Consider the following 56,115-nt stretch of genomic DNA (forward strand, 5'->3'; position numbering starts at 1 on the left):
GTGCCAGCGGAGCGAGCATCACGACCCAACGAAGCGGCGACGCGAAAAGCAGCTGCTGGACAGCCGGATTGGAAGCGGCGAGCGTATAAGTGCCGAACGCGGCAACGCCGGTGATGACCAGAGCCAGCGCCATAAGGTTGTAAACCTTGAGCATATAGGCGCGAAGACCTTCGTCGATCAGCGCACCAGACTGTGCACGCGTCTGCGCCATGCGGTTCTGGTAGTTATTAAAGTCAGCCATTGTTTCCTCTTTTGAGCTCCGTAATTGCTACGGTGTCGGGATACCTCCCGGGCGCCGCTGCGGAGCTTCAGCAAGCCTGCTCAAGAATATGATGGCAGAACGTGTTCGATACAAGGCCTTTTCCCGCCGAAAAGACACCGTATGCGCGAAAAGCGCTCACGTTTTGGCGATCATTACAAAGAATTAATCGTTAAAGTTAAGCGGCGCACAACCGATGATCATTCACCGGCCTGTCTGAGAATAGGCGCTGCCTTCTGCCCGAGAATCCGCCAGGTGCCGATGAGGCCGATGCCCACAGTCATCACAAGGGCGACGACGAGGGTTCCGATTGCCACATCCGGCAGGAAGCTGGAGGGTAGCTTCATGATGCGGGCGATCACGAACCATGCGGAGACACCGCCGGCGAAAAGCGCGAAGACGGCGGTGGCGAGACCGAGGATCATGTATTCATAGGAGAAGGCGCGTATGAGCAGGCTTCGCGTGCCGCCCAGCGTTTTCAGGATGACGGCGTCATGCGTACGGGCGCGATTGCCGGCCGCAAGCGCGCCGGCGAGAACCAGGACGGACGCAATGAGCGCAACGGCTGCGGCGGCGCGGATCGCGGTCGCGAGCTGGCCGACAAGCCGGTTGACGACGTCGAGCGCATCCTTCACGCGGACGCTGGTGATCGTGGGATAAGTATTGGTGACGGCGCGCAATATGCGGCCTTCGTCGGCCGCAGTTGCGGAAGGATCGGCAAGTGTTGCCAGCCAGGCATGGGGCGCGCCGCGGAAAGTATTGGGCGAAAACACCATGACGAAGTTGATCGACAGGGATTCCCATTCGACATTGCGCAGATTGGCGATCTTCGCCGTAATGCTGCGGCCAAGCACGTTGACGGTAACGCTGTCGCCGATCTTCAGGCCCAGATCACCCGCCTCTTTCGCTGCGAAAGAGACCAGCGGTTCGCCGCTATAATCCGTTGCCCACCAGGCGCCTTCCGTCAGCTTGGCATTTTCAGGAATGTTTTCGGAATAGGTGATGCCGCGGTCACCACGCAGCACCCATCGCCCGGACGAGGGTACGTCCATTTTCGTCACGTCTTCTCCGTTGAGAGCGAGGATGCGGCCGCGCAGCATGGGCACTTCCGTCAGGGTGCCATGCGGCGCTTCCTGTTTGAGCAGATCGCGGAAGCCTTGCACTTCGCTGCCCTGAATATCGACGAAGAAGAAATTCGGCGCCTTCTCCGGCAGGCTGTCCGTTAGTTCGCGGCGCAGGTTGCCGTCGATCAGCGTCAGCGTCACGAGGAGGGTCAGGCCGAGGCCCAGAGAAAGAACCACCGAGGGGGTGAGTGCGCCCGGTCGGTGAATATTGCCGATCGCCAGTCTCAGCGCAGCCGAATGAACGCGCGGACTGCGCTTGGCTATGGCCTTTACGCCGGAGGCGACCAGCCGCAGCACTACGAAGGCAAAGGCAATGGCCGCGAGGAAGACCGAGGCTATGAAACGGTCTTCCGCCGATAAGACAGCAAGGGCCGCAAGCGCCGCCAGAAGCACACCGGTCGCGGTCAGATAAGGCCAGGACGGCAAGCTTCCCTCCTCGAAACCCTGTTCGCGGAAGAGCGCCGTAGCCGGCACCTCGCGTGCCTGACCGAGTGGTACGATGGCGAAGGCGAGTGTTGTCAGGAGGCCGAACAGGGCGGCGAGACCGAGCGCGCCGGGATAGAAGGCAAGTTCTTCCGGCACTGGCAGCACGCCCTCCAGAAACCGCATGGCGATGAGTGGCGCAACGGCACCGACCATAAGCCCGATCACAATGCCGACGGCCGCAATGAACGCGATCTGGAAGAGATAGGTCATGGTGACCACGGAGGCCGGCGCACCCAGGCATTTCAGCGAGGCGATGGTGGTGCGCTTGGAATCCAGAAATGCGCGAACGGCATTGGCGACGCCGACACCGCCGACGATCAGGGCAGTGAGGCCAACCAGCGTCAGAAACTGCGAGAACCTGTTGACGTTTTCGGTGAGCGACGGGGCAGCCCGGTCGCTGGTGCGGATCGACCAGCCGGCATCGGGAAACGCCTTGTTGGCTGCATCGGTCATTGCCGCCCGTGCTGCAGGATCGTTCAGCTTGATCTTGTAAGCGTGTTCGACGAGACTGCCCGTCTGAACGAGACCAGAGGCGAAAAGGGCGTCGCGGCTGACCATCAGTCGAGGAGCAAAACCGAAACCATCAGATAGGGCATCCGGCTCATCGATCACGGTGCCGTTTAGTCTCAACGTCACATTACCGAGCAGAATCTCATCGCCGACCTTGATTCCGAGCCGTTCCAGCAGAAGCGGCGCGGCAATCGCGCCATAGGTGTCGCCATTTCCGGCCAGAAGCTCGCTCAGCGGCCGGTTCGGCTCGGCCACGAACGTTCCATAGAGCGGGTAGGAGCCGTCAATGGCCTTTACTTCCGTAAGGGTCTGTTCTGAGCCATTGGCGAGGCGCGCCATCGAGCGTAGACCGGTGGAAACCGCGACGGTGCCGAGACTATCGAGGTAAGCGCGCTCTTCTGTCGTCACTTCCCTGTTGCGCAGCTCAAAACGCACATCGCCTGCCAGTATGGACTGCCCCTCCGTGGCGATGGCGCTGGTGACCGCGCGCGAGACGGAATTGACGGCGGCGATGGCGCCGGTTCCAAGCGCGATGCAGGCGAGGAAGATGTAAAAGCCCCGCAGGCCGCCGCGAATTTCGCGCCGCGCGAGCCTTGCGGCGTTTCTGACATTTGCAAAAGACGGAAGAAAGATTCCGGTCATGCGGATACCGCCCGAGCCATCTGTGAGCGGGCGCTGTCGCCCTCGATTTCGCCGGAGCGAACCTTGATCTGCCGTGAGCATCGGGCCGCCAGCGAGGGATCATGGGTAACGAGGATCATCGTCATGCCGCGCTCGGCCTGTTTGGCAAACAGAAGATCGGCGATCTGTTTGCCCGTGTCGGTATCGAGGTTGCCGGTCGGTTCATCGGCTATCAATACGGCTGGCGACGGGGCGAGTGCGCGGGCGATGGCCACACGCTGCTGCTCGCCGCCGGAGAGCTGGCCGGGATAATGATTGAGGCGCTCGCCGAGACCGACAGCGACCAGTTCACGCTCGGCGATTTCGAACGGGTTCGGAACGTTTGCCAATTCCAGCGGCACTGCGACATTTTCCAGTGCGGTCATGTTGGCGATGAGGTGGAAGGACTGAAAAACGATGCCAATGTTGCGGCCGCGGAAATCCGCGAGCGCGTCCTCACCGAGCTCGTGCAGCGGCGTATCCGCAATGATGATTTCGCCGCTGTCGAGCCTCTCGAGCCCGGCAAGCACCATCAGAAGTGTCGACTTTCCCGATCCGGAGGGGCCGACGATGCCAACCGCCTCGCTCTCTCTGATTGAGAGATCGATGTTCTTGAGAACGTGGACGGAGGCGGCGGCATTGCCGAGCGTGAGGTCGGCTTTCTTCAGCTCTATGATGCTTTTCGTCACAATTCTCGTTCCTATATAGGGTGATGAAAACGGTCTGGCGGTAGATGCGGTCAGTATTTCAGGCAATGGGAACCAAGTTAGGAAAGCCGTGATGAGATTTAAAGCTGCCCTGTTTCACTTCATCGTCATTTTCGCCACCTCCCTTTCCGCCACTGCTGGCTTCGCCCAGGAGCGGACATTGCAGCTGGTTGGCCTCGGCGACAGCCTGATGGCCGGTTATCAGCTTCCCCCGACTGACAGCTATACCGCACAGCTTGAAGCTGCATTAAAGGCCAAGGGGATCAATGTCGCCATCGCCAACGCAGGTGTGTCCGGTGACACTTCCTCAGGCGGTCTGGCGCGGGCGGAATGGTCTGTTCCCGATGGCGCTGACGGCGTCATTCTGGAACTGGGCGCCAACGACGCCCTGCGGGGAATTCCGCCGGAACAGACCGAAAAGAACCTCGACACCATCATTTCCGGTTTTCAGAAGCGCAACATAGCCGTGTTGCTGGTCGGTATTATGGCGCCGCCAAATATGGGCGATGATTATGCAAAGCGCTTCAATCCGATATTCCCGAAGCTTGCGGAAAAATACAACCTGCCGCTTTATCCCTTCTTTCTGGATGGCGTGGTGACGGATGATGCGCTGAAGCTGGACGACAAGATGCACCCCAATACCAAGGGGGTGGCAGTGATGGTCGAAAAATCTTTGCCGGCTGTTGAAAGCTTCATCAAGACAATCGGTGCGCAAAAAAAATAAGCACTTGCGCCCGTCTGCATTGCGTGATTCGCTATGCTTGTTCTGCCAAGAGATTCGGGGAGCTCGCCATGCCGAGACTGTTTACCGCCCTCGAAATTCCGCGCAATGCGGCGATGAGCCTCTCATTGTTGCGCGGTGGTCTGCCGGGAGCCCGGTGGATCGATGTGGAGAATTATCACATAACCCTGCGTTTTATCGGTGACATCGACGGTCGTACCGCCGATGAGGTCGTTGACAGGCTGGACCGGATAGACCGGCCGGAATTCCAGCTCAACCTCACCGGAATGGGCTCCTTCGGCTCCAAGAAGCCGCATTCCATCTGGGCTGGCGTTTCTCCCTCGCCCGAAATGCATGCGCTGCAGGCGGAAATCGAGAGAATCTGCCAAAGGATCGGCCTCCCGCCCGATCCGCGCAAGTTCATGCCCCACGTCACGCTGGCACGGTTGCGCTCCTCCCGCGTGGACGATGTGGTGCAGTATCTTTCCGGACGCGGCAACTTCCGCACCTCACCCTTTACGGTCGGGCGCTTTGTGCTGATGTCGTCGAAGGAATCGGTGGGTGGCGGACCCTATATCGTCGAAGAGGTGTTTCCGCTTCACGAGGCGCGGTCCAGCTCGATCTTTTCGAGCAGCGATCTGCATCCCGCCAAAAGCATGTTGTAAACTGTGAGGAATCCGTCCTCGGCCCCGTAATAGGGATCGGGGACGTTCTCGCGACGCCCGGCGGCATATTCCATGAAAAGATGGATTTTGTGGCGATGCCTTTCGGAGCTCAATCGCAGCAGGTTCGCCAGATTGTTTTCGTCCATGGCGAATACCAGATCGAAGGTCTCGAAATCCGCCGCAGTGACCTGTCTCGCCCGTTGAAGTGAAATATCGATACCGTGCCGGCGCGCCATGGCGATGGATCGCGGATCGGGCGCGTCACCCCTGTGCCATCCGCCGGTGCCGGCGGAATCGACGGTAAGCTGATGAAGCGCTGCGCTGTCGGCAAGGTTCCTCAAAATCCCTTCGGCCAACGGTGAGCGGCAGATATTGCCCATGCAGACGAAGAGAATAGCTGTATGTTTCATGGAATATGCGTCGATCCGGTCGTTGAAGCGTTAATGGGTTTAAAGCGGAGGCAAATTCATGAAATATCCCAGACTCGAGCCCGATGCCATCCGGCAGGCCCTGCAGAAACTGGAGGGTTGGTCCCTGCGCGAAGACGGGGCGGCGATCGTCCGTTCCTTCAAGTTCTCCAGCTTTGCGGAAGCCTTCGGTTTCATGGCTGAATCCGCACTCGTCGCAGAGCGGCTCAATCATCATCCCGAATGGTCCAACGTCTACTCGCGGGTCAAGGTATGCCTCACGACCCATGATTCGCAGGGTGTGACGGAGCGCGATTTTCTTCTGGCCGAGGCCATGCAGAAGGCCGCTGCCGGCCGAGGCAATTGAACGCTCCGCCTTAAATCCCATATAATAGCCGTGACCGGAGGACCGTCGATCATGGATGATGTGAAAATCGGTGAAATTCTTCTGCCGGGTGAAACCGACAGGCAGCGTGAGCGCGAAGAGGTTGTTCGGACCAGGTTCTGGCCGAAGCTGAAACGTGTCATGTCGAAAGTGCCGTTTGCCCGCGATGCGGCCGCTGCCTATTACTGCGCGATCGATCGCGACACGCCGCTGCGCGCCAAGGGTATCATCCTCGCTGCGCTGGCTTATTTCATCATGCCTTTCGATGCCGTGCCGGACATGCTAGCCGTCGTCGGTTTTACTGATGACATAGCCGTCATTACCGCAGCGCTCGCGATGATCCGCGCCAATATCAAGATGGAACATTACGATGCGGCGGACGCCATGTTGAAGCGGCAGCAGGAAGCGGGGTAACGTCTCTGTGATCTGCCCGTTCGGGCGCGCCCGACGGGCGACAAATTCTTGCCTGAATTTATGTGTCATACACACGGAGGAAGGGTGTCGCACGCCCTTCTCCTCAGGGCGTCGGGAGTCGCCAATCTGTAACACTGCAAGACGTTTCCGGCATTTTATGCATGTTGTTGACGGTTTGGTAACCGCTTCCCGACCACAATGAGAAAAGACGATCCGCACCTGAACGTGGCCGATCCAGACTCTGGGCTCGCCGATGCTTCGGGCCAATGGAAGACAATAACCCGGCAGGAAATTCTATGTTTGTAAGAAGTGTAGCAACCGCAGCGGCCATTTTGCTGACCAGCGTCGGCGTAGCATCTGCACAGTCGCCCACGCGCATCCAGCAGTTCAATGCTTGGGGTGCCTATTCGTACAAATCGGGCAACAGCACCGTCTGCTACGTTCTTTCCATTCCCACCGCCAAGGAACCGGCGAGCGTCGACCACGGCGATATATTCTTCATCGTCTCCCAGCGCCCGGGCCAGAACATCTCCTACGAGCCGCAGGCCATGGTAGGTTATCCGCTGAAGCAGGGTTCGAAGGTCAATGTGACGATCGACAACAAGAATTTCGTCATGTTCACGAAGGACAAGGCCGCCTGGGTTGAAAACGCTGCGGAAGAACCGGCTCTCGTGGCTGCCATGAAGGGCGGCAAGTCCATGACCGTCAAGGCAGTTTCCGGCCGTGGCACCGCGACCTCCTATTCCTATTCGCTGTCGGGTATTTCGGCTGCTCTCAAGCAGATCGAGAGCTGCAAGTAACGCTGACCCTTCATCGCGTTTGACAATGGCCGGTCCTAGACCGGCCATTTGCGTTTTTGCCAGTTTGATGCTAAAGGCGCGGCAATATTGACAGGCGGATGCGCGAAAAGTGCTCCGCCTTTGATTTTCTCGACATGCAGACGATTTTCCGCCTTCCCGACAGGCCGGTCGTGCGACGCATGGAACGATGGGATAACGTGATGTCCGTAATGCAAGCTCCTGCCGGTCTGGCAGTCAAAACCCCGCTGATCGCCAATAGCGATCTCATGTCCGGCAAGCCGTCGCTGATCGGCATGACCCGTGAGGAGATGGGTGAGGCGCTCGCGGAAATCGGTGTGCCGCAAAAGCAGGTGAAGATGCGCGTCAGCCAGTTGTGGAACTGGCTTTATGTGCGCGGCGTCTCCGATTTCGACAATATGACCAATGTCGCCAAGGAGCTGCGCGAGAAGCTGAAGGCGGCCTTCACCATCGCTCGACCTGAAATCGTCGAGGAGCAGATCTCCAATGACGGCACCCGCAAATGGCTGATGCGTTTTCCGCCGCGGGGCGCTGGTCGTCCCGTCGAGATCGAAACGGTTTATATTCCGGAAGAAGGGCGCGGCACGCTGTGCATTTCGAGCCAGGTGGGCTGTTCGCTCACCTGTTCTTTCTGTCACACCGGCACGCAGCGTCTGGTGCGCAACCTGACGGCCGAGGAAATCCTCTCGCAGCTGTTGCTGGCGCGTGATCGGCTCGGTGATTTCCCCGATGGTTCGACGCCGGTTGGCGCTTATGTGCCGAGCGAAGGCCGCAAGGTCTCCAACATCGTGATGATGGGCATGGGCGAGCCGCTCTACAATTTCGAGCATGTAAAGACCGCGCTTCTGATCGCCACCGACGGCGATGGCCTGTCGCTTTCCAAGCGCCGCGTCACACTCTCCACCTCGGGTGTGGTGCCGGAAATCTTCCGCACCGGCGATGAGATCGGCGTCATGCTGGCGATTTCGCTGCATGCGGTGCGCGATGAGTTGCGCGACATGCTGGTGCCCATCAACAAGAAATATCCTCTGAAGGAACTGATCGAAGCCTGCCGCAGATATCCGGGCCTCTCCAACGCCCGGCGCATCACCTTCGAATATGTGATGCTCAAGGACGTCAATGACAGCTTGGAAGACGCCAAGATGCTGGTGCAGCTTCTGAAGGGGGTTCCAGCCAAGATCAACCTCATTCCGTTCAACCCGTGGCCGGGCACGAATTACCAGTGCTCGGACTGGGCGCAGATCGAGAAGTTCGCCGATTTCATCAATCAGGCAGGTTATGCCTCGCCGATCCGCACGCCGCGCGGCCGCGATATCCTAGCGGCCTGTGGCCAGCTGAAGTCGGAATCCGAGCGCATGCGCAAGACCGAAAGGCTGGCTTTCGAGGCGATGATGATCGCCAACCACGGCGCAGACGACTGAATAAGCCGGTTTTGCCTCATAAAGCTGGGTTTCCAGCGGTTCTCCGATTGATTTCGGCCTGTCTTGTTCCTAAGAAGACGAAAACAGGGAACCAACAGGAGGATATCCATGCGCGCATTCATTCTGGCTCTCGCCGCTGCGAGCGCCATCGTTCTGCCGGCGAAGGCTGAAACCGTCACCGTTGCCGTGACCGCCATCGTCGAACATCCGGCACTCGATGCCGCCCGCGATGGCGTGAAGGCTGCCCTTGCCGAAGCGGGCTACAAGGAAGGTGAGAACCTCAAGTTCCTTTACGAATCCGCGCAGGGCAATCCCGGCACCGCAGCACAGATCGCGCGCCAGTTCGTTGGCGAGGCACCTGCTGTCATCGTGCCGATTTCCACGCCGTCCGCCCAGGCCGTTGTTGCCGCCACGCGCGACATTCCGGTTGTCTTCACGGCGGTTTCCGATCCGGTCGGCGCACAGCTCGTCAAGGATATGCAGAAGCCGGGCCGTAACGTCACCGGCCTTTCCGACATGTTGCCGGTGGGCGAACATCTGGCGCTCATCAAGGAAATCTCGCCGAACGCCAAGTCCATCGGCTTCATCTACAATTCGGCCGAGGCAAACTCCGTTTCGACACTCGCCCTCTTGAAGACCGAGGCCGAGAAGGCGGGTCTCAAGGTTGTTGAATCCGTCGCCACCAAGTCGGCTGAGGTGCAGGGTGCGACCCGTGCGCTGGTCGGCAAGGCCGACGTGATCTACGTTCCGACTGACAACACCATCGTTTCGGCTTTCGAGGCTGCTGCCGGTGTTGCGTCTGAAGCCAAGATCCCGCTTTATGCCGCCGATACGGATTCCGTTGCTCGCGGTGCGGTTGCTGCCCTCGGCTTCAACTATTTCGACGTTGGCAAGCAGACCGGTGCCGTCGTTGTCCGCATCCTCAAGGGTGAAAAGCCGGGCGATATTCCGGCAACCGTTGCTGTTGGCACCGATCTCGTGATCAACAAGAAGGCCGCTGAAAAAGCAGGCGTCACCTTCCCCGAAAGCATTACGAAGCGCGCTACCAAGGTCATCGACTGAACCGAAACCTGACTGAATAACGGGCGGCGGCAAACTCGCCGCCCGTTTTACGTGGCACGAGACGGTGCCCGTATCCGCCCGATGGCGGCAATAACAAGGACATTACCGTGAGCCAAATCGCCTTCTGGGGTGCCGTGGAGCTGGGACTGGTCTTCGCTTTCGTGGCGATCGGCGTTTACCTCGCTTTCCGGGTGCTTGATTTTCCTGACCTGACCGTGGACGGTTCGTTTCCGCTTGGCGCTGCCGTGGCAGCCGTGCTGATCATCGCCGGTCTGAATGCCTGGGTCGCGACGGCGATTGCGATGGTGGCCGGTGCGGCTGCCGGCATCGTGACCGCCACACTCAATGTGCGTTTCAAGATTCTGAACCTGCTTGCCTCGATCCTGACGATGATCGCACTGTTTTCGGTCAACCTGCGCGTGATGGGAAAGCCGAATGTCGCGCTGCTCAATCAGGACACGATGATATCGCCGTTTTACGGCCTCGGCCTTTCTGAATATCTGGTGCGGCCGCTCTTCGTCGGCGCTTTGGTGCTGATTGCGGTCATTCTCGTCTGGCGTTTCCTTGAAAGCGATGCGGGTCTTGCCATGCGCGCGACGGGTGCCAATGCCCGGATGGCGCGGGCGCAGGGCGTGAAGACCGGTAGCCAGATCTATCTTGGCATGGCGCTTTCAAATGCGCTTGTGGCTCTTGGTGGTGCGCTGTTTGCCCAGACCAATGGTTTTGCGGATGTGACTTCCGGTGTCGGCACCATTGTTGTCGGGCTTGCGGCCGTCATCATCGGTGAAACCCTGTTTGGCGCGCACGGCATCCTGATCGCGCTGATCGGCTGTGTCTTCGGCTCCATCGCCTATCGTCTCGCCATCCAGCTTGCTCTGTCGAGTGATGTGTTGGGTCTCAAGGCGTCCGATCTCAATTTTGTAACGGCGGTACTGGTGGCCATCGCATTGATCCTGCCCCAACTGCGCCGCGGGGGAGCAACATCGTGATTTCGCTTTCCGACATCCAGGTCGTCTTCGGGCGCGGCACGCCGCTGCAGAAGCAGGCGCTATCCAAGATAGACCTCACCATTGAGGATGGTTCGTTCGTCACGGTCATCGGTTCCAATGGTGCGGGCAAATCCACACTTCTCGGTGTTCTGGCCGGCGATGTGCTGCCCACGGCAGGCAGGGTGATGATCGGTGGCGCCGATGTTACCCGCAAGCCGACCGCCAGCCGGGCGGGGCGGGTGGCACGCGTGTTTCAGGACCCGCTGGCGGGCAGCTGCGGCGCGCTTACCATCGAGGAAAACCTCGCGCTGGCGGCATCACGTGGTGAACGTCGCGGTCTTCTGCCTGCGCTCGGACGTGGCCGGCGGGATTTTTTCAAGGAGCGTATCGCTTCGCTCAATCTCGGTCTGGAAAATCGTCTGAAGGACCGCATGGACCTTCTGTCGGGCGGCCAGAGGCAGGCGGTCTCTCTCGTCATGGCGACACTGTCAGGCTCGGACGTGCTTCTATTGGACGAACATACGGCAGCGCTCGATCCCGGCATGGCGGAATTCGTGATGGAATTGACCCGCAAGGTGGTATCGGAGCGCAAGCTGACGACGCTGATGGTCACCCATTCCATGCGTCAGGCGCTGGACTATGGCACGCGCACGATCATGCTGCATGCCGGTGAGATCGTGCTCGACGTTTCCGGCGACAGCCGCAAGGATCTTGAGGTGGAGGATCTGATCGACATGTTCCGCAAGATACGCGGCCAGAAGCTCGATGACGATGAGTTGCTGATCGGTTGATTGTAAAAAGGCGCCGTAAGGCGCCTTTTTGTTTGCCGTCAGCGCGCCTGTGTGAAGAAAATCTTGACGGCGAAAAGCGAAAAGACGCCGGCGATCGTATAATCCAGTCCGCGCAGAATTTTCCGGTTGCGTTGCAGCCAGGCGGAGAGAACATCTGCGGCGATCACGATGCCGATGCCGATCGGCAGTGCGACGATGATTGACCAGATGCCGAGGAAAATCAGCTTGCCGGTCACATGCGGATCGGATGCGCTGACGAATTGCGGCAGGAAGGTCATGAAGAAGATGATGATCTTCGGATTCAGCAGGTTGACCCAGATGCCGTTCAGCAGGGCGGATTTGAGGGAGGCCTGCGCTTTTTCGCCGGTGCCTCTGACCATCACGAAATCCGAGCCCTTGCGGATCGCCTGAATGGCGAGCCAGACAAGATAAGCGGCTCCGCCGGTCTTCAGGATCATGAAAGCCGTCGGCGAGGCGACGATGAGGGCGGCGACACCGAAGGCGACCAGCATCGTGTGCACGGTGATGCCGATATTGGTTCCTACCAGGGTCATGAAGCCCGCCGCCCGGCCTTCGCGCAGGGAGCGGCTGATCCAGAGCGTCATGTCCGGACCCGGCGTTACCGCCAGGAGAAGGATGGCGATGGTGAAGGCGATCAGTGTTGGCAGGCTTGGAACGAAATCCATCGCGGCACCCGTAAAGCTGGAGACGGCCGTTGTTTAACGTGATTGCGGATTTCTGCCAATGTTTTTGAGTGGCGGCCCTAGCGCAGCGGTGGATTAAGCAGGGCGGGGCACCGCAATTTTCAGATCGCGGCGGCCCCTAGGCGTCAGTTCTTGAGGAAGCTGGTGAAGGCGGCGGAATATTCCGTGTGCCAGCGCGAGAGCGGCGGGCGGTTCTGGACGATATCATAGGCCGCCCAGAGAATGCGTTTCTCGTCCGTCGGGCGGTCAACCTCGCCATCCGGGCAGAGAATGTAGAAATCGCCCCGGCCGATGCTTTCGAGCATGAACTCGATGGTCTGTTCGCCGGTCCAGGCGCCTTCCGGTTTTTCCGTTCTGCCTTGGGCTGTAAGGCCTGTGAAGACGAAGCCGGGGATGAGGAGATGAGCGGAAACTCTACCATTTGGAACATTGCGCAACTCGTGTTGAAGCGCTTCCGTGAAGGTTTTGACGCCTGATTTCGAGACATTGTAGGCGGGATCGCCGGGAGGCGTGGTGATGCCCTGTTTCGAGCCGGTGTTGATGATGAGTGCCGGCTCACCATGGGCGATCATGCCCTGACCGAAGACACGGCTGCCATTCACAACGCCCATCAGATTGACGCTGATAATCTTTTCCCAGTTGGCCTGGGGACCGAAAATGGCGCTGCCAGGCTGGATGCCGGCATTGTTCATGAGGACGTGAACGCGCCCGAAACGCTGAATTACGGCGCGTTCCAGCGCCTCCAGCTCATCGAGTTTCGAGACGTCGGTCGGGATCGCAACGATTTGCGCCTCGCCGTCCCGGGCAAGTGCCAGAACGTCCGCATGCGCGGCGGCAAGTTTCTCGCCATCGAGATCGACGAGCACGACACTCATGCCGAAACCGGCGAATTTGCGGGCGGCGGCGAGTCCGATGCCAGAGGCCGCACCTGTTATGACGGCGACATTATCTTCCTTGAATGCGGGGTGGATGGTCGTCATAGGTTTCTCCTTCGCGTCGTTTCTGCTGTTTCCAGCGGTTTGCAACGTTGCCTGAACCTGAGTGGCTTCATTCACGGTTTTCAAGTCGATCGCGCCGCTTCATCATAAAGCGCGAATTTTCTAAATGCATGTGACAAAGGCTTCGTTCCCCTCGGTGTAGCTGTCGTCACGTGCGTCACGCGTGTCCATCAATTGTTTTGTCGCTTATCTCACGGAAAAGCGCTTCACACATTTCGGGTTGCACTGTAAAAGTGCCGAAATCCCAAGGAAATGGCGGTGTCCCGATGCCGTCATCATGCAGATGGACATCACTATGGCACTCCCGAAAGACGTTAAGAAAGTCGTTCTCGCCTATTCCGGCGGCCTCGACACCTCGATCATTCTGAAATGGCTTCAGACGGAACTCGGCGCTGAGGTCGTTACCTTCACCGCCGATCTCGGCCAGGGCGAAGAGCTTGAGCCGGCACGCAAGAAGGCCGAGATGCTGGGCATCAAGGAAATTTTCATCGAGGACGTCCGTGAAGAGTTCGTGCGCGATTTCGTGTTTCCGATGTTCCGCGCCAACGCCGTCTACGAAGGCGTCTATCTGCTCGGCACCTCCATTGCCCGGCCGCTGATTTCCAAGCACCTGATCGAAATCGCCAGGAAGACCGGCGCCGACGCCATCGCCCATGGTGCGACCGGCAAAGGCAACGACCAGGTCCGTTTCGAGCTTTCGGCCTATGCACTGAACCCTGACATCAAGATCATCGCCCCGTGGCGCGACTGGACGTTCAAGAGCCGTACTGACCTCCTGAACTTTGCCGAACAGCACCAGATTCCGGTTGCCAAGGACAAGAAGGGCGAAGCGCCATTCTCCGTGGACGCCAACCTGCTGCACTCCTCTTCCGAGGGCAAGGTTCTGGAAGACCCGGCGGTGGAAGCTCCTGAATATGTGCATATGCGCACGATCTCCCCGGAAGCCGCTCCCGACAAGGCAACCGTCATCAAGGTTGGTTTCCGAAAGGGTGATGCCTGCTCGATCAATGGTGTCGAGATGTCGCCTGCGACGCTTCTTGCCACGCTCAACAATTATGGCCGTGAAAACGGCATCGGACGTCTCGATCTGGTCGAGAATCGCTTCGTCGGCATGAAGTCGCGCGGCGTTTACGAAACGCCCGGCGGTACCATCCTTCTTGCCGCGCATCGCGCCATCGAGTCCATCACGCTCGACCGGGGTGCTGCGCATCTGAAGGACGAGCTGATGCCGCGCTACGCCGAGTTGATCTATTACGGCTTCTGGTTCTCGCCGGAGCGCGAAATGCTGCAGGCCCTGATCGACAAGAGCCAGGAGCATGTGGAAGGCGAAGTCACGCTGAAGCTCTATAAGGGCAACGTCATGGTAACCGGCCGCGAGAGTGCCAAGTCGCTCTACTCCGACGCGCTGGTGACCTTTGAGGACGACCACGGCGCTTATGACCAGAAGGATGCGGCAGGCTTCATCAAGCTCAATGCGCTGCGTCTTCGCACTTTGGCAAAGCGCAATCTCAGCAAGTAATTCTGTTCTTGAAAAAATAACGAAACCCGCTGGTGGTGACACCGGCGGGTTTTTTCATGTCGCTCTTCTGGAGACGATGCGGAAGCCGATGTAGCTGGCAACGGCTGTGAATTCCATCATGGGAATGATGACGCCGAAGCCGGTCAAAGGTGAACCGATGAGGGAGGCTGCAGCACCGCCGGCGAAGCCCGATCCCATCTGGATAAATCCCATCATGGCCGATGCCGAACCGGCGATATGCGGGAAGGGAGCAAGCGCTGCTGTCACCATCGAAGGGGTCAGCAGGGCGATGCCGACAGTCGCGACTGCAACGGGCCCCATGATCGAAAGGAACGATGGCGGCATCAGGAAAACTGACAATAAAATAAGGAGGCCGCCGGTTCCGGAAAAACAGAGGCCGATCACGACCGAGCGCCGGTCTCCCAGTCGGGGGGCGATGTAACGCAGGGCAATCGAGCCGAAGAAGTAGGCGCCTGTCTGCATCAGCATGCCGATGCCGAAGGCGGTGGGTGTCATGCCGACCTCGTTGATAAGGATGAAAGTCAGCATTGTGGCCTGCGCATAAAGCGCGCCGATGGAACCACCAAGCACCAATGCAGCCAGAAGGAAACGTGGCGCGCTGAGCAGCGTGCCATAGGCCGACAGGAGCCGCCTGGGCCGGATCAGACTCCTGTCCGGAACCGTTGTTTCCCGCAAAAAAATCACGACGGATAAAATGGCGATGGCTCCGAGGCCGACCATCAGAAAAAACACGGATTTCCAGCCGAAAGCCGCGAGTGAAAGTCCACCGATCGTCGGTCCGAGGGCAGGACCGACCGCCAGCATGATACCAATGAGATTCATGATGCTGGAGGCTTCGGCGCCGGTAAACTGGTCGCGCACCACGGCACGCGCCACCGTCATACCGACCGAAGCACCGATGCCCTGAACCAGCCGGGCGAAAAGCAGCACTTCGATCGTCGGCGCGGAAATGGCCACCAGGCCGCCGCCCAGAAAGATCAGGAGGAAGACGATGCTTGCCTTTCGCCGACCGAAGGCATCCGATGCCGGCCCGGCGAGCAGTTGCGCCAGCGCGAACCCGGCAAAATAGAGGGACAGGCTGAGCTTGACGGCGGACTGGTCAGTGGCAAAAACCCGCGTCAGTTCCGGCATGGCGGGTGTGTAAATCGCCATGGATATGGGCGCAAGCGCCGTCAAAAACGCACCAAGCATCGCCGTGCGTTTCGTGGACATGATCGGTTTTGGCGACATGGTGATCAGCCGTTCTGCCCCGGTTGTTCCGGCTGCAGATTGTCACGAAGGGTTTGCAGAAAGTGGCGGAACAGCGCCACCTCCTCGTCATTCAGGCCCTGGGTAGCGTGGCGGACGAGTTCATCTATTTCCTGCCGGACGGCTTCCAGCATGTCGGCTGAGGATTTGGTCAGCACAATACGCTTGGAGCGTCTGTCCTGCGGGTCCTGCTGCCGCTCGATGAGATCGAGGGACTGCAACTTATCAAGATAGGCGCAGATCGTCATGGGTTCTATTCCGAGGCGAGCGGCGATGTCCGACTGTTTGCTGCCGTCAACGACAGCGACCGTCAGCAATGCGCGCGCCTCGCCGGGGGTCAGGCCCAGTCCGGCCTCGGATATACGGCGCTCAAAAGCACTGTTCAGCAGGCGTGCACCGCTGTTCAGCAGAAATGCCAATGAATCTTTTTCGCGTTTCGTACCCATGCTTCGCCTTTTCGTAAGTCAGCCTTACTAAAATCCGGGCGATAATCAATGGTACACAAATCATATTACCGAAAATCGAGTAAACTATATGTCACTTCCATTGCGGTGTGCCCCGCAACGCGGTTCAGGGGCCGTCACGCCAAAGCAAAAAAAGACAGAACGTCCTGCATTTTTTCAACCTCGTCTGCGGTGCCGATGGAACGGGCAATTTCAGCTCGGTCGGAAAAATAGGTCAGGAAGTCGAATTCCGTGTCCTCGGTCACATCAGCTATGTCGATGACCTCACCGCTGGCACTAAGGGTTTGTGCCGGAAGTTCGGACGAAAGTTCAAAAAGTGTGTCCTGGCTGATTTTTCCCGCATGGTAATAATCTCGGGCGATTTCGCGCAGGTCGCGCGGGCTGATGCGGGTAAAATCTATCCCTCTTACCGTCTCTTCAAAGCCTGAGGCTGCATCGGATTTTCCGGCCTTGCCGAAATCGGCAATGCCCACGGATCTTGCGTTTCTGGAATTGTCCCTGAAAAGGAAATTATTAGAGGCCCTTAAAGAATAAATCTCGATAATACATATCTCCGTCATGGGATATTATTTAAAGAAGCAGACCATGATGTCGTCATATCGGTCAATACTTGGAAATGAAGGCGAGTGCGTATTCCACACCAAATTCCGATATTGAATTGGCGGCGGCGGCGTGCCCATATGGCTAAACCGGAATTGTACGAGGAACATGAAATGCCATCTGAGACCGCGCTTTATCCCGCACTCGTTCACTGGAACGGTCACAATGGTCTGCCAAAATTCGATTCAGTCAGGGATGAGGATTTCGCTCCGGCCTTTGACGCCGCACTTGGTTCCCATGAGCAGGAGATCGATGCGATCGCAGCCAATGTCGAGGCGCCGACATTTGTAAACACTGTAACTGCGCTTGAGGTCGCGGGTGACGATCTTTCACGCATTTCGGCGCTGTTCTGGAACAGGGCAGGAGCGAACACCAATGGCGTGATCCAGGCGCTGGAGCGGGAGATTGCTCCGAAAATGTCGCGGCACTATTCTAAGATCGGCATGAACGAGGCTCTGTTCAAGCGCATCGATACCTTGTGGGAAAAACGCGAGACACTTGGGCTGACGGGTGAGGAAAACCGTGTTCTCGAACGGCACTGGAAGGGTTTCGTGCGCTCCGGCGCGAAATTGCCGAAAGACCGGCAGGAGCGGCTGGCGGCGATCAATGAGGAGCTGGCCGGCCTCGGTGCAAAGTTCGGGCAGAATGTACTGGCGGATGAAAAGAACTGGAAGCTCTTGCTTTCCACGGAAGAGGAACTTGCCGGCATTCCCGGTTTTCTGCGCGACGCTATGGCGGGTGCGGCCCGTGAGCATGGCGAGGATGGCATGTTCGCCGTCACCCTTTCCCGTTCCATCATCGAGCCCTTCCTGACATTTTCCGAACGTCGAGACCTGCGTGAACAGGCCTTCAGGGCATGGGTGGCGCGCGGTGAAAACGGCGGCGAGACCGACAATCGAGAGATCGTCCGCCGCACGCTTGAACTGCGCGAGGAGAAGGCGAAGCTTCTCGGTTATGCGAATTTCGCCGCCTATAAGCTTGACGACACGATGGCAAAGACGCCCGATGCTGTGAACGGCCTTCTGGGGCAGGTCTGGGAAAAGGCCGTTCGCCGCGCGGGTGAGGAGGAGGCTGAGCTTGCCGCCATCATCGCCGCGGAGGGCAAAAACCACGACGTTCTGCCATGGGACTGGCGACATTATGCCGAAAAGCTCCGCGCTCAGAAATTCAATTTCTCCGAGGCGGAATTGAAACCTTATCTGCAGCTGGAAAAGATCATTGAAGCCTGCTTCGATGTGGCCGGGCGGCTGTTTGGAATTCGTGCCGTCGAGGTCAAGGGTGTCGCCGCCTATCACCCGGACGTCCGGGTTTTCGATATCCGCGACGACCAGGGCGATCTGAAGGCCATGTTCCTCGGCGATTATTTCGCGCGGCCCTCCAAGCGATCAGGCGCATGGATGAGTTCGTTCCAATCGCAGCACAAGTTGCCGCTGAAAAATGGTACGGTTGGAGAAATCCCGATTATTTATAATGTCTGCAACTTCGCCAAACCGGCCGAAGGTAAGCCCGCGCTTCTTTCGCTTGACGATGCGCGTACACTCTTCCACGAATTCGGCCACGCGCTGCATGGCATGTTGTCCGATGTCACCTACCCCTCGGTGTCGGGAACGGGCGTATCGCGCGATTTCGTCGAATTGCCCTCGCAGCTTTACGAGCACTGGCTGACTGTGCCGGAAATCCTGGAAAAATACGCCCTGCATTATGAAACCGGTGCGGCAATGCCGAAGGCGCTGCTGGACAAGGTTCTGGCCGCACAGACCTTCAATGCCGGCTTCAGCACGGTGGAGTTTACCTCTTCGGCGATTGTCGACATGGCGTTCCACACGCGCGACAGCGTCGACGACCCGATGGCCGTGCAGGGTGAGGTTCTTTCAACGCTCGACATGCCTGAATCCATCGTCATGCGCCATGCGACCCCGCATTTTCAGCACGTTTTCTCCGGCGACGGTTATTCCGCTGGATATTATTCTTACATGTGGTCGGAAGTGCTGGATGCCGATGCCTTTTCCGCCTTCGAGGAAACCGGCAATGCCTTCGATAGCAATATGGCGCGACGGCTGAAGGACAACATCTACTCCGTCGGTGGTTCCGTGGATCCCGAGGAAGCCTATCTCGCCTTCCGCGGCAAGATGCCGAGCCCGGACGCGATGCTTTCGAAGCGCGGTCTCCTATAAGAGACTGTCATATTTCTGAGCTAGAAGCTGAGCGCAGGGGGCTTATGACATGAGCCCCCTTTCGCATTTGCAAAAAAAAGGTTATGAGCGCGCCAAACTAAATTGGCGTTTCTCATCAATATAGCGCCCAACCTCAGAGATTTTGAACAATGGCACTTCGCAACATCGCGATCATCGCGCACGTTGACCATGGAAAAACGACGCTTGTTGACGAGCTTCTGAAGCAATCCGGTTCGTTCCGTGAAAACCAGCGCGTGATGGAACGCGTGATGGATTCCAACGACATCGAAAAAGAGCGCGGCATCACCATTCTCGCCAAGGCGACCTCGATCGAGTGGAAAGATACCCGCATCAACATCGTCGACACCCCCGGCCACGCCGACTTCGGCGGTGAAGTCGAGCGTATCCTGTCGATGGTGGACGGCGCCATCGTTCTCGTTGACGCTGCCGAAGGCCCTATGCCGCAGACGAAGTTCGTGGTTGGCAAGGCGCTGAAGGTCGGCCTTCGCCCGATCGTCGCCATCAACAAGATCGACCGTCCGGATGCCCGCCATGAGGAAGTCGTCAACGAAGTCTTCGACCTTTTCGCGGCTCTGGATGCAACCGACGAGCAGCTCGACTTCCCGATCCTCTACGGCTCGGGCCGTTCCGGCTGGATGAACGTCAATCCGGAAGGCCCGACTGATGAAGGTCTTGCGCCGCTTCTCGATCTCGTCGTCAAGCACGTGCCGGAGCCCAAGGTCGAAGAAGGTCCGTTCCGCATGATCGGCACGATCCTCGAAGCCAACAACTTCCTCGGCCGCATCATCACCGGCCGTATCGCTTCCGGTTCGATCAAGCCGAACCAGGCGGTCAAGGTTCTCGGCCAGGATGGCAAGCTGATTGAAAACGGCCGCATCTCCAAGATTCTTGCTTTCCGTGGCATCGAGCGCACCTCGATCGAAGAAGCCCATGCAGGCGACATCGTCGCCATCGCAGGTCTCTCCAAGGGCACCGTCGCCGACACGTTCTGTGACCCGGCCGTCATGGAGCCGATGCAGGCGCAGCCGATCGATCCGCCAACCGTTACCATGTCCTTCATCGTCAACGATTCGCCGCTCGCCGGCACCGAGGGCGACAAGGTGACGAGCCGCGTCATCCGCGACCGTCTGTTCAAGGAGGCCGAAGGTAACGTTGCGCTGAAGATCGAAGAATCCGCCGACAAGGATTCCTTCTTCGTATCTGGCCGTGGCGAATTGCAGCTGGCGGTTCTGATCGAAAACATGCGCCGCGAAGGTTTTGAGCTTGCCGTTTCGCGTCCGCGCGTTGTCATGCACAAGGATGAGAACGGCCAGCTGATGGAGCCGGTCGAAGAAGTTGTCATCGACGTGGATGAGGAGCATTCCGGCGTCGTCGTGCAGAAGATGTCCGAGCGCAAGGCCGAAATGGTCGAGCTTCGCCCCTCGGGCGGCAACCGCGTCCGTCTGGTGTTCTTCGCGCCGACCCGTGGTCTGATCGGTTACCAGTCGGAACTTCTGACCGACACGCGCGGTACGGCCGTCATGAACCGCCTGTTCCACGACTACCAGCCTTACAAGGGCGAGATCGGCGGTCGCGTCAACGGCGTTCTGCTGTCGAACGAGTCGGGCGAAGCTGTTGCCTATGCTCTGTTCAACCTCGAAGATCGCGGCCCGATGATCATCGATGCCGGTGAGAAGGTTTATGCTGGCATGATCATCGGCATTCACAGCCGTGACAACGACCTCGACGTGAACGTGCTGAAGGGCAAGAAGCTCACCAACATCCGCGCCGCCGGCAAGGATGAAGCGGTGAAGCTCACCCCCCCGATCAAGTTCACGCTGGAGCGCGCGCTTTCCTGGATTCAGGATGACGAACTCGTTGAAGTCACGCCGAAGTCGATCCGTCTTCGCAAGCTCTATCTCGATCCCAATGACCGCAAGCGTTTCGAAAAGGCAAAGCTTGCTGCCAGCTGATCGGTTCGATCCCTGTTTCGAAAACCCGGCCTTGCGCCGGGTTTTTTTATGCATTCTTTTTTATGTGTGCATGAGTCGAAAGGAGCTTTGCCAAAGGTTAAGGATGCGTTAATTTTTTCTGGTCGTCCACATGAATAGGCTGTGGGTAAGCTTGCCGGCGTTAACCTTTATGACTGGTAAGTTTCCGTGGCCGGGGCCAGAATCGCGTTATGAAAACGTTATCCATCGATGTTCGCCGTGCTGAACCGCATGATGCGCGCGCCATATCCGAGGCGCACCGTCTGTCGTGGCAACAGGCCTATGCCGGGCTTATCCCGCATCGGCCGTTGACGCAGATGCTCGAGCGCCGTGGCGAAATCTGGTGGAAAAAGGCAACCAAGGGTTCAGCAACCATGCTGGTGGTTGAAGTGGCGGGCGTTGTTGCCGGCTACGCGACGCTGGGCCTCAGCCGGGCGCGCGGACTGCCGCATGACGGCGAAATTTACGAACTCTATCTCCGTCCGGAATATCAGGGCATCGGCCTCGGATCACTGCTTTTCACGGAAGCGCGACGCTTGCTGACCTCGCTTGGCTGCAACGGTATTGTCGTCTGGTGCCTTGAGGACAGCGATGTAGCCAATCGCTTTTTCCGCTCGCATGGCGGGCGCGACATTGCCGAAGGCATGGAAGATTTCGGTGGCAAATCACTTCGCAAGGTCGGTTTCGTCTGGAACTAACGGCGCAAATTCCGGGATTGTCGTTTCGCGTCCGGTCGTGACCGCATCGCTGACACCCAATTTATCCATTATGCCTTATATGCCCACAGCCGTGTTGCAATGCGCAGACTTTCCCAGTATCGAAAACCAAATCCAACCCGTCGAATGAGGGAAGCGAATGCGTATCGATGCAATTTCCGTAGGCAAAAATCCGCCGGAAGACGTTAATGTTATCGTTGAAGTGCCGGTCGGTGGACACCCGATCAAGTACGAGATGGACAAGGATGCCGGTGCGCTGATCGTTGATCGCTTCCTCTACACGCCGATGACCTATCCGGGTAACTATGGTTTCGTACCGCACACCCTGTCCGACGATGGCGATCCGATCGACGTTCTCATCTGCAACACCCGCCCGCTGGTACCGGGCTGCGTCATCAATGTTCGTCCCATCGGCGTGATGATCATGGAAGATGATGGCGGCAAGGACGAGAAGATTCTGGCGGTTCCGGTTCCGAAACTGACCCGTCGTTACGACAAGGTCAATAATTACACCGATCTTCCGGAAATCACGCTGAAGCAGATCGAGCACTTCTTCGAGCACTACAAGGATCTGGAGCCCGGCAAGTGGGTGAAGATGGGCGGCTGGCAGGATGTTGACGTTGCCAAGAAGCTGATCGTCGAAGCCATCGAGCGCTACAAGGCGCAGGGCTGATCTGGTCTAAAGCTTTTTCAATCGGTCTTCAAAATCCTCCGGGTCGGTGTCGATCCGGAGGGTTTTTTGCGCGCTGTTTCGCCCGAAACGAAGCTGATGGCGGTTTTGGGTACGCCAAGTTTCTTTGCCAGCAAAACAGTCAGGGCCTTGTTCGCCTTACCGCCTTCCGGCACGGCGCTGACCCGGGCCTTTAGCTGCGCGTTTCCGTCCGCATCGAGCTCGACTCCATCAATCGCGTCCCGCCTGCCATTCGGCGTGAGGCGAACGGAGAGCCGGATATGATCACCGTGTTTTTGCCAGCAGCCGTTCACGCGAACATCGGGTACAGCGTGTTCCACATGAAGGATCGGATGAAGAAGATGATCAGGAGCACGATGATCGGCGAAATGTCGATGCCACCGAGATTGGGCAGAACGCGACGGATGGGGCGCAGAACCGGTTCCGTGACATTGAACAGAAAGCTGCCGATGGCGTTCACGAACTGGTTGCGGGAATTGATGACGTTGAAGGCGTAAAGCCATGAAAAAATGGCGCTGCCAATCAGCACCCAGGTATAGAGGTTCAAGGCCAGATCGATGGTCTGAAACAGGGCAAGCATCAATATCTCCGTATCTTGGTTGCAAGACATTTAGACATTCGTCGCTGAACCGGCAAGTGTTGCGCCGAATCGTAATCATCACCGGTTAGATTCACCTGCGGTGATCGTGGTCTAACTCATAACCCGGCGGCAGGATTTCACGCAAAAAACGCTCACACTTTGCGCGATCGCGATGGTGAGGGCTGGCGATTCCTGTCATATCGCTTTATTGCCATCACACATTTTCCTCGCGAGCACACAGCCGATGTCTCTTCCTTCTGCCGAAAACCGTTTCGGTGCATTCCGGCATTCATCCTATCGGCGTTTCTTCAGCGCCCGGTTTTTTTCGGCCTTTGCCATACAGATCGTCAGTGTTTCGGTTGGGTGGCAAATGTATGAAGTGACCGGCAATGCCTTTTATCTCGGCCTGATCGGTCTTTTCCAGTTTCTGCCGTCCCTTCTTTTGATCCTTGTTACGGGAACGGTTGCCGATCGGCACAATCGCCGGCGTATTATGGCCATATGCCTGATGGTTGCGGCGCTCTGTGCCGTCGCTCTTCTGGCGCTGACACTCACGCACAGCTTTTCCCCTTGGCCGGTCTTTGCCATTCTTGTCGTCTTCGGCATAGAGCGCGCTTTCATGGGACCGGCGGTCCAGTCGCTGGCGCCCAATCTCGTGCCGGTAGAGGATTTGCCGAACGCCATCGCCTGGAATTCTTCTTCCTGGCAGATGGCCTCCATTCTCGGTCCCGTTGCCGGCGGCCTGCTTTATGGTCTCGGCGCCTCCGTTGCCTACAGTGTGGCGCTCGTGCTCTTTATCGTCTCCGCAGGACTTGCGGTGGCGATCCGCAAGCCGGAACAACGCGGCCCGGCAAAGGCGATCAGCCTCGAAACCATGCTCGCCGGGTTTAAATTCATCTCGCAGGAAAAGATCGTCCTCGGTGCAATATCGCTCGATCTCTTCGCGGTGTTGCTGGGTGGCGCGGTTGCATTGATGCCGATCTTTGCCAAGGAAGTGCTGACGCTCGGCCCGTGGGGCCTCGGGCTTCTGCGCGCGGCGCCCGGTATCGGCGCCATCACCGTCGCCGTTATTCTGGCATTCAAGCCCATTCGTCACCATGCCGGCCTGCTGATGTTCGCTGGCGTTGGCCTTTTCGGCGTTTCAACCGTGGTCTTCGGACTTTCGCAAACCGCGTGGCTGTCCATCGCCGCGTTGGTAGTCATGGGCGCATCGGACATGGTATCGGTTTATGTGCGAGAAACTTTGATCGCGCTTTGGACACCGGATGAGGTACGCGGGCGTGTGAACGCGGTGAACATGGTCTTCGTCGGCGCATCGAACGAACTGGGTGAGTTTCGTGCCGGCACCATGGCTCATGTTGTGGGTGCCGTTCCAGCCGTTGTCATCGGCGGGGCTGGCACGCTCGCCGTGGCGGTCATCTGGGCGCTCGGCTTTTCCAAGCTGCGCAAGATCGACAATCTTGACGCGCCGCACTGACAGCGATGGGTCTCAGATCGTCTTGGCTTTTCTTCGAAGCGCAAAAACGATCCAACTTTTTGTTTTCACGGATTATCCGGACGTAAAGCCGCAGCGCATCTTTACCGGAAATGCTCTAGCGCTGCGCCTTGCCCTCAAAAACCAGATCGAGAAAATTGCTGAGCCATGCCCTGAGCGGCGTATCGAACAGCATGCGGCCTTCCAGATGCTGGCTGCCCACCTGGGCATTGGGCATGCCGAAGCGCTGCGCGCCGCGCACCACCCAGCTATGCATCATGGCACGGGTCAGTTCGGCGTGAAACTGCAGGCCCCAGGCATTTTTTCCATATCGATAGGCCTGATTGGGGTAGGTTTCGCCCGATGCCAGAAGTTCGGCTCCACGCGGCAGCTCAAAGCCTTCGCGATGGAAGTGATAGACCATCTTCGGCCAGTGCGGCATCAGAAGCCGCCCATGTTCGGTGGCATGGAGCGGATACCAGCCAATCTCCACCTTGCCGTCCCTCTCGGCTTCCACCCTGCCGCCCAAATGTTTGGACAACATCTGCGCACCGAGACAGATGCCGAGAAAAGGCTTGTTTTCCTTCAGTGGCACTTTCAGCCAGTCGATTTCGGCTTTGACATAATCGTGCGGATCGTTGGCGCTCATCGGGCCGCCGAAAATGATGGCTCCGGCGTGTTTTTCCAGCGTCTGTGGCAGGTCATCGCCGAGCGCGGGGCGCCTTATATCCAGACGATACCCTTTTTCCACCAGCATCTGACCGACGCGACCGGGCGTGGAGCGTTCCTGATGCAGGACGATGAGCAGCGAAGGTTGTTGTTTCTGTTGCCTGGAGGGGTCAAACAGCATCGTCTTCGTTTTCGCTTTCTTCAGCGGGTCCGGACCTCGTGGCGGCCTGCTGACGTTGCAGGACCCTGTCGCGCACGGAAACACCCAGCAGATCCGCGACACGCCAGATCACATGGTCTTCCATCTCGCTTCGTTCGCCGTCAGCGTAAACAATATCCCATAATATGCCAATAAGCTCCACGCGCTGATCTTCATCCAGGTGGCGACGGATATCGGTGGTAAAGCGGTAATAATCGACGGCTTCCTTGCCGGCCTCCTGGCCGGCGGCGAGCAGGGCATCAAGCTTGCCGCCGTCGAGATGATAATATTCATGCAGAATTTCGCGAAGACGATCACGCTCGCTTTTCGAGATGGTGCCATCGGCTTCCATGACCTGGAAACAGAGGGCGGCTACCGCCACCCTCAGATCATCGGGACTGAAATCACCTGCCTGCGGGCCGACGAGGTTCTGAATAAACGACTGTATTTGCTGGAACATCGATAGCCTGCTCGTCAGAAGAGTTTGAGCCGTGTCTTGGGTTCGGCTTCCGCGCCGGATTTCTTCACACCCGGATCATCTGGCGCACCGCCGAAAAAGGGCACTGCTTCGGCCTTTTCATTCGCCGCTTCGGTTTCCACCGGCGCTTCGATCGTGACGGGCTTTTTCTCCGTCGGAGCCGAAACACTCGGTTTTACCTCTATGGGCTCAGCCGAAGCCTGCTTTGGCTCCGCACGGGTCTCGGGCGCGGTTTCCACGACGACCGTCTTTACCGTCGGTTCGGTCCTTGCGGGTGCTGCGGCAATCGCGTTTTCGATTGTTAGATCTTCAACAGGGCCTTCCAGCTGCCCGAAAGGCGCTTTCCATTCAAAGGCATCGAGACGGCCCGTGACAGGCGAGACCGGCAGCCATTTTTCAGAGACGATACCGTCGGCGACCCATGCCGGATCACGCGGCGCGCGCAGTGCCTGCGCCATCCAGTAGCGCACACGGCCCTGATCCCCGGTTTCGGCCTCCTCGATATCGGCCATCAAGAGGAAGATGCTTTCGCGCGGCTCGATCCGGGCGGCGGCCTCGGCCTTCGCCCGGGCCTTGGCGAATTCCTTGGCGTCGAGCGCCGCCTGCGCCACTGCAAACAGGGATTCGATGTTGTTGGGCTTCAGACTTTCAAGCCGCTCTGCCCGCTTCAGCCGGTCGATGGCGGTATCGCCGCTGCGCGCACGTACGTAAAGTTCGGCGATCTGCGGATGCGGATCGTTTTTCCAGACGGGTTCAAGAATCGCGGCGGCCTTGCGCAGATTGTCTTCGCGCAGGTAGGACTTTGCCGCGATAAGCGCTGCCGGGACGAGGCCTTTTGCAAGCTTGAGAGCGTGCTTCGCGTCCTCGCGCGCACCTACCGGGTCGCTTTCCAGTTTCTCGCCGGCCTTGGCAGTGAGAAGCACGGCTTTCAGCCGCTCCGCCTCGCCGCGTTCGATGACGCTGGCCGCCTTCTGCTGATCAAGCAGACGGATGGCATCGTCCCACTGCCCATTGCGGCATCGGTTTTCCAGCGTCGCCTGTGCCGCCCATGGCAGATAGGGTGCTTTTTCCGCGGCGTCCTCGGCATATTGCTGGGCGGCTTCGTAAGCGCCCTGACGACGTGCCTCGATATAGAGGCCGCGAAGGCCGAGTTCACGCGTTTCGGGATCACGCGCCATGGCCTCGAACTTACGGCGCGCCTCATCATATTTGCCTTCGATGAGATCGGCCTGTGCATCGAGCAGGTGAATCAGCGGCTCCTGATCGGCACTCAGTAGTCCCTGCGTGCGGGCCGTCATCTTCCGTGCAAGAATGGCATTGCCAGCGCCAGCGGCGATGAGGCCAGTGGAGAGCGCCTGATAACCGCGGTCGCGCTTGCGCGCGCGGAAATAACGACGGGCGGCATTAGGCGAAGTCCATACGGCGTTGACGATCCACCAGAGCAGCATGGCAGCAGCGATGAGCGCCGCGATGATGGAGGCTGCGACCATCAGGCTCATTTCGATCAGCCGACCTTGCCAGACGATGGAAAGGACGCCCGGCCTGTCAGCCAGCCAGGAGAAACCGAAGCCGAGGGCCAGAACGATAACGGCGAAAGTCAGAATTCTGGTCATGCCCTTACCCCTGCCTGCCGGTGCTGGTGATGGCGCGGTTCAACGTGCTGCCCACCAGATTTTCGACCTCGACGCGCGCATCCAGAGATTTCTTGTAATCAGCGGATGCCGTCTTGGCGGCATCCGGAAGACCGTTCCACTCAAGTGCCGCGCCCTGAAGATCGCCATTGCGCAGCTTGTTTTCCATGCGTGCGATCCTGGCTTCGGGGGTTTCGCCTTCGATGTTTCCGACGGGTCGCACCTTCACCAGCGAAAAGGCGCTTTCGGTCAGGCGTTCCATGATGCCCTGATTGGGGTCAGGCTGGTTTATGGCTGAGAGCATCGCATTGGCGACATCGGGGAACTTCTGCATCAGCTCCGAGCGTGATGGTACGCCGGTTGCGGCGAAGGATTGCAGCGATGCGATGGCCGGATCGTCGGGCGTTACCTTGGACAGGGTATCCAGTTCCGTCAGGAACGGTCCACCGCGATCGATCGCGGCCTTCAGCGCGGCCGATGCTATAGCGCGGGCGACTTCGATATCGTCGCGCGGCTCGTTGATCTTGGCTTCAGCGTCAGCGAGACGGCGTGTCAGTTCCGCTGTCGCCGAAGTCTGCGCAGACCGTTCCGACTGGAGAGCCGCTTCGAGGGCGGTGACTTTCTCTAACAGCCCATCGACCTGCGAGGCCTCCCCGTTCACGCCTTCAAGGGTTGCGATGCGCTGTTCCAGCGCCGAGGTGTCGGAGGCTGGCGCATTGGCAAGCTGCTGGCGCAAGCTGTCCAGATCGGTTTTAAGGGCAGCGATTTCCTCGCTTCCCGCCTTGCCCGCATTAAAGGAGGGCAGGATGCCTGCATATTGCATGCTGCCGGCGGCGGCGAGCGCCACAAGGCCGCCGACGATACCTGCCGCGATCAGGCCCGAGGTCGCCGCCTGTTTGCTATCGACCCGCTGCGGTATGGAGGGCTTTGCCGGTCCTGAGGACGAGGTCGCGGTCGAAGGCTTTGCCGTGGTGGCGCCGCCGGATGCGCTGGTGGAGGCTGTGGATCCGGAGGCAGGCTTTGCTGTTGCAGCAGCGGCAGCGCTCGTCTGGGCGGTGCCTGTCGAAGATTTAGTATCGGTTTGAGCCGGAGCGGGGGAGGGCGTGACAGGCGCTTTCTGTCCGTTATCCAGGTTCTCCGCCTTCGGTGTCGCCGCCACGGCGTCCGCTTTCCCGACATTGGGCTCGGGCTCGAGAGGGGGTCTCTTTGGCTGATCCCATATCGGTGCGGCATTGCCTGTTGCGGTTGCTTCCGATCTGATATCCGAAACTGCGGAATCCGCCGCGGTCTCCGGGGTTTTGTCACCGGGCTTTTTGTCGGTCTCGGCGGCATCCACGTCGGCGGAAACTGCTTTCACGTCTTTGGCGTCCAGGTCGATCGTGACCGGTTCGGCTTTGGACTTGGAGTGGCGTGGCGGCTTTCCCGATACCATGACAACCTCATTTCTGCCTGCAGTACTCTAAACCTAGTCAGTGACGGCGGCAAAGGAAAGAGGCGAGCTCGAATTAGGTTCCAGAGTTGCGGTGCAGAAGTTCAAACATTGCAGCCTCGCTCGGCTCTTTGGCAGCAACCGCGTTGACGCGGAAGATTTCCGGAAGGAGAGAAAACACGTTGCGGCTGATGCAGATGAATTGTGTTCTCGCCAACGCCTTTTCGTATTTTTCCGTCGATACATGACGGAAAAATGCCCGCGCCGCTTCCGATGAATAAAGCAGGACCACATCCGCCGCGTTTTTCACCAGGGCCGTTTCGAGCACAGTTTCAGGAACGTCGCAGGGCAGCATCTCGTAACAGTCGACCGTTTTGAAGGCAATGCCGGCGGCGGCAAGGCCTTCCTCGAAGACGGCGCCACGGGGTCGACCGGCGAGATAAAGCAGGGGTTCTTTCTCGGAAAACAGGGCCGCGCGTTCAGTCATCAGCGCGTTCAGACTTACGGCGTCGCCGGAAGCGGTGAGAATGTGTTTGAAACCGATTTTTTCCGCCGCTTCAGCCGTTGCCCTTCCGACGGCGAACAGCGGTTTTGACAGATTGGGAACCAGCCGGTCTAGTGATGTCTCCAGTGCCCGCAAAGCCTCTGCGCTGGTCACGGCGATGGCCGCCATTGGGTGCGACAGCGCCGAGATGGCGCGCTCGTGATGATGGACGGGATAGAACAGCGGCAGTAGCGCCGGCGTGTGGCCGAGCGCTTCGAGTTTTGCGGCCGTCCTTTCGCCCGAACGCTGCGGCCGGGTGACGACGATCCGCATTGGCTCAGCCCCAGCCTTCGAAGAAACTGCTGCCTGCCTTGGCGCGTACCTCTTCGCCGGCCTGTTGGCCCAGTCTCGCCGCATCCCTGCGGTTGCCAGAGATTTCGCTGCCATGGCTCGTCTGGCCATCGGGGGTGAGGATGAGGCCGTAAAAATGCAGTTCCTCGCCGTCACAGGTGGCATAACCGGCAATCGGCGTGCGGCAGGAGCCGTCAAGCGCCGCCAGAAAGGCGCGCTCACAGCTCACTGAATCATGAGTGGGCCTGTCGTTTATGGGCGCGAGCAGTTCGTCCATGCGCGTATCGCCGATGCGGCTTTCCACGCCGATTGCGCCTTGGGCTGGAGCAGGAGGGAATTCCTTCGGGTCAAGAATTTCCGTCGGAACATTGTCCTTTCCGAGCCGCTTCAGGCCGGCAAGGGCAAGAAGTGTCGCGTCCGCCTGGCCTTCCTCCAGCTTACGCAGCCTCGTATCGACCTGACCGCGAAAAATGATCACGCTCAGATCCGGCCGCAGGCGACGGATCAGCGCCTGGCGACGCAGGGACGCGGAGCCGACCACGGCGCCATGCGGCAGTTCGAGCAGCTTCGGCGCGGTGCGGCCGATGAAGGCGTCGCGTATGTCTTCACGCGGCAGGAAGGCGGACAGATAAAGGCCTTGCGGCAAAACGGTCGGCATGTCCTTTGAGGAATGCACGGCCATATCGAGTTCGCCTGACAGGAGCTGGCTTTCAAGCTCTTCGGTGAACAGGCCCTTGCCGCCGATTTCGGACAAGGCGCGATCGGTTATCCTGTCGCCCTTGGTGGATAGCACGACAATTTCGAACATGTCTTCCGGCAGACCATGCGCCGCCATCAGCCGGTTGCGCGTCTCATAAGCCTGCGCGAGCGCCAGCGGGCTGCCGCGCGTGCCGATTCGGAAAGGTTTTGTTTGCATCCGCGTCTATCCATTGTTACCGGAGTTGTCTTAGACCAACTCCGCGCATGATCGCAATGAACGAACAGATGTGATGACCCCCTTTCTTCGTATCCTCGGCATAGAGACAAGCTGTGACGAAACCGCTGCATCCATTGTGGTTCGGCATGCGGATGGGCGCGGCGAGATCGTCTCCGACGTCGTTTTGTCGCAGCTCGAGGAACACAGCGCCTATGGCGGTGTGGTGCCGGAAATTGCCGCACGGGCCCATGTCGAGGCGCTGGATACGCTCGTGGAAGAAGCGCTGGAGCAGGCAGGCGTGACCCTTGCCGACGTCGATGCCGTTGCTGCCACCTCCGGCCCCGGGCTGATCGGCGGCCTGCTGGTGGGCCTGATGACGGGCAAGGCCATCGCAAAAGCAGCAGGCAAGCCGCTTTATGCGATCAACCATCTGGAAGGACATGCACTGACGGCGCGCCTCACCGATGGTCTATCTTTTCCCTATCTGATGCTGCTCGTGTCCGGTGGCCATACGCAGCTGGTGCTGGTGCGTGGCGTTGGCGATTATGAGCGCTGGGGCACCACCATCGATGATGCGCTCGGCGAGGCCTTCGACAAGACCGCGAAACTTCTCGGCCTGCCCTATCCCGGGGGGCCTGCGGTTGAGAAGGCGGCGGCAAAGGGCGATCCCGACCGCTTTCCGCTTCCTCGTCCAATGGTCGGCGAGACCAGGCTCGATTTTTCCTTTTCCGGCTTGAAAACGGCGGTACGGCAGGCGGCGACCGCGATCGCGCCGCTGTCCGAGCAGGACATTGCCGATATCTGCGCATCGTTCCAGAAAGCGGTCTCACGCACACTCAAGGATCGGATTGGCCGTGGTCTTGCCCGTTTCAAGCAGGAGTTTCCGCATATGGAAACCCAGCCTGCTCTGGTCGTCGCAGGCGGCGTTGCGGCCAATCAGGAAATCCGCCAGACGCTGCAGTCGCTTTGCGATACCCATGGCTTTCGTTTCGTTGCGCCGCCGCACCGGCTCTGCACCGATAATGCGGCCATGATCGCATGGGCCGGGCTGGAGCGAATGGCCGACGGCCGAGAAGCCGATCCGCTGGAAATCCCGCCGCGCTCGCGCTGGCCGCTCGACGGCAGTGCGGAGACATTGATCGGTTTCGGTAAAAGGGGAGCCAAGGCCTGATGCAGCGGGAGAAAATCGTCGTCATCGGCGCTGGCGCCTTCGGAACTGCGCTTGCCGTCGTCATCGCGCTGGAAAACCGGCACGACGTGATCCTGCTCGGCCGCGATCCATCCCTGATGGCCGACCTCAGGAGCGACCGCGTACATGAGGCGGCGCTGCCTGGCGTCGAACTGCCGGATGTGCTTGAATTTTCCGCCGAGCCGGATGTTCTGACCAGTGCCGGCATCGTCCTCTTTGCGATGCCTTCGCAGGCTCATGCCGATGCGGCTCGTCATTATCGTCCTTATCTGGCTAATGACTCGATCGTCGTTACCTGCGCGAAGGGTATCGACCGGAGTTCCGGTCGGCTGCTCACGGAACTTCTGGAAGCGGAATTGCCCCGTCATCCGATCGCGGTTCTCTCCGGTCCGGGCTTCGCGGCCGATATTGCTCGAGGTCTACCGACGGCCATGGCGATTGCGGCGGAAGATGCAACAATAGCCGAGCGGCTTGCGACTACGATCTCCGGCAAGACCTTCCGGCTTTATGCCTCGACAGACCGCATCGGCGTGCAGCTTGGCGGCGCACTGAAAAATATCCTCGCCATTGCCGCCGGCATCGTTGAAGGCGCGGGCCTCGGCGATTCCGCCCGGGCGGCGCTGATATCGCGCGGGCTTGCCGAAATGTCGCGTCTCATCGTTGCCATGGGCGGCAAGGCCGATACGGTACGCGGCCTCTCCGGTCTTGGCGATCTGGTGCTGACCGCCACCAGTCACCAGTCGCGCAACCTGCGTTTCGGCATCGCGCTTGGCCGCGGTAACGGCAAGGACATGTCCGGCGGGCTGGTAGAGGGTGCCTTTGCGGCCGCCGTCGCCGCCCGGCTGGGAGAAAGTCACACCGTGGACATGCCGGTTACCGAAGCGGTGGCCGCTATCATCGACGGAAATCTGGATGTGGCGAGCGCCATGCAACAATTGATGACACGGCCCATCACAACCGAATAAGGCATAAGGAGACAAAAATGCTGTTCGCTTTTATCTGCAAGGACAAGCCCGGCCACCTGAACGTGCGCATGGAAACGCGCCCGGCGCATCTGGAGCATCTGAACAGGCTCAATTCCGAGGGCACGCTGAAGATCGCCGGGCCTTTTCTCGACGCCGAAGGCAAGCCTAATGGCAGCCTCGTCATCGTTGAAGCCGCCGATATCGATGCGGCCAAGGCTCTTGCCGAAGCCGATCCCTATGCAAAGGCTGGCCTGTTCGAAAGCGTGGACGTGAAGCCCTATAACTGGGTCTTCAACAATCCGGGAGCTTGAGCGGGCATGGCGAATTATTGGCTTTACAAGTCCGAGCCGTTCAAATGGTCGTGGGAGATGCAGAAGGCCAAGGGCGAGGCTGGCGAAGAGTGGACCGGCGTGCGCAATTATCAGGCGCGCAACAACATGCGCGCCATGAAGATTGGCGACAAGGGCTTCTTTTACCACTCCAATGAGGGACTGGATGTTGTCGGCATCGTCGAAGTCTGTGCGTTGTCGCATCCGGACTCGACCGCCGAAGGTGATCTGAAGTGGGATTGTGTCGACATCCGCGCCGTCTGCGATATGCCGCAGCCGGTTTCGCTAAAGGATGTTAAGGCCAATCCGAAGCTGGCGAATATGTCGCTTGTCACCTCCATGCGGCTTTCCGTGCAGCCGGTGACGGAAGAGGAGTATCTTGAGGTCTGCCGCATGGGCGGGCTCGCAAATCCTCCGAAATCCCCGGATTGAAGCGTCGGTGAGGACCGATCCCGAACGCTTCATCCTCGACAATACCGGCATCATGCATCCGCCTCATGTGCCGGAACTCTCCCTTCATCTCGCGACCGAAGCGCATGAGCTCTGGCTGAAGACGGAAGAGGAACTGGAGCAGATTGGCTTGCCGCCGCCTTTCTGGGCTTTTGCCTGGGCCGGCGGGCAGGGTCTTGCCCGTTATGTGCTCGATCACACGGAAAGCGTAAGCGGCAAGCGTGTGGTGGATTTTGCCAGCGGCTCCGGGTTGGTTGCCATAGCTGCTGCAAAGGCCGGCGCTGCGACCGTGCTTGCCGCCGATATAGATCCGTGGACGGAAACGGCTGTTCGTATGAATGCAGGCCTGAATGGGGTTGATATCGGCTTTACCCATGCCGATCTGATCGGCCGCGCCATTGAGGCTCATGTCCTGCTGGCAGGAGATGTCTTTTACGACCGGGCCTTTGCGGATCTCCTCGTGCCATGGTTTATAAACCTGACTGACCGGGGCGTCAGCGTTCTCGTTGGAGATCCAGGCAGAGCCTATCTGCCGAAACAGCGTCTTGAGGCCCTCGCGACCTATCAGGTTACCGTCAGCCGTGCGCTGGAAGACAGCGAAGTAAAGAAGACCACCGTCTGGCGCTTCCTCTGATCAGGGGCGAATAATGCAGACACCGTGCTGGTAAACGCAGGCATCATCCGCATTATCGATATTCACGGTAATGATTTTTGCTCTGGGCGCCGGCAATAAACGGGGTCCGGTCGTGGCAATCTGCGGCGATATTCCGCTGCCAGTCGCGAAATAATTGCCGTTGCCTCGAACTCTTAGTGCGGAAATGCTCCCGACATAGGTGCCCCCAGGCAGCGTGGACGGCAGGCCGTCGGTTGAAAAGCTGACTTGCGATTGACTGTGACGATAGGAATTCCGACTATGAAAATCGCCCGCCAAAGAGGGCAGCGCGTAAGTTGAAATCCCGCCTGAAACGATCATGACCAAGGCAACGATTCGGTACTGTAACATGAGCTTCATGCTCCGGTTTTTTGAGTTAACCAATCGTAAATTACACCTTTTCGGAATTACGTAAAGGTAAATATTTTGAGGGCGTAAATCTTGGAAACGCTCGATTTTTTATTTTCATGCAAAAAAATTCCAAAAAAAATTCGCGAACCAATCGATTAAATTGGAATCCGCCATGAAATGTGCTTGTGGTGATGCGCCCATGTGATTAAACGTCGCGGTTGGTGCAATGCACATTCTTTCGTCATGTGCTGTTGCTTGGGGGCGTCCTGTCTTGTGGACGCACGGGAAAACGCCGCGAGGTTCTGATGGCGAATGTGACAAATAACCGGCCTCTGTCGCCGCATCTTCAAATTTACAAGCCGATTCCGACGATGGTGGCCTCCATCATCCACCGCGTGACCGGTGGCGCGCTCTATTTCGGTACGCTCCTGGTCGCCTGGTGGCTTATCGCGCTGGCATCCGGTCCAGCTTATTATGACTGGGTCAGCTGGGCGATGGGCACCATCATCGGCAAGATCGTTCTCGTCGGCTACACCTGGGCGCTGGTTCACCACATGATCGGCGGCCTGCGCCACCTGATGTGGGACCTCGGGCACGGCTTCGAGAAGCACTTCACCACCAAGCTGGCAAAGGCCTCCTTCGTGGCGTCTATCTGTCTGACCGCGCTGATCTGGGTCATCGTCCTGATCGTGCGCTGAGGAGATACTTACATGGATATGCGTACACCTCTCGGGAAGGTTCGCGGTCTCGGCTCCGCCAAGGAAGGCACCGACCATTTCTGGCGCCAGCGCCTGACGGCCGTTTCGAACATTCCGTTGCTGACCTTTTTTGTTGTCTTCCTGATCAAATATGCCGGCGCGCCCTATCCGGAAGTCGTCGCTGCGCTTTCCAACCCGCTCGTCGCTGTCATCATGGCTCTGGTGCTGGTCTCCGGTCTCATCCACATGAAGCTCGGCATGCAGGTCATCATCGAAGACTACATTCACGCCGAAGTTCCGAAGCTCGTTCTTCTGATGCTGAATACATTTTTCGCGATCCTCATCGGTGGCCTGTCTGTCTTCGCCATCCTGAAAATCGCATTCGTAGGATAAGTTCGTCATGGCTTCGATCAGTTCACCTTCCCAGAATGGCAAGGCCTACACCTATGTCGATCACTCCTATGACGTGATCGTGGTGGGCGCCGGCGGCGCCGGTCTGCGCGCTACACTCGGCATGGCCGAACAGGGTTTCAAGACCGCCTGCATCACCAAGGTTTTCCCCACGCGCTCCCACACCGTCGCAGCGCAGGGCGGCATCGCCGCATCGCTCACCAATATGACGCCCGACTGTTGGCAGTGGCACCTTTACGACACCGTAAAGGGCTCCGACTGGCTGGGCGATGTCGACGCGATGCAATATCTCGCCATGGAAGCGCCGAAGGCGGTCTATGAGCTGGAGCATTACGGCGTGCCTTTCTCGCGTAACGAAGAAGGCAAGATCTACCAGCGCCCCTTCGGCGGCCACATGCAGAATTACGGCGAAGGCCCACCGGTGCAGCGCACCTGTGCCGCCGCCGACCGTACCGGTCACGCCATTCTGCACACGCTTTATGGCCAGTCGCTGCGCAACAATGCGGAATTCTTCATCGAATATTTCGCGCTCGACCTCATCATGGCGCCGGATGGCCGCTGCACCGGCGTCGTTGCCTGGAACCTCGATGACGGCACGATCCACCGCTTCGCTGCCAAGATGGTCGTTCTGGCGACCGGCGGTTACGGCCGCGCCTATTTCTCGGCGACGTCTGCCCACACCTGCACCGGCGACGGCGGCGGCATGATCGCCCGTGCGGGCCTGCCGCTTCAGGACATGGAATTCGTGCAGTTCCACCCGACCGGTATTTATGGCGCGGGCTGCCTCATCACCGAAGGCGCGCGCGGCGAAGGCGGCTATCTCGTCAACTCCGAAGGCGAACGCTTCATGGAGCGTTATGCACCTTCGGCAAAGGACCTTGCCTCGCGTGACGTTGTCTCCCGCTGCATGACGATGGAAATCCGTGAAGGCCGCGGCGTCGGCAAGAACAAGGACCACATCTTCCTGCATCTCGATCATCTCGATCCTGCGATCCTGCATGAGCGTCTTCCGGGTATTTCCGAAAGCGCGAAGATCTTCGCCGGCGTTGACGTGACCCGCGAGCCGATCCCGGTCCTGCCGACGGTTCACTACAACATGGGCGGCATTCCGACCAACTATTGGGGTGAAGTGCTGAATGCCGATGCCAACAACCCGGAACGCATCGCGCCCGGCCTGATGGCGGTCGGCGAAGCCGGTTGCGCCTCGGTTCACGGCGCCAACCGTCTTGGCTCCAACTCGCTGATCGACCTTGTGGTCTTCGGTCGTGCCGCCGCCATCCGCGCCGCTCAGGTCATCAACCGTGACGAGGCGATTCCCGCTCTCGATACGGCTGCCTGCGACAGGATCATGGAACGCTTTGACAGCCTACGTTATGCCAATGGCTCGACGCCAACGGCGGTGCTGCGTGATAAGATGCAGCGCGCCATGCAGGACGACGCGGCAGTGTTCCGCACACAGGAATCGCTCGAAAGCGGCTGCCGCCGTCTCTCGGCGATCTGGAAGGAACTGCCCGACGTCAAGGTCACCGACCGTTCGATGGTCTGGAATTCCGACCTGGTCGAAACGCTCGAGTTGCATAACCTCATGGCCAATGCCATCACCACGGTCTACGGCGCGGAAGCGCGCAAGGAAAGCCGCGGTTCGCATGCCCGCGAGGATTTCGTCGACGGTCCGTTCGGTGGTCGCGACGACGTGAACTGGCGCAAGCATACGCTTGCCTGGGTCAGCCCCGAAGGCGACGTGAAGCTCGACTATCGCCCGGTTCACACCGACCTGATCGCCGACGGCATCGATCCGAAAAAGATCGAGCCGAAGGCGCGTGTCTACTGATTTGAGGAACTGGATATGGTTGAACTTGCTCTCCCCAAGAATTCCCAGATCAACGAAGGCAAAGTCTGGCCGAAGCCGGATGGTGCCAAGAATGTGCGCGAATACCGCGTCTATCGCTGGAACCCGGATGACGGCCAGAACCCGCGCATCGACACTTTCTATATTGATGTCGATGATTGCGGACCGATGGTTCTCGATGCGCTTCTTTACATCAAGAACAACATCGACCCGACGCTGACGCTACGCCGCTCCTGCCGCGAAGGCATCTGCGGTTCCTGCGCGATGAACATCGACGGCACCAATACGCTCGCCTGCACCAAGGGCATGGACGAGATCAACGGCACGGTGAAGGTTTATCCGCTGCCGCATATGCCTGTCGTGAAGGACCTTGTTCCTGACCTGTCGAACTTCTACGCCCAGCACCGCTCGATCGAGCCCTGGCTGAAGACGGTTTCGCCCACACCCGCCAAGGAATGGAAGCAGAGCCATGAGGATCGCCTGAAGCTGGACGGTCTTTATGAGTGCATTCTCTGCGCCTGCTGCTCCACGTCCTGTCCCAGCTACTGGTGGAATGGCGACCGTTATCTGGGTCCGGCCGTTCTGTTGCAGGCCTATCGCTGGCTGATCGACAGCCGCGATGAGGCGACCGGCGAGCGTCTCGACAATCTCGAGGACCCGTTCCGTCTCTATCGCTGCCATACGATCATGAACTGCGCGCAGGCTTGCCCGAAGGGCTTGAACCCGGCCAAGGCGATTGCGGAAATCAAGAAGATGATGGTTGAGCGCCGCGTCTGAGGACGAATCGCCGACCACAGAGATTTATCGGGCCGCGGTCTCGACCGTGGCCCTTTTTTCAACCCGGCGTGGGAAAATTCGGTAAAAATTGACCGAAATGGTAATTATCCCGGCCATCGCTTGTGCAAGATAAGGCTTTGGTAATAATTCAGCCTTCTTGTTTGATCATCGTCTTTCCGGAAGCGAGAGAATCGGGAGCTTGATATGCAATTCAGATATGTGGTGACGGGCCTTGCGGTTGTGATGAGCCTTGCCGGTTGCCAACGTACCTCCTACGATTACAACAATAACGCCAGCAACAATCCCGGTTATACGCCGCCCCTGCAGGCGCAGCCGGTGCCCTCCGTTCAGTCTGGCGCCCTGCCGCCGCCCGGTGGTGCCAATGGCAGCCAGTTCCCGTCGGCGCCTGCTTCGGCGACACCCGGCGGCACCAATGTTGCATCCGCTGCTCCACCGGCAACAGCTCTCGACGTGACCAAGGAATCCATGGTCGGCAACTGGCGCGTTTCTAATGGCGGGGCCAATTGCGATATGTTCCTGACGCTCACCAACCTGGGCAGCGGATCGCGTGGCGGCACGCGTGGTTGCTCCGGCGAGCTGACGGCGATGGGGTCCTGGGAAGTATCCGGCAAGATGGTCGTCTTCAAGAATCGCTCGGGTGACACTATCGGCCGCGTCTACAAGAGCGCAGACGCACGCTTCGACGGCACGACCAATAGCGGGCAGCCGCTCAGCCTCAGCCGATGAGTCGTTCCGGTGCAGCCGGAACGTTCATTCTGCTCTAAGCCATTCCATTCGTCGCGGGTTCCGTGCTGCATCCGCGACCGGGGCGTCTTTTCATGAAGCCATTGCCTGATTACAATCATAGTGTCGTTGAACAGCTCAACGCATTGACGGCAGCTGGCACCTTGCAGGCCGATGCCGCCCAGCTTGGTGTGGCGGCCCATCTCGACAGAATTCTCGCCGATCTGAAGGCCCGCAAGCCTGCCAAGAAGAAGAGCGCGCTCGGCTGGATGTTCGCACGCAAGGCCGGTCCAGCAACGACGGTGAAAGGGCTTTATGTCTATGGCAGTGTCGGCCGCGGCAAGACGATGCTGATGGACATGTTTTACGAAATGGCGCCCGTTTCTTCCAAGCGGCGTTGCCATTTTCATGAATTCATGGCGGATGTGCATAATCGTGTGCATGCGCACCGGCAGAAGCTGAAGAATGGCGAGACCAAACAGGCCGATCCGATTCCGCCTGTCGCCGCCCAGCTTCTGGCGGAGGCCGAACTCCTGTGTTTCGATGAATTCACCGTGACGGATATTGCTGATGCGATGATCCTCGCGCGGCTATTCAGCGAGCTCTTCGCCAATGGCTGCACGTTGGTGACGACCTCCAATGTCGTTCCGGACAATCTCTACAAGGATGGTCTCAATCGCGGCCTGTTCCTGCCCTTTGTCGAGCTGCTGAAGAAGCATGTGGAGGTGGTGACGCTGGACAGTCCCACCGATTATCGGATGGAGAAGCTGGAAAGCCTGCCGGTCTATGTGACGCCGCTTGATGGCGCGGCCGATCAGGCGATGGATATGGCGTGGCGGCACATGACCGGCGGGCACCTTGTTGCGCCAACCGAGATACCCATGAAGGGTCGTTCCATCCTGGTGCCGCGCGCCAGCGGCCGTGTGGCGCGTTTTTCCTTTTCCGACCTTTGCGAGAGGCCGCTCGGGGCTTCCGACTTCCTTGCCATCGCCAATCGTTTCGACACGGTCTTCATCGACCACATTCCATTTTTGAACGCGGACAAACGGAACGAAACCAAGCGTTTCATCATCCTCATCGACGCGCTTTATGATCACAGCGTCAGGCTGTTCGCATCGGCGGCAGCGATGCCGGAAGATCTGCTCGGCAAACGCAAGGGAACGGAAGGTTTCGAGTTCGATCGCACCGCCTCGCGTCTGTTTGAAATGCGTAGCGCCGATTATCTGGCGCTTCATCAAGAAAAACGGCAGAAAGTTTGACACTTTCGTGACGCATTTTCTTACGTTTACGTAAGAAAATATTGATCTAAACGATTGAAAATACTCAGCAGAAAAGAATCTGTTGCCTATTTTGGCCAATGGGTCTAATCGGAGTGCGACAATTTGGCTGCCGGTTTGGCGCGGTGAAATTGAATTGAAGCTCAAGAGGAAGCATTCGATGGCTCGCAAAAAGATTGCACTTATTGGTTCTGGCATGATCGGCGGCACGCTGGCGCATCTGGCCAGCCTGAAGGAACTGGGCGATATCGTCCTCTTCGATATTGCTGACGGCATCCCGCAGGGCAAGGGCCTGGATATTGCCCAGTCCGGCCCGGTTGAAGGCTTCAATGCAAAGCTCACCGGCGCATCCGATTACGCTGCCATCGAAGGCGCTGACGTGTGCATCGTCACCGCTGGTGTTGCCCGCAAGCCCGGCATGAGCCGCGACGATCTTCTCGGCATCAACCTCAAGGTCATGGAACAGGTCGGCGCCGGCATTAAAAAATACGCGCCGAACGCTTTCGTCATTTGCATCACCAATCCGCTCGACGCCATGGTCTGGGCGCTGCAGAAGTTCTCCGGCCTGCCGAAGAACAAGGTCGTCGGCATGGCCGGCGTTCTCGACAGCGCGCGTTTCCGCCTCTTCCTCGCCGAAGAGTTCAACGTTTCGGTTGAAGACGTCACCGCCTTCGTTCTCGGCGGCCACGGCGACACCATGGTGCCGCTCGCCCGTTACTCCACCGTTGCCGGCGTTCCGCTGACCGATCTCGTAAAGATGGGCTGGCTGACCGCCGAGCGTCTCGAAGAGATCATCCAGCGCACCCGTGACGGCGGCGCCGAAATCGTTGGTCTCTTGAAGACCGGCTCGGCCTATTACGCCCCGGCTGCCTCGGCAATCGAGATGGCTGAATCCTACCTCAAGGACAAGAAGCGCGTTCTGCCCGCCGCTGCCCACCTTTCGGGCCAGTATGGCGTAGACGACATGTATGTCGGCGTTCCCACCATCATCGGTGCAGGCGGTATCGAGCGCATCATCGAGATCGAACTCAACAAGGAAGAAGAGGCTGCCTTCCAGAAGTCCGTCGGCGCTGTCGCTGGTCTCTGCGAAGCCTGCATCAACATCGCTCCGTCGCTGAAGTAACAACTTCAAGCGGTTCCAAACAGGGATTATTCCATGAATATTCACGAATATCAGGCCAAGGCTCTTCTGAAGGGCTACGGCGCGCCGGTTGCTGAAGGCGTTGCCATTCTCAAGGTCGAAGAAGCTGAAGCTGCCGCAAAGCAGCTTCCGGGCCCGCTCTATGTCGTCAAGAGCCAGATCCATGCTGGCGGCCGCGGCAAGGGCAAGTTCAAGGAACTCGGCCCGGACGCCAAGGGCGGCGTTCGTCTGGCCAAGTCCATTGAAGAAGTCGTTTCCCACGCCAAGGACATGCTCGGCAACACGCTGGTAACGGCGCAGACGGGCGATGCCGGCAAGCAGGTCAACCGTCTCTATATCGAAGACGGCGCTGATATCGCTCGCGAACTCTATTGCTCGCTGTTGGTAGACCGTTCGGTCGGCCAGGTTGCCTTCGTGGTTTCCACTGAAGGCGGCATGGACATCGAAGCCGTCGCCCACGACACGCCTGAAAAGATCCACACCATCGCCATCAACCCTGAAAAGGGCGTTTCCGATGCCGACGTTGCTGCGATCTCCAAGGCGCTTGAGCTTGACGGCGTTGCAGCCGAAGATGCCAAGTCGCTCTTCCCGATCCTTTACAAGGCCTTCAGCGAGAAGGACATGGCTCTCCTCGAGATCAACCCGCTGATCGTCATGGAAAATGGCCATCTGCGCGTTCTCGACGCCAAGGTTTCCTTCGACGGCAACGCCATGTTCCGCCATGACGACGTCAAGGCGCTGCGCGACGAGACCGAAGAAGACGCCAAGGAAATCGAAGCCTCCAAGTGGGACCTCGCTTACGTCGCCCTCGACGGCAATATCGGCTGCATGGTCAACGGCGCAGGTCTTGCGATGGCCACCATGGACATCATCAAGCTTTACGGCAAGGAGCCGGCAAACTTCTGCGACGTCGGCGGCGGCGCCGGCAAGGAGAAGGTTGCGGCAGCTTTCAAGATCATCACTGCCGACCCGAAGGTCGAGGGCATCCTCGTCAACATCTTCGGTGGCATCATGAAGTGCGACGTTATCGCCGAGGGCGTTATCGCCGCGGTGAAGGAAGTCGGTCTGCAGGTTCCGCTCGTTGTTCGCCTTGAAGGCACCAATGTCGAACTTGGCAAGAAGCTTCTGAACGAATCGGGCCTTGCGATTACGGCTGCTGACGATCTGGACGACGCAGCCAAGAAGATCGTCGCGGCGATCAACGGCTAATTGAGGGACCGGAAATAATGTCTATTCTCGTTAATAAAGACACCAAGATCCTCGTTCAGGGTCTGACCGGCAAGACCGGTACCTTCCACACCGAACAGGCGCTTGCCTATTACGGCACGCAGATGGTCGGCGGCATTCATCCGAAGAAGGGTGGCGAAACCTGGACCGGTTCCAAGGGCGAAACCCTGCCGATCTTCGCAACGGTTGCCGAAGCCAAGGAAAAGACCGGTGCAGATGCATCCGTGATCTATGTTCCGCCGGCAGGTGCAGCAGACGCGATCATCGAAGCCATCGATGCGGAAATTCCGTTCATCACCTGCATCACCGAAGGCATCCCGGTCATGGACATGGTCCGCGTCAAGGCTCGCCTCGACCGTTCGAAGTCCCGCCTGCTCGGCCCGAACTGCCCCGGCATCCTGACGCCGGAAGAATGCAAGATCGGCATCATGCCGGGCTCCATTTTCCGCAAGGGTTCGGTCGGTATCGTATCGCGCTCCGGCACGCTGACCTATGAAGCCGTGTTCCAGACGTCCAACGAAGGCCTCGGCCAGACGACGGCTGTCGGCATCGGCGGCGACCCGGTCAAGGGCACCGAGTTCATCGACGTCTTGGAAATGTTCCTCGCTGACGACGCCACGCAGTCGATCATCATGATCGGCGAAATTGGCGGTTCGGCTGAAGAAGATGCGGCGCAGTTCCTGATCGACGAAGCCAAGAAGGGCCGCAAGAAGCCGATGGCCGGCTTCATCGCGGGTCGTACGGCTCCGAAGGGCCGCACCATGGGCCACGCCGGTGCTGTCGTTTCCGGCGGCAAGGGCGATGCGGAATCCAAGATCGCTGCCATGGAAGCAGCGGGCATCAAGGTTTCGCCTTCCCCGGCGCGCCTCGGCAAGACGCTGGTTGAAGTCCTCAAGGGCTGAGACCACATGAAACCGGTAACGGGCGGCGCGGCTTCAAGCTCGCGCTGCCCGATGCCGCAAGAAGACAAACAGACGGCATACCGCCCCGGCGGCAGACAGCAATAATCAAAGCGGCAGGCCGGTCGAACGGCCCTAACGGCATCGAGGAGGCGGACGGACAAGTCCGCAAGAACACAATGGCAAGGCAAGAAGCGAACGAGCAGTTTCAGATCACGTCGTTTCTGGACGGCGCGAATGCAGCCTATATCGAGCAGCTCTATGCCCGGTACGAAGAGGACCCCTCTTCCGTGTCGCCGGAGTGGCAGAGCTTCTTCAAGGCACTGTCCGATAATCCGGAAGATGTGAAGAAGGCGGCCAAGGGCGCCTCCTGGAAGCGTGCCAACTGGCCGATCCCGGCAAATGGCGACCTGGTTTCCGCACTTGATGGCAACTGGGCCACGGTCGAAAAGGCCATCGAAAAGAAGGTTCAGGCAAAGGCTGAGGCCAAGAGCGCCGATACCGGCAAGCCGGTCAGCGAAGCCGAAGTGCTGCAGGCGACCCGTGACAGCGTTCGCGCCATCATGATGATCCGCGCCTACCGCATGCGCGGCCACCTGCATGCAAAGCTCGATCCGCTCGGTATTGCCGTTGCCGTCGAGGACTATAACGAGCTTTCGCCGAAGTCCTACGGCTTTGAAGAAAGCGATTACGACCGCAAGATTTTCATCGATAACGTGCTCGGCCTCGAATATGCGACCGTGCGCGAGATGATCGATATCCTGGAGCGCACCTATTGCTCCACTATCGGCGTCGAATTCATGCACATGTCCAGCCCGGAAGAGAAGGCCTGGATTCAGGAGCGCATCGAAGGTCCGGACAAGGGCGTTGCTTTCACGGCCGAAGGCAAGAAGGCCATTCTGTCAAAGCTGGTCGAAGCCGAAGGTTATGAGCAGTTCCTCGACGTGCGCTTCAAGGGCACCAAGCGTTTCGGCCTCGATGGCGGTGAATCGCTGATCCCGGCGCTCGAGCAGATCATCAAGCGCGGCGGCCAGGAAGGTCTCGAAGAAGTCGTTCTCGGCATGGCCCACCGCGGCCGCCTGAACGTTCTGACCAACGTCATGGGCAAGCCGCACCGCGCCGTATTCCACGAGTTCAAGGGTGGTTCGTTCAAGCCAGACGACGTCGAAGGTTCGGGTGACGTGAAGTATCACCTCGGTGCCTCCTCGGACCGCGAGTTCGACGGCAACAAGGTGCACCTGTCGCTGACGGCCAACCCGTCGCATCTTGAAATCGTCAACCCTGTCGTCATGGGCAAGGCCCGTGCCAAGCAGGACCAGCTGGCCAAGGTGTGGGAAGGCGATGTCATTCCGCTTTCCGAGCGCGCCAAGGTTCTGCCGCTGCTTCTGCACGGCGATGCCGCTTTTGCGGGCCAGGGCGTGGTTGCTGAAATTCTCGGCCTCTCCGGCCTGCGCGGTCACCGCGTTGCCGGTACCATGCACTTCATCATCAACAACCAGATCGGCTTTACGACGAACCCGGCCTTCTCCCGTTCGTCGCCCTATCCGTCCGACGTCGCCAAGATGATCGAAGCGCCGATCTTCCACGTCAACGGTGACGATCCGGAAGCTGTGACCTATGCGGCCAAGGTTGCCACCGAATACCGCATGAAGTTCCACAAGCCCGTCGTCGTGGACATGTTCTGCTACCGCCGCTTCGGCCACAACGAAGGCGATGAGCCGGCGTTCACGCAGCCGAAGATGTACAAGGTCATCCGCGGCCACAAGACCGTCGCGCGCATCTATGCCGACCGTCTGATCGCCGAAGGCCTGCTCAGCGAAGGCGAATTCGAAAAGATGAAGGCCGACTGGCGCGCCCATCTCGAGCAGGAATTCGAGGCGGGGCAGTCCTACAAGCCGAACAAGGCCGACTGGCTGGACGGTCAGTGGTCCGGCCTGCGTGCCGCCGACAATGCGGATGAGCAGCGTCGCGGCAAGACCGGCGTGCCGATGAAGCAGCTGAAGGAAATCGGCAAGAAACTGTCGACCATTCCCGAGGGTTTCAACGCCCACCGAACGATCCAGCGTTTCATGGAAAACCGCTCGCAAATGGTCGAAACCGGCGAAGGCATCGATTGGGCGATGGCGGAAGCGCTTGCTTTCGGTTCGCTCGCCGTCGAAGGCCACAAGATCCGCCTCTCCGGTCAGGATTGCGAACGCGGCACCTTCTCGCAGCGCCATTCGGTTCTCTACGATCAGGAAACTGAAGAGCGTTACATCCCGCTCGCAAACCTCGCGCCGACGCAGGCCCGTTACGAAGTCATCAACTCGATGCTTTCGGAAGAAGCCGTGCTTGGTTTCGAATATGGTTACTCGCTCGCCCGTCCGAATGCGCTGACGCTCTGGGAAGCCCAGTTCGGCGACTTCGCCAACGGCGCACAGGTGGTGTTCGACCAGTTCATCTCGTCGGGTGAACGCAAGTGGCTGCGCATGTCCGGTCTGGTCTGCCTTCTGCCGCATGGTTACGAAGGCCAGGGTCCGGAACATTCGTCCGCCCGTCTGGAGCGCTGGCTGCAGATGTGCGCGGAAGACAACATGCAGGTTGCCAACTGCACGACGCCGGCAAACTATTTCCACATCCTGCGCCGCCAGGTGAAGCGCGACTTCCGCAAGCCGCTGATCCTGATGACGCCGAAGTCGCTGCTGCGTCACAAGCGCGCCACCTCTTCGCTGGCCGAGCTTGCAGGCGAGTCCTCCTTCCACCGTCTCCTGTGGGACGATGCTGAAGTCATCAAGGACGGCCCGATCAAGCTGCAGAAGGATTCGAAAATCCGCCGTGTCGTCATGTGCACGGGCAAGGTCTATTATGATCTGCTGGAAGAACGTGAGAAGCGCGGCATCGACGATATCTATCTGCTGCGTATCGAACAGCTCTATCCGTTCCCGGCCAAGGCGCTCATCAACGAGCTGTCGCGCTTCCGCAATGCGGAGATGGTCTGGTGCCAGGAAGAGCCGAAGAACATGGGTGCGTGGTCGTTTATCGACCCTTACCTGGAATGGGTCCTGGCGCATATCGACGCCAAGTACCAGAAGGTCCGTTACACGGGCCGTCCGGCTGCCGCCTCTCCGGCGACCGGCCTGATGTCCAAGCATCTGGCGCAGCTTGCTGCGTTCCTGGAAGACGCGCTGGGAGAGTGAGAACTCTCCCGCACCGCCCCGCAAAAAAAGACACCTGAATAACGGAACTAGATCATGGCCACTGAAATCCGCGTACCAACCCTCGGCGAATCCGTCAGCGAAGCGACCGTCGGCACCTGGTTCAAGAAGGTCGGCGACACCGTCAAGGCCGACGAACCTCTGGTTGAACTGGAAACCGACAAGGTTACCGTCGAAGTCCCGGCGCCTGCCTCTGGCGTTCTGACTGAAATCGTTGCGCAGAACGGCGAGACCGTTGGGCTCGACGCGCTTCTCGGCCAGATCGCCGAAGGTGCTGCCGGCGCTGCGACCTCCGCACCGGCTGCCGAACCGGCAAAGCCTGCTGCTGCCGCGGCCGCCGCTCCGGCCCCCGCTGCTTCCGCCGCCAGCGCCATGCCGCCGGCACCTGCCGCTGGCAAGCTGCTTGCTGAAAACAACTTGTCTGCCGATCAGGTCGACGGTTCCGGCAAGCGTGGCCAGGTGCTCAAGGGCGATGTGCTCGCTGCTGTCGCCAAGGGCGTTTCGGCTCCGGCCGCTCCGGCTCCTGCTGCTGCACCGCGTCCGGTTTCCGCCGAACAGGATCAGGTTCGCGAAGAGCGTGTGAAGATGACGCGCCTGCGTCAGACCATCGCCAAGCGCCTCAAGGACGCGCAGAACACCGCCGCCATGCTCACCACTTACAACGAAGTGGACATGAGCGCGGTTATGGACCTGCGTAACCGTTACAAGGACGTGTTCGAGAAAAAGCATGGCGTCAAGCTCGGCTTCATGGGCTTCTTCACTAAGGCCGTGACCCACGCGCTGAAGGAACTGCCTGCCGTCAACGCCGAAATCGACGGCACTGACATCATCTACAAGAACTATTGTCACGTCGGCATGGCTGTCGGCACGGACAAGGGTCTTGTCGTTCCCGTCATCCGCGATGCCGACCAGCTTTCCATCGCTGGCGTCGAAAAGGAACTCGGTCGCCTCGCCAAGGCAGCGCGCGACGGTTCGCTCGGCATGGCAGACATGCAGGGCGGCACCTTCACCATCACCAATGGCGGTGTCTACGGTTCGCTGATGTCTTCGCCCATCCTCAATGCACCGCAGTCGGGCATTCTCGGCATGCACAAGATCCAGGAGCGTCCGGTCGCCATCGGCGGTCAGGTCGTCATCCGTCCGATGATGTATCTTGCACTCTCCTACGATCACCGTATCGTTGACGGCAAGGAAGCCGTGACCTTCCTCGTTCGCGTCAAGGAAAGCCTCGAGGATCCGGAACGTCTGGTTCTTGATCTCTAATCGCTCTTGCTTTTCGTTTCAGCGGGGCTTCAAGTGAAGCCCCGCTGAAAGACTAACAGGGAGAGCAGACGTGCAGCCGACATTTCTAGCCGCTTCGCCTTTTTTGCCGCTTGTCGGTCTGAGCGTTCTTCTCCTCGTCGTGCACGTCATGTTGCAGGGGATGACGGCGACCAAGGAATTCGGGCTTGAATGGAATGCCGGCCCGAGGGATGGCAGCCGAGAGCCGAAGGGCAGGCTTTCCGGCCGTGCCTCACGCGCGTCTGCGAATTTCCGGGAAACATATCCGGCTTTTCTGGCGCTCGCTTTCGGGGTCATCATGGCGGGTGATCCTGCCGGTCTGGCGCTCACTGGCGCCTGGATCTGGCTGATCTGCCGGGTGATCTACATTCCGCTCTATCTGGCGGGCATCCCCTATATACGGTCTTTCGTCTGGCTGGGGTCGATGCTCGGGCTGGCGCTCATGTTTGTCGTGCTGATGTTCTGAAGGCTGCTTTACGATGCATCAATATCTCATCGAACTTGCATCCCTGATGGCGATTTTCTCCTTCGCGATCGTGTCGCCTGGCGCCGATCTCGCCATGGTCATGCGCCAGGCGATGGTACACGGACGCAAGCAGGCCATCATCACCAGCTTCGGCGTGGGAACATCGCTAATGTTCCACGTCACCTATACGATCCTCGGCCTTGGCCTCATCATTTCCCAGTCGATCTATCTCTTCAACATCGTCAAATGGCTCGGCGTTGCTTATCTGATTTATATCGGGATCAAGGCGTTGCGCGCCGGCAAGACCGAATTGCCCGCCGCTGAAGCTGAAGGCGTTCAGACGAAAAGCAGCCAGACGGCGCTCAAGGCTTTCACGCTCGGTTTCGCCGCCAATGCGCTCAATCCCAAGCCGGTGTTTTTCTTCCTGTCGATATTTTCGACGGTGGTTCACGCCCACACGCCGGTGGCCGTCAAATTCGGATACGGTTTCGTCATGGCAAGCTGCCTCATCCTTTGGTTCGTTGGCGTCAGCCTGTTCATGACGACACCACGGATGCGCGCCGCGTTTCAGCGCGCCAGCCAATGGATCGACCGCACCAGCGGGGTGGTTTTCATCGCCCTCGGTATAAAACTCGCAACGGAAAAAGCGGCCTGAGTTTCAGGTCAAATGGAAGCTGGGCAATGATCCGATATCTTGCCCCTATAAAGCAGGAACCAGAACATGGCATATGATGTAGTTGTAATCGGCACCGGCCCCGGCGGTTATGTTTGCGCGGTCAAGGCGGCGCAGCTGGGCCTCAAGGTCGCTGTCATCGAAAAGCGCGCGACCTATGGCGGCACCTGCCTCAATGTCGGCTGCATTCCCTCCAAGGCGCTGCTGCACGCGTCCGAAACCTTCGCGCATGTTGCCCATGGTGTCGACTCGCTCGGCATCGAAGTTCCAGCGCCCAAGCTGAACCTTGAAAAGATGATGGGTCACAAGGACGGCGTGGTGAAGGCCAATGTCGATGGCGTTTCCTTCCTGTTCAAGAAGAACAAGATCGATGCTTTCCAGGGCACCGGCAAGGTTGTGTCGGCCGGCAAGGTTTCCGTCACCAACGACAAGGGCGAGACACAGGAAATCGAAGCAAAGAATATCGTCATTGCCACGGGTTCTGACGTTGCCGGCATTCCGGGTGTTCAGGTTGATATCGATGAAAGCGTCATCGTGTCCTCCACCGGCGCAATCGCTCTCTCCAAGGTTCCGGAAAAGCTGATCGTTGTCGGCGGCGGCGTCATCGGCCTTGAACTCGGTTCGGTCTGGTCGCGTCTCGGCGCCAAGGTTACCGTCGTCGAATATCTCGACAACATTCTCGGCGGCATGGATGCCGAAGTTTCCAAGCAGGCGCAGCGTCTGCTCGCCAAGCAGGGCCTCGATTTCAAGCTCGGCGCAAAGGTAACGGCTGTTGAAAAAACCGCTGCCGGCGCCAAGGTCGTGTTCGAGCCGGTCAAGGGCGGCGCTGCCGAAACGCTGGAAGCAAACGTCGTGCTGATCTCCACCGGCCGCAAGCCCTACACCGAAGGTCTCGGCCTTGCCGAAGCTGGTGTCGTGCTCGACAGCCGTGGCCGCGTTGAAATCGACGGCCACTACAAGACCAATGTCGATGGCATCTATGCGATCGGCGACGTGGTGAAGGGCCCGATGCTGGCGCACAAAGCGGAAGACGAGGGTGTTGCGCTTGCGGAAATCCTTGCCGGCCAGCGCGGTCACGTGAATTACGACGTCATTCCGGCAGTCGTTTACACGCAGCCGGAAGTGGCTTCCGTCGGCAAGACCGAAGAGGAACTCAAGGCCGCCGGCGTCGCTTACAAGGTTGGCAAGTTCCCCTTCACCGCCAATGGCCGCGCCCGCGCCATGCAGGTGACGGATGGTTTCGTGAAGATCCTTGCCGACAAGGAAACCGACCGGGTTCTCGGCGGTCACATTGTCGGCTTCGGCGCTGGCGAAATGATCCACGAGATCACCGTACTGATGGAATTTGGCGGTTCCTCGGAAGATCTCGGCCGCACCTGCCATGCGCACCCGACCATGTCGGAAGCCGTGAAGGAAGCGGCGCTGGCAACGTTCTTCAAGCCGATCCACATGTGATCGGCGTTTGAGCCCGACGCTCGAATATTAAATTTCCGTCATCTGCTGAACCCCGGCTTGCCATGCAGGCCGGGGTTTCTCATACTCGCGCTAAAGCCTGTCTAACCTTCTGATAAAAGGCAATAAAATGGCGCATTCCACTCAAGTTTCCTTCTCCATTCCGCAGCGTGTCATCCATTGGACAATGGCGCTTCTGATTTTCTTCAACCTCTTGTTTCCCGATGCCATGGCCCATGCCTACCGGCTGATGCGGCGGGGTGAAACACTGACGCCAGATCAGATTTCTTCTGCCAATATCCATGCCTATGTCGGCTTCGCCGTGCTGTTTCTTGCGGTACTGCGCTTCTGTCTGCGGCTGATCCAGGGCGTTCCGCCACATCCGCCTGAGGAGCCGCGTGTCGCGCAGATTGCCGCCAAGGTGGCGCATTTTACGCTTTACGCGCTGTTCTTCATCCTGCCACTCTCCGGCATCGCCGCCTATTACTTTGGGGTGAGCGCGGCAGGGGAGCTACACTCCGGCCCGTTTAAGGTGCTGATGTGGGTTTTGATCGCGGGCCATGTCGCGGCTGTCCTTGTTCATCAGTTCTATTGGCGCACCAATCTCCTCCGGCGCATGACACACGGCTGAGCGGCGGTTTGTCACGTTCCCCCTGCCGCGTAAAAACGGCATGTTTCCCTTGCTGCAAAGGAGCGGCTGGGGATCAAAGATGCCAAATATTGAAGATATATTGCCAGGTGCCGATTGGTACGATTGCTTTCAGGGTGAATTGACAACACCGGTAACGTCATCGCTCGATGTGAGCAGGCTTTTTCTGGAGCATCCTCCGACGTGGATCAGCGGCCTCATGTCGCTTCGAAACGGTATCGTTTCGATGGTCGGTTTAAAAACGGTCGAGCTGGCGGCGGGCAGTTCTGCGGGCGGGTTCCCGGTCATCACCTCGACGCCAGAGCGAACAGTCCTCGGCTTTGATGACCGCCACCTCGATTTTCGCATCGTCATCGATCTCGAAGATGCGGCAGACCGCCAGCTGGCGAGCGTCACCACCATCGTCAGGCGCAAGAACCTGTTCGGTCGGTTTTATCTTCTTCTCGTTGGTCCGTTTCACCGCCGTATCGTGCCTGCGACGATGCGACCGTTCTGCGCCTCTATCCGGCCCGTCGAAACAGGAACTGTTCCGGTCACTCAACCCGCGTCAGCGTGAAGCCTTTCGCGCGCAGCAGTTCCACGAGGCCTCCTTCGCCCGCCAGGTGCAGCGCGCCGACGGCCATGAAGACATTACCCTTGGCAAGCTCATTGGTGGAGCGGTCCGCCATCACATGGTTGCGATCGGTGATGATGCGCTGTTCGAAAGCGGCGTAGCCCTTATCGTTGTCGGCGGCCTTCTTGGGATCCAGACTTTTCAGCATCGGCATGGTCATGCCGATGTCGCCCGCGACGTAAAGATCGGTCATGGTCGTCATCACGTCATCCATGCGGTCGCCAAGCTCAAGCGTTTCGATAAGCGCCTGCAGATGAAATTCCATCGGCAGTTCGGACATGGCGGTCAGTTGTTCGACCATTGTCTCCAGCCCGACGAGGCGCTTTCCGTTCGCAACCGCATCTTCGGCAAGCTTCTTGTCGAGAAAGGAAAGGCCCGTTGCCTTGCGGGCAAACTCGCAGGCGGGAAGGGCAACGAAGCTCGAGAGCATCCAGGGCTTCATGCGCGACACGGCATTGAGTGGAATGCCGCGCTCCTTCAGGCCCTTTTCGAGGCGCGCGACATTGTCGGGCGGCAGGATGTCGGTGATCGATTTTCCGTCCAGAAACATGGTGAGTTCGGGCTTGCCCAGCAGGGATGCCGCTATTTTCTTGTCATCAAGGATCTCGTCCGATTCCACGATGACAGTCGCTGCCTTCTCAAAGGCGGGGCTGGCGGCGGCCGGCATCTCCAGAACGCGCGGATCGGTCACATGCATGGTGCCGAGAAGATAGGATGGGGCCGTACCTGTCTTTTCGATGCGCCAGAAATTGCCCTTGCCGTTCGGGATCGCTGCCGCTTCCTGTTCGATCTTGGCGAAGGCTTCAGGATCGGTCTTGCGCATGTCAACGAGAATGTCGCTGCCCGCGCAGGTGATCGTCTGCTCGGCGGCTTCCGCTTCACTGAGTGACAGCAAGGTCATGAGCAGGATGGCAACGGCGGTGACATGCAGGGCGGCCAGCAGCCAGAGCAGCGCGTCGCCGGTCTTGCCCATCAGGGTGGCGGTGAGATTTTGAGGCTTTATCAGGCTGTGCATCGGTCCAATCCGGTTCTTTTTCGCTTATAGAACGGGGGTTTGGACGTCTGGTTAATGCCTATGGTTAACCATTTCCTGCATCATGCGCGTGGGTGAGCGTTGTCGTAGATCTCCAACAGTCTCGCCGTATCGACGCCGGTATAGACCTGTGTGGTGGAGAGGCTGGCATGGCCCAGCAGTTCCTGAATGGTGCGCAGATCCCCACCGCCGGCCAGAAGATGGGTGGCGAAGGAATGGCGCAACGCATGCGGGGTGGCGTTTTCCGGCAGGCCGAAAGCGCCGCGCAGCTTCTGCATTTCACGCTGGATGATGGCAGGCTGAAGCTTGCCGCCGCGTGCCCCGAGGAACATCGGTTCGTCCGCCGACATGGCATAGGGGCAGAGCTTTTTGTATGTATCGACCGCTTCCGTCACCACTGCGAGCAGCGGCACGATCCGCGTCTTGTTGCCCTTGCCGGTGATGCGCAGGCTGCGCACGCCGGGTGGGAAATCGGCGGGAGTAAGACCCAGTGCCTCGGAAATGCGCAGGCCACAGCCGTAAAGCAGCGACATGACCGCAGCGTTGCGGGCGGCAATCCAGGGTTCTTCGTTCAACTGTGCCTCGGCCGTGGTGATCTTCAGCGCCTGACGGTCGGTCAGCGGCTTCGGCAGCGATTTCGGCTGTTTTGGCGCGCGCATTGCGGTGGCGCCGGCCGCATTGACGAGTCCCTTTTTCTGCAGGTGGTGCAGTAGCGAGCGCAGGCCCGCCAGATGCCGCCCAAGCGACCGCGCGCCGGCGCCCTCCTTGCGTCTATTGGCCAGAAAGGCGCGAAGATCAACGGGGCGCAGATCGGCAATATCGCTTATGGAGGCTGGTTTGCCGATGTAGCCGGTCAGGAACGTCAGGAACTGACGCGTATCGCGCTCATAGGCCTCGACGGTGTTGTCGGAGAGGCGGCGCTCGCCTGCAAGCGCCGTCAGCCAGGCTTGGCGCTCGGCGAGCAGGTCGGGTTCGGCAAATGTCAGGATTTCGGTCACGCGGCGCTCCATTCCACAATTCGAAACTATGCGCTTATGGTCAGCATTTGGTTAAGAGGTGGACTTTGCGGGACGCGGCCACTACATCCGGGCGGTTTCCTTTTTCCTGTCGCCGGGGCATGGTCGCCACATCATGGCAAAAGATTCGTCCGATCTGTTTGGGGCTCTGTTCGACCCGCCGTCGCCCACGCGCACGGTGCCCGTTCTTGTGCCCATGCCGGCGCCCGGGCCCTATAGCTACGCCGTGCCTGAAGATATGGTGGTGGAAACTGGTTCCGTCGTTCAGGTGCCGCTTGGCCCCCGGCAGGTGTTCGGCGTGGTGTGGGACGAAACCGGAGAGAAAGCTGTCGATCCGAAGAAGTTGCGGCCCATTACCAAGAGTTTCGAGTGCCCGCCCATGAAGACGGAAATGCGCCGCTTCGTGGACTGGGTCGCCGCCTATACGCTTTCTCCGCCCGGCCTCGTGGCACGCATGGCGTTGCGTGCGCCCGCCGCTTTCGATCCCGAACCGATGATCGAGGGGCTGCGGCTGACCGAAGGTAGGCCGGAGCGCCTGACTCCCGCCCGCGAACGGGTGATGGAGCTGGCGGCCGAAGGGCACGGCTGGACGAAGAGCGGGCTTGCCCACGCTGCAGGTGTTTCGACAAGCGTCATCGACGGGCTTGTCAAACAGGGCGTGTTCGAGACGATATTCCTGCCCGCGCCGCCAGTGGTGCCCGAGCCTGACCCCGATTATGTCGAGCCGCGTCTGGAAGGCCCGCAGAGACAGGCGGCATCGGAGATTCTCGAGGATGTGCGCAAGGGCGGTTTTCACGTCTCGCTCATCGATGGCGTGACCGGCTCCGGCAAGACCGAGGTCTATTTCGAGGCCGTGGCCGAGACGCTCAGGCAAGGCAAGCAGGTCCTCATCCTGCTGCCCGAAATCGCGTTGACGGCGGCGTTTCTGGAGCGTTTCCAGGATCGTTTCGGCGCGAAACCGGCCGAATGGCATTCGGACCTGTCGCCGCGGATGCGCGAAAAGGTCTGGCGGCAGGCGGTGACCGGCGAGGTGAAGGTGGTGGCTGGGGCACGTTCGGCGCTTTTCCTGCCGTTCGACAATCTTGGTCTCATCATTGTCGATGAAGAGCACGACCCCGCTTACAAGCAGGAAGATCGTGTCTTCTATAATGCCCGCGACATGGCGGTGGTGAGGGCGCGTATCGCCGAATTCCCCGTCGTGCTGGTTTCGGCCACGCCTTCGGTGGAAAGCCAGGTGAACGGCAGTTCGGGGCGTTACAACACCATTCACCTGCATACGCGTTTCGGCGATGCGGCAATGCCCGATCTGCATCTTGTCGATATGCGCCGTCACCCGCCAGAGCGGGGAGGGTTTCTGTCACCTGTCCTGCTGCGCGGAATCGGCAAGACCATCGAGAAGGGCGAGCAGGCGCTGCTGTTCCTTAATCGACGCGGTTATGCGCCGCTGACGCTGTGCCGCGTCTGCGGCCATCGTTTTCAGTGCCCACAATGTTCCAGCTGGCTGGTGGAGCATCGTTTCCGCAATCAGTTGCAGTGCCATCAGTGCGGCCATAATGAGCCGACGCCCGACCATTGCCCGGAATGCGGCACCTTCGATCATCTCGTGGCCTGCGGGCCGGGGGTTGAGCGCATCGCCGAAGAGGTGGAGAAACATTTCCCCGATGCCCGCACCATCGTGCTCTCTTCCGATCTCATGGGCGTCAAGCGGTTGCGGTTGGAGCTGGAGGCGATCGTCAAAGGCGAGGCGGATATCGTCATCGGCACGCAGCTCGTCGCCAAGGGGCATAATTTCCCGCTGATGACGCTCGTTGGCATCGTCGATGCCGATCTCGGCCTGGCCAATGGCGACCCGCGTGCGGCGGAGCGAACCTTCCAGCTGCTTTCGCAGGTGACGGGTCGCGCCGGACGGACGGGGCGCAAGAGTCATGGCCTGCTCCAGACCTATCAGCCGCAGCATCCGGTTATGCAGGCGATCGTCTCCGGTGACGCCTCGGCTTTTTACGAGAGGGAAATCGTGGAGCGC

The 56,115-nt window shown here is 59.2% G+C and carries 56 protein-coding genes and 1 pseudogene (2 of these 57 cut by a window edge); 37 read left to right on the forward strand and 20 right to left on the reverse strand.

What is annotated here, in order from left to right:
- The 3 genes from K7A42_RS10705 to K7A42_RS10715 form a co-directional block, all read right to left on the reverse strand.
- Positions 1 to 241 carry the start of a Bax inhibitor-1 family protein gene (locus tag K7A42_RS10705; protein ID WP_006698258.1) on the reverse strand. It extends 497 nt beyond the left edge of the window, so only the first 241 of its 738 coding nucleotides appear in the window; the start codon lies at positions 239 to 241; the stop codon falls past the left edge of the window.
- Positions 242 to 459: 218 nt separating this feature from the next.
- Complete coding sequence (locus K7A42_RS10710) at positions 460 to 3,021, reverse strand: ABC transporter permease (protein ID WP_282455141.1); 2,562 nt, start codon at positions 3,019 to 3,021, stop codon at positions 460 to 462.
- A complete protein-coding gene (locus K7A42_RS10715; RefSeq protein WP_037090183.1) occupies positions 3,018 to 3,728 on the reverse strand; it encodes an ABC transporter ATP-binding protein in 711 nt (236 codons plus the stop codon). The genes K7A42_RS10710 and K7A42_RS10715 overlap by 4 nt, the downstream gene beginning before the upstream one ends.
- A 91-nt stretch (positions 3,729 to 3,819) precedes the next feature.
- Between K7A42_RS10715 and K7A42_RS10720 the strand changes: the two genes are divergently transcribed.
- Together K7A42_RS10720 and thpR are read left to right on the forward strand one after the other, a co-directional pair.
- Positions 3,820 to 4,470 carry an arylesterase gene (locus K7A42_RS10720; RefSeq protein WP_282455142.1) on the forward strand — a complete coding sequence of 217 codons (651 nt, stop codon included), beginning with the start codon at positions 3,820 to 3,822 and terminating at the stop codon, positions 4,468 to 4,470.
- Positions 4,471 to 4,538: 68 nt separating this feature from the next.
- A complete protein-coding gene (gene thpR, locus K7A42_RS10725) occupies positions 4,539 to 5,132 on the forward strand; it encodes an RNA 2',3'-cyclic phosphodiesterase (protein ID WP_004443895.1) in 594 nt (197 codons plus the stop codon).
- Here thpR and K7A42_RS10730 read toward each other — a convergent pair.
- Complete coding sequence (locus K7A42_RS10730; protein WP_107340302.1) at positions 5,066 to 5,542, reverse strand: low molecular weight protein-tyrosine-phosphatase; 477 nt, start codon at positions 5,540 to 5,542, stop codon at positions 5,066 to 5,068. The two genes, thpR and K7A42_RS10730, sit on opposite strands and share 67 nt — an antisense overlap.
- Positions 5,543 to 5,600: 58 nt before the next feature.
- Between K7A42_RS10730 and K7A42_RS10735 the strand changes: the two genes are divergently transcribed.
- From K7A42_RS10735 to K7A42_RS10765, 7 genes are all read left to right on the forward strand, one after another.
- Positions 5,601 to 5,906, forward strand: coding sequence for a 4a-hydroxytetrahydrobiopterin dehydratase (locus K7A42_RS10735; protein WP_004443891.1), 306 nt, complete (start codon positions 5,601 to 5,603; stop codon positions 5,904 to 5,906).
- Between the two features lie 51 nt (positions 5,907 to 5,957).
- On the forward strand, positions 5,958 to 6,338 hold the full coding sequence (locus K7A42_RS10740) for a YkvA family protein (protein ID WP_004443888.1): 381 nt from the start codon (positions 5,958 to 5,960) through the stop codon (positions 6,336 to 6,338).
- 296 nt (positions 6,339 to 6,634) lie between these two features.
- Complete coding sequence (locus K7A42_RS10745; RefSeq protein WP_003523183.1) at positions 6,635 to 7,138, forward strand: invasion associated locus B family protein; 504 nt, start codon at positions 6,635 to 6,637, stop codon at positions 7,136 to 7,138.
- 266 nt (positions 7,139 to 7,404) lie between these two features.
- The gene (rlmN, locus tag K7A42_RS10750; RefSeq protein WP_077987047.1) at positions 7,405 to 8,577 is read left to right on the forward strand and encodes a 23S rRNA (adenine(2503)-C(2))-methyltransferase RlmN; all 1,173 of its coding nucleotides are present in this window, start codon (positions 7,405 to 7,407) and stop codon (positions 8,575 to 8,577) included.
- Positions 8,578 to 8,685: 108 nt separating this feature from the next.
- The gene (locus K7A42_RS10755) at positions 8,686 to 9,639 is read left to right on the forward strand and encodes an ABC transporter substrate-binding protein (protein WP_072495149.1); all 954 of its coding nucleotides are present in this window, start codon (positions 8,686 to 8,688) and stop codon (positions 9,637 to 9,639) included.
- A gap of 107 nt (positions 9,640 to 9,746) precedes the next feature.
- Complete coding sequence (locus K7A42_RS10760; protein ID WP_282455143.1) at positions 9,747 to 10,628, forward strand: ABC transporter permease; 882 nt, start codon at positions 9,747 to 9,749, stop codon at positions 10,626 to 10,628.
- Complete coding sequence (locus tag K7A42_RS10765) at positions 10,625 to 11,419, forward strand: ABC transporter ATP-binding protein (RefSeq protein WP_022556955.1); 795 nt, start codon at positions 10,625 to 10,627, stop codon at positions 11,417 to 11,419. Before K7A42_RS10760 ends, K7A42_RS10765 begins: the two co-directional genes overlap by 4 nt.
- A 38-nt stretch (positions 11,420 to 11,457) precedes the next feature.
- Here K7A42_RS10765 and K7A42_RS10770 read toward each other — a convergent pair whose 3' ends face one another.
- Positions 11,458 to 12,105 carry a LysE family translocator gene (locus tag K7A42_RS10770; RefSeq protein ID WP_037090197.1) on the reverse strand — a complete coding sequence of 216 codons (648 nt, stop codon included), beginning with the start codon at positions 12,103 to 12,105 and terminating at the stop codon, positions 11,458 to 11,460.
- A 143-nt stretch (positions 12,106 to 12,248) separates the two neighbouring features.
- Positions 12,249 to 13,103, reverse strand: coding sequence for an SDR family NAD(P)-dependent oxidoreductase (locus K7A42_RS10775; RefSeq protein ID WP_282455144.1), 855 nt, complete (start codon positions 13,101 to 13,103; stop codon positions 12,249 to 12,251).
- A 313-nt stretch (positions 13,104 to 13,416) separates the two neighbouring features.
- On the opposite strand from K7A42_RS10775, the gene K7A42_RS10780 reads away from it, so the two are divergent.
- Entirely contained in the window at positions 13,417 to 14,640 is a 1,224-nt protein-coding gene (locus K7A42_RS10780) for an argininosuccinate synthase (RefSeq protein ID WP_004443869.1), read from the forward strand.
- Between the two features lie 54 nt (positions 14,641 to 14,694).
- Here the strand turns inward: K7A42_RS10780 and K7A42_RS10785 are convergent, their stop codons facing one another.
- The 3 genes from K7A42_RS10785 to K7A42_RS10795 all read right to left on the reverse strand — a co-directional run bounded on the left by K7A42_RS10785 (position 14,695) and on the right by K7A42_RS10795 (position 16,846).
- Positions 14,695 to 15,891, reverse strand: coding sequence for a multidrug effflux MFS transporter (locus K7A42_RS10785; RefSeq protein ID WP_004443867.1), 1,197 nt, complete (start codon positions 15,889 to 15,891; stop codon positions 14,695 to 14,697).
- 5 nt (positions 15,892 to 15,896) lie between these two features.
- Positions 15,897 to 16,355, reverse strand: a complete 459-nt coding sequence (locus K7A42_RS10790) for a MarR family winged helix-turn-helix transcriptional regulator (RefSeq protein ID WP_006698248.1) — start codon at positions 16,353 to 16,355, stop codon at positions 15,897 to 15,899.
- Between the two features lie 134 nt (positions 16,356 to 16,489).
- Positions 16,490 to 16,846, reverse strand: a complete 357-nt coding sequence (locus K7A42_RS10795) for a hypothetical protein (protein ID WP_234704069.1) — start codon at positions 16,844 to 16,846, stop codon at positions 16,490 to 16,492.
- A gap of 240 nt (positions 16,847 to 17,086) precedes the next feature.
- Between K7A42_RS10795 and K7A42_RS10800 the strand changes: the two genes are divergently transcribed.
- From K7A42_RS10800 to ppa, 4 genes are all read left to right on the forward strand, one after another.
- The gene (locus K7A42_RS10800) at positions 17,087 to 19,147 is read left to right on the forward strand and encodes a M3 family metallopeptidase (protein ID WP_282455145.1); all 2,061 of its coding nucleotides are present in this window, start codon (positions 17,087 to 17,089) and stop codon (positions 19,145 to 19,147) included.
- 149 nt (positions 19,148 to 19,296) lie between these two features.
- Positions 19,297 to 21,120: a translational GTPase TypA gene (typA, locus tag K7A42_RS10805; RefSeq protein ID WP_004443860.1), complete on the forward strand. Its 1,824-nt coding sequence runs from the start codon at positions 19,297 to 19,299 to the stop codon at positions 21,118 to 21,120.
- Between the two features lie 209 nt (positions 21,121 to 21,329).
- Positions 21,330 to 21,836, forward strand: coding sequence for a GNAT family N-acetyltransferase (locus K7A42_RS10810; protein ID WP_006698245.1), 507 nt, complete (start codon positions 21,330 to 21,332; stop codon positions 21,834 to 21,836).
- 157 nt (positions 21,837 to 21,993) lie between these two features.
- Positions 21,994 to 22,527, forward strand: a complete 534-nt coding sequence (gene ppa, locus K7A42_RS10815) for an inorganic diphosphatase (protein ID WP_004443856.1) — start codon at positions 21,994 to 21,996, stop codon at positions 22,525 to 22,527.
- 6 nt (positions 22,528 to 22,533) lie between these two features.
- On the opposite strand, the pseudogene K7A42_RS10820 reads toward ppa, so the two are convergent.
- Positions 22,534 to 22,838: pseudogene (locus tag K7A42_RS10820) on the reverse strand (DUF167 domain-containing protein).
- Positions 22,835 to 23,125, reverse strand: coding sequence for a YggT family protein (locus K7A42_RS10825; protein ID WP_004443850.1), 291 nt, complete (start codon positions 23,123 to 23,125; stop codon positions 22,835 to 22,837). The pseudogene K7A42_RS10820 and the gene K7A42_RS10825 overlap by 4 nt, the downstream one beginning before the upstream one ends.
- A gap of 244 nt (positions 23,126 to 23,369) precedes the next feature.
- On the opposite strand from K7A42_RS10825, the gene K7A42_RS10830 reads away from it, so the two are divergent.
- A complete protein-coding gene (locus tag K7A42_RS10830; protein WP_004443847.1) occupies positions 23,370 to 24,602 on the forward strand; it encodes an MFS transporter in 1,233 nt (410 codons plus the stop codon).
- 115 nt (positions 24,603 to 24,717) lie between these two features.
- Here the strand turns inward: K7A42_RS10830 and K7A42_RS10835 are convergent, their stop codons facing one another.
- The 6 genes from K7A42_RS10835 to hemC form a co-directional block, all read right to left on the reverse strand.
- On the reverse strand, positions 24,718 to 25,449 hold the full coding sequence (locus K7A42_RS10835) for a glutamine amidotransferase (RefSeq protein WP_045533357.1): 732 nt from the start codon (positions 25,447 to 25,449) through the stop codon (positions 24,718 to 24,720).
- Positions 25,439 to 25,927 carry a TerB family tellurite resistance protein gene (locus tag K7A42_RS10840; RefSeq protein ID WP_004443844.1) on the reverse strand — a complete coding sequence of 163 codons (489 nt, stop codon included), beginning with the start codon at positions 25,925 to 25,927 and terminating at the stop codon, positions 25,439 to 25,441. The genes K7A42_RS10835 and K7A42_RS10840 overlap by 11 nt, the downstream gene beginning before the upstream one ends.
- A 14-nt stretch (positions 25,928 to 25,941) precedes the next feature.
- Entirely contained in the window at positions 25,942 to 27,558 is a 1,617-nt protein-coding gene (locus K7A42_RS10845; protein ID WP_282455146.1) for a heme biosynthesis protein HemY, read from the reverse strand.
- Between the two features lie 4 nt (positions 27,559 to 27,562).
- A complete protein-coding gene (locus K7A42_RS10850) occupies positions 27,563 to 29,008 on the reverse strand; it encodes a COG4223 family protein (protein WP_142186784.1) in 1,446 nt (481 codons plus the stop codon).
- 73 nt (positions 29,009 to 29,081) lie between these two features.
- Entirely contained in the window at positions 29,082 to 29,822 is a 741-nt protein-coding gene (locus tag K7A42_RS10855) for a uroporphyrinogen-III synthase (RefSeq protein ID WP_282455147.1), read from the reverse strand.
- Positions 29,823 to 29,826: 4 nt separating this feature from the next.
- Positions 29,827 to 30,756, reverse strand: coding sequence for a hydroxymethylbilane synthase (gene hemC / locus K7A42_RS10860; RefSeq protein ID WP_282455148.1), 930 nt, complete (start codon positions 30,754 to 30,756; stop codon positions 29,827 to 29,829).
- Between the two features lie 73 nt (positions 30,757 to 30,829).
- On the opposite strand from hemC, the gene tsaD reads away from it, so the two are divergent.
- Genes tsaD through K7A42_RS10885 form a run of 5 tightly spaced genes read left to right on the forward strand, consistent with a single transcriptional unit; the run spans position 30,830 to position 34,323 of the window.
- The gene (gene tsaD, locus K7A42_RS10865; protein WP_035207919.1) at positions 30,830 to 31,927 is read left to right on the forward strand and encodes a tRNA (adenosine(37)-N6)-threonylcarbamoyltransferase complex transferase subunit TsaD; all 1,098 of its coding nucleotides are present in this window, start codon (positions 30,830 to 30,832) and stop codon (positions 31,925 to 31,927) included.
- On the forward strand, positions 31,927 to 32,910 hold the full coding sequence (locus K7A42_RS10870) for an NAD(P)H-dependent glycerol-3-phosphate dehydrogenase (RefSeq protein ID WP_022556945.1): 984 nt from the start codon (positions 31,927 to 31,929) through the stop codon (positions 32,908 to 32,910). The genes tsaD and K7A42_RS10870 overlap by 1 nt, the downstream gene beginning before the upstream one ends.
- 17 nt (positions 32,911 to 32,927) lie before the next feature.
- Positions 32,928 to 33,221, forward strand: a complete 294-nt coding sequence (locus tag K7A42_RS10875) for a YciI-like protein (protein WP_004443827.1) — start codon at positions 32,928 to 32,930, stop codon at positions 33,219 to 33,221.
- Between the two features lie 6 nt (positions 33,222 to 33,227).
- A complete protein-coding gene (locus K7A42_RS10880; protein ID WP_004443825.1) occupies positions 33,228 to 33,671 on the forward strand; it encodes an EVE domain-containing protein in 444 nt (147 codons plus the stop codon).
- 7 nt (positions 33,672 to 33,678) lie between these two features.
- Positions 33,679 to 34,323 carry a class I SAM-dependent methyltransferase gene (locus tag K7A42_RS10885; RefSeq protein WP_282455149.1) on the forward strand — a complete coding sequence of 215 codons (645 nt, stop codon included), beginning with the start codon at positions 33,679 to 33,681 and terminating at the stop codon, positions 34,321 to 34,323.
- On the opposite strand, the gene K7A42_RS10890 is transcribed toward K7A42_RS10885, so the two are convergent.
- A complete protein-coding gene (locus K7A42_RS10890) occupies positions 34,324 to 34,692 on the reverse strand; it encodes a hypothetical protein (protein WP_282455178.1) in 369 nt (122 codons plus the stop codon). It lies immediately after the preceding gene.
- A 305-nt stretch (positions 34,693 to 34,997) separates the two neighbouring features.
- Between K7A42_RS10890 and sdhC the strand changes: the two genes are divergently transcribed.
- The 16 genes from sdhC to K7A42_RS10970 all read left to right on the forward strand — a co-directional run bounded on the left by sdhC (position 34,998) and on the right by K7A42_RS10970 (position 51,986).
- Positions 34,998 to 35,390 (forward strand): succinate dehydrogenase, cytochrome b556 subunit, encoded by a 393-nt coding sequence (gene sdhC / locus K7A42_RS10895; protein WP_004443817.1) that lies wholly within the window; start codon positions 34,998 to 35,000, stop codon positions 35,388 to 35,390.
- Between the two features lie 12 nt (positions 35,391 to 35,402).
- Positions 35,403 to 35,783 carry a succinate dehydrogenase, hydrophobic membrane anchor protein gene (gene sdhD / locus K7A42_RS10900; protein WP_004443814.1) on the forward strand — a complete coding sequence of 127 codons (381 nt, stop codon included), beginning with the start codon at positions 35,403 to 35,405 and terminating at the stop codon, positions 35,781 to 35,783.
- A 7-nt stretch (positions 35,784 to 35,790) separates the two neighbouring features.
- Positions 35,791 to 37,632 carry a succinate dehydrogenase flavoprotein subunit gene (sdhA, locus tag K7A42_RS10905; protein ID WP_004443812.1) on the forward strand — a complete coding sequence of 614 codons (1,842 nt, stop codon included), beginning with the start codon at positions 35,791 to 35,793 and terminating at the stop codon, positions 37,630 to 37,632.
- 15 nt (positions 37,633 to 37,647) lie between these two features.
- Positions 37,648 to 38,427 (forward strand): succinate dehydrogenase iron-sulfur subunit, encoded by a 780-nt coding sequence (locus tag K7A42_RS10910; RefSeq protein WP_004443810.1) that lies wholly within the window; start codon positions 37,648 to 37,650, stop codon positions 38,425 to 38,427.
- A gap of 204 nt (positions 38,428 to 38,631) precedes the next feature.
- Entirely contained in the window at positions 38,632 to 39,174 is a 543-nt protein-coding gene (locus K7A42_RS10915; RefSeq protein ID WP_004443808.1) for a protease inhibitor Inh/omp19 family protein, read from the forward strand.
- A gap of 92 nt (positions 39,175 to 39,266) precedes the next feature.
- On the forward strand, positions 39,267 to 40,430 hold the full coding sequence (gene zapE / locus K7A42_RS10920; protein ID WP_035207915.1) for a cell division protein ZapE: 1,164 nt from the start codon (positions 39,267 to 39,269) through the stop codon (positions 40,428 to 40,430).
- A 178-nt stretch (positions 40,431 to 40,608) separates the two neighbouring features.
- Entirely contained in the window at positions 40,609 to 41,571 is a 963-nt protein-coding gene (gene mdh, locus K7A42_RS10925) for a malate dehydrogenase (protein ID WP_004443804.1), read from the forward strand.
- Positions 41,572 to 41,604: 33 nt separating this feature from the next.
- Positions 41,605 to 42,798, forward strand: coding sequence for an ADP-forming succinate--CoA ligase subunit beta (gene sucC, locus K7A42_RS10930; RefSeq protein WP_004443803.1), 1,194 nt, complete (start codon positions 41,605 to 41,607; stop codon positions 42,796 to 42,798).
- A 17-nt stretch (positions 42,799 to 42,815) separates the two neighbouring features.
- The gene (gene sucD, locus K7A42_RS10935; protein ID WP_006698231.1) at positions 42,816 to 43,718 is read left to right on the forward strand and encodes a succinate--CoA ligase subunit alpha; all 903 of its coding nucleotides are present in this window, start codon (positions 42,816 to 42,818) and stop codon (positions 43,716 to 43,718) included.
- Positions 43,719 to 43,894: 176 nt separating this feature from the next.
- Positions 43,895 to 46,891: a 2-oxoglutarate dehydrogenase E1 component gene (locus tag K7A42_RS10940; RefSeq protein ID WP_004443801.1), complete on the forward strand. Its 2,997-nt coding sequence runs from the start codon at positions 43,895 to 43,897 to the stop codon at positions 46,889 to 46,891.
- Between the two features lie 54 nt (positions 46,892 to 46,945).
- Entirely contained in the window at positions 46,946 to 48,172 is a 1,227-nt protein-coding gene (gene odhB / locus K7A42_RS10945) for a 2-oxoglutarate dehydrogenase complex dihydrolipoyllysine-residue succinyltransferase (protein WP_022556940.1), read from the forward strand.
- A gap of 70 nt (positions 48,173 to 48,242) precedes the next feature.
- Complete coding sequence (locus K7A42_RS10950) at positions 48,243 to 48,656, forward strand: MAPEG family protein (RefSeq protein ID WP_022556939.1); 414 nt, start codon at positions 48,243 to 48,245, stop codon at positions 48,654 to 48,656.
- A 13-nt stretch (positions 48,657 to 48,669) separates the two neighbouring features.
- Positions 48,670 to 49,311 (forward strand): LysE family translocator, encoded by a 642-nt coding sequence (locus tag K7A42_RS10955; protein ID WP_282455150.1) that lies wholly within the window; start codon positions 48,670 to 48,672, stop codon positions 49,309 to 49,311.
- 66 nt (positions 49,312 to 49,377) lie between these two features.
- Positions 49,378 to 50,784, forward strand: a complete 1,407-nt coding sequence (lpdA, locus tag K7A42_RS10960) for a dihydrolipoyl dehydrogenase (protein ID WP_282455151.1) — start codon at positions 49,378 to 49,380, stop codon at positions 50,782 to 50,784.
- A gap of 127 nt (positions 50,785 to 50,911) precedes the next feature.
- The gene (locus tag K7A42_RS10965; RefSeq protein ID WP_113382044.1) at positions 50,912 to 51,412 is read left to right on the forward strand and encodes a cytochrome b; all 501 of its coding nucleotides are present in this window, start codon (positions 50,912 to 50,914) and stop codon (positions 51,410 to 51,412) included.
- Between the two features lie 79 nt (positions 51,413 to 51,491).
- On the forward strand, positions 51,492 to 51,986 hold the full coding sequence (locus K7A42_RS10970; RefSeq protein WP_282455152.1) for a DUF2867 domain-containing protein: 495 nt from the start codon (positions 51,492 to 51,494) through the stop codon (positions 51,984 to 51,986).
- Here the strand turns inward: K7A42_RS10970 and K7A42_RS10975 are convergent.
- Together K7A42_RS10975 and K7A42_RS10980 are read right to left on the reverse strand one after the other, a co-directional pair.
- Complete coding sequence (locus K7A42_RS10975) at positions 51,964 to 53,058, reverse strand: TraB/GumN family protein (RefSeq protein WP_282455153.1); 1,095 nt, start codon at positions 53,056 to 53,058, stop codon at positions 51,964 to 51,966. The genes K7A42_RS10970 and K7A42_RS10975 overlap by 23 nt on opposite strands.
- A gap of 80 nt (positions 53,059 to 53,138) precedes the next feature.
- Positions 53,139 to 54,086 (reverse strand): tyrosine recombinase XerC, encoded by a 948-nt coding sequence (locus tag K7A42_RS10980; RefSeq protein WP_282455154.1) that lies wholly within the window; start codon positions 54,084 to 54,086, stop codon positions 53,139 to 53,141.
- A 121-nt stretch (positions 54,087 to 54,207) separates the two neighbouring features.
- Between K7A42_RS10980 and K7A42_RS10985 the strand changes: the two genes are divergently transcribed.
- A protein-coding gene (locus tag K7A42_RS10985) for a primosomal protein N' (protein ID WP_022556933.1) crosses the window boundary here: on the forward strand, positions 54,208 to 56,115 show its 5' portion. The gene runs 309 nt beyond the window's last position; only the first 1,908 of its 2,217 coding nucleotides appear in the window; the start codon lies at positions 54,208 to 54,210; the stop codon falls past the right edge of the window.

This window comes from Agrobacterium sp. InxBP2 (genome assembly GCF_026191755.1).
In the GTDB taxonomy this organism is placed as follows: Bacteria; Pseudomonadota; Alphaproteobacteria; order Rhizobiales; family Rhizobiaceae; genus Agrobacterium; species Agrobacterium pusense.

Coding starts and splice junctions, on each gene's coding strand:
- K7A42_RS10785 (WP_004443867.1), bottom strand. CDS start 15,891: ATGTCGCCAAAACCGATCATGTCCACGAAACGCACGGCGATGCTTGGT.
- hemC (WP_282455148.1), bottom strand. CDS start 30,756: ATGCAAACAAAACCTTTCCGAATCGGCACGCGCGGCAGCCCGCTGGCG.
- K7A42_RS10845 (WP_282455146.1), bottom strand. CDS start 27,558: ATGACCAGAATTCTGACTTTCGCCGTTATCGTTCTGGCCCTCGGCTTC.
- K7A42_RS10955 (WP_282455150.1), top strand. CDS start 48,670: ATGCATCAATATCTCATCGAACTTGCATCCCTGATGGCGATTTTCTCC.
- mdh (WP_004443804.1), top strand. CDS start 40,609: ATGGCTCGCAAAAAGATTGCACTTATTGGTTCTGGCATGATCGGCGGC.
- K7A42_RS10810 (WP_006698245.1), top strand. CDS start 21,330: ATGAAAACGTTATCCATCGATGTTCGCCGTGCTGAACCGCATGATGCG.
- K7A42_RS10910 (WP_004443810.1), top strand. CDS start 37,648: ATGGTTGAACTTGCTCTCCCCAAGAATTCCCAGATCAACGAAGGCAAA.
- K7A42_RS10940 (WP_004443801.1), top strand. CDS start 43,895: ATGGCAAGGCAAGAAGCGAACGAGCAGTTTCAGATCACGTCGTTTCTG.
- K7A42_RS10755 (WP_072495149.1), top strand. CDS start 8,686: ATGCGCGCATTCATTCTGGCTCTCGCCGCTGCGAGCGCCATCGTTCTG.
- ppa (WP_004443856.1), top strand. CDS start 21,994: ATGCGTATCGATGCAATTTCCGTAGGCAAAAATCCGCCGGAAGACGTT.
- K7A42_RS10870 (WP_022556945.1), top strand. CDS start 31,927: ATGCAGCGGGAGAAAATCGTCGTCATCGGCGCTGGCGCCTTCGGAACT.
- K7A42_RS10975 (WP_282455153.1), bottom strand. CDS start 53,058: ATGCACAGCCTGATAAAGCCTCAAAATCTCACCGCCACCCTGATGGGC.
- K7A42_RS10775 (WP_282455144.1), bottom strand. CDS start 13,103: ATGACGACCATCCACCCCGCATTCAAGGAAGATAATGTCGCCGTCATA.
- K7A42_RS10740 (WP_004443888.1), top strand. CDS start 5,958: ATGGATGATGTGAAAATCGGTGAAATTCTTCTGCCGGGTGAAACCGAC.
- K7A42_RS10880 (WP_004443825.1), top strand. CDS start 33,228: ATGGCGAATTATTGGCTTTACAAGTCCGAGCCGTTCAAATGGTCGTGG.
- sdhA (WP_004443812.1), top strand. CDS start 35,791: ATGGCTTCGATCAGTTCACCTTCCCAGAATGGCAAGGCCTACACCTAT.
- sdhD (WP_004443814.1), top strand. CDS start 35,403: ATGGATATGCGTACACCTCTCGGGAAGGTTCGCGGTCTCGGCTCCGCC.
- K7A42_RS10915 (WP_004443808.1), top strand. CDS start 38,632: ATGCAATTCAGATATGTGGTGACGGGCCTTGCGGTTGTGATGAGCCTT.
- K7A42_RS10890 (WP_282455178.1), bottom strand. CDS start 34,692: ATGTTACAGTACCGAATCGTTGCCTTGGTCATGATCGTTTCAGGCGGG.
- K7A42_RS10825 (WP_004443850.1), bottom strand. CDS start 23,125: ATGCTTGCCCTGTTTCAGACCATCGATCTGGCCTTGAACCTCTATACC.
- K7A42_RS10720 (WP_282455142.1), top strand. CDS start 3,820: ATGAGATTTAAAGCTGCCCTGTTTCACTTCATCGTCATTTTCGCCACC.
- K7A42_RS10970 (WP_282455152.1), top strand. CDS start 51,492: ATGCCAAATATTGAAGATATATTGCCAGGTGCCGATTGGTACGATTGC.
- zapE (WP_035207915.1), top strand. CDS start 39,267: ATGAAGCCATTGCCTGATTACAATCATAGTGTCGTTGAACAGCTCAAC.
- K7A42_RS10855 (WP_282455147.1), bottom strand. CDS start 29,822: ATGCGGATCGTCGTCACCCGGCCGCAGCGTTCGGGCGAAAGGACGGCC.
- rlmN (WP_077987047.1), top strand. CDS start 7,405: ATGTCCGGCAAGCCGTCGCTGATCGGCATGACCCGTGAGGAGATGGGT.
- sucD (WP_006698231.1), top strand. CDS start 42,816: ATGTCTATTCTCGTTAATAAAGACACCAAGATCCTCGTTCAGGGTCTG.
- thpR (WP_004443895.1), top strand. CDS start 4,539: ATGCCGAGACTGTTTACCGCCCTCGAAATTCCGCGCAATGCGGCGATG.
- K7A42_RS10745 (WP_003523183.1), top strand. CDS start 6,635: ATGTTTGTAAGAAGTGTAGCAACCGCAGCGGCCATTTTGCTGACCAGC.
- K7A42_RS10780 (WP_004443869.1), top strand. CDS start 13,417: ATGGCACTCCCGAAAGACGTTAAGAAAGTCGTTCTCGCCTATTCCGGC.
- K7A42_RS10980 (WP_282455154.1), bottom strand. CDS start 54,086: ATGGAGCGCCGCGTGACCGAAATCCTGACATTTGCCGAACCCGACCTG.
- K7A42_RS10790 (WP_006698248.1), bottom strand. CDS start 16,355: ATGGGTACGAAACGCGAAAAAGATTCATTGGCATTTCTGCTGAACAGC.
- typA (WP_004443860.1), top strand. CDS start 19,297: ATGGCACTTCGCAACATCGCGATCATCGCGCACGTTGACCATGGAAAA.
- K7A42_RS10830 (WP_004443847.1), top strand. CDS start 23,370: ATGTCTCTTCCTTCTGCCGAAAACCGTTTCGGTGCATTCCGGCATTCA.
- K7A42_RS10735 (WP_004443891.1), top strand. CDS start 5,601: ATGAAATATCCCAGACTCGAGCCCGATGCCATCCGGCAGGCCCTGCAG.
- sucC (WP_004443803.1), top strand. CDS start 41,605: ATGAATATTCACGAATATCAGGCCAAGGCTCTTCTGAAGGGCTACGGC.
- odhB (WP_022556940.1), top strand. CDS start 46,946: ATGGCCACTGAAATCCGCGTACCAACCCTCGGCGAATCCGTCAGCGAA.
- K7A42_RS10800 (WP_282455145.1), top strand. CDS start 17,087: ATGCCATCTGAGACCGCGCTTTATCCCGCACTCGTTCACTGGAACGGT.
- K7A42_RS10770 (WP_037090197.1), bottom strand. CDS start 12,105: ATGGATTTCGTTCCAAGCCTGCCAACACTGATCGCCTTCACCATCGCC.
- sdhC (WP_004443817.1), top strand. CDS start 34,998: ATGGCGAATGTGACAAATAACCGGCCTCTGTCGCCGCATCTTCAAATT.
- lpdA (WP_282455151.1), top strand. CDS start 49,378: ATGGCATATGATGTAGTTGTAATCGGCACCGGCCCCGGCGGTTATGTT.
- K7A42_RS10850 (WP_142186784.1), bottom strand. CDS start 29,008: ATGGTATCGGGAAAGCCGCCACGCCACTCCAAGTCCAAAGCCGAACCG.
- K7A42_RS10730 (WP_107340302.1), bottom strand. CDS start 5,542: ATGAAACATACAGCTATTCTCTTCGTCTGCATGGGCAATATCTGCCGC.
- K7A42_RS10835 (WP_045533357.1), bottom strand. CDS start 25,449: ATGCTGTTTGACCCCTCCAGGCAACAGAAACAACAACCTTCGCTGCTC.
- K7A42_RS10840 (WP_004443844.1), bottom strand. CDS start 25,927: ATGTTCCAGCAAATACAGTCGTTTATTCAGAACCTCGTCGGCCCGCAG.
- tsaD (WP_035207919.1), top strand. CDS start 30,830: ATGACCCCCTTTCTTCGTATCCTCGGCATAGAGACAAGCTGTGACGAA.
- K7A42_RS10875 (WP_004443827.1), top strand. CDS start 32,928: ATGCTGTTCGCTTTTATCTGCAAGGACAAGCCCGGCCACCTGAACGTG.
- K7A42_RS10710 (WP_282455141.1), bottom strand. CDS start 3,021: ATGACCGGAATCTTTCTTCCGTCTTTTGCAAATGTCAGAAACGCCGCA.
- K7A42_RS10965 (WP_113382044.1), top strand. CDS start 50,912: ATGGCGCATTCCACTCAAGTTTCCTTCTCCATTCCGCAGCGTGTCATC.